This is a genomic window from Marinobacter sp. CHS3-4 (assembly GCF_030053415.1).
Taxonomy (GTDB): domain Bacteria; phylum Pseudomonadota; class Gammaproteobacteria; order Pseudomonadales; family Oleiphilaceae; genus Marinobacter.
On the sequence record NZ_JASGBJ010000002.1, the window covers coordinates 115343 to 171718 of the forward strand.

Sequence of the window (56376 nt, forward strand, 5' to 3'; positions counted from 1 at the left end):
GCAGGTCTACGGCATTAACGTGTTTAAAGTCAAAGAAGTGCTGCAGTGCCCTAAGCTGTCGTCTATACCGAACAGTCGGCCTATGGTGAGAGGGGTCGCCCATATTCGCGGAGAAACCATCCCGATAATCGATTTGGCAATGTCCATTCGGCTTCCGGGCGTAACCAATGAGGACATGGCTACCAGCTTCGTGATCATTACCGAGTACAACCGGAAAACTCAGGGTTTTCTCGTTGCGGGCGTCGACCGCATCGTTAATATGAACTGGGAAGACATCTTGCCTCCCCCGAAAGGAGCAGGCAAAGACGTCTATCTGACCGCTGTAACTCGAATTGATGAAAAACTGGTTGAGATTATTGACGTAGAAAAGATTTTGTCTGAAGTTGCACCACTGGAAGACGATGTCACCGATGAGCTCCGCTCGAAGAGCGAAAGTAGGGAGCCCGGTTTGCTACCAGTGCTCGTCGTTGATGACTCAGCCGTTGCACGCAGGCAGATAGAACGATGTCTTACCACTATTGGAATGGAGGTCGTTCTGAAGAATGATGGCAAACAGGCGTTTGATTACCTGAAAGAAATTACGGCAGACGGTTCCAAAGCCCGTGATCACCTCTGCCTGGTCATCTCGGATGTCGAAATGCCGGAGATGGATGGGTACACTCTTGTGACACGGGTGAAAGAGGACGAAGCTCTCAGGGACATTTTCATCATGCTGCACACGTCTTTGAGTGGCGTGTTCAACAAGGCTATGGTTAAAAAGGTTGGGGCAGATGACTTCATGGCAAAATTCAGCCCGGATGAATTGGCAGAACGGGTGATGGAAATCGTTGATGATCAGCAATAGGCTGGCCTCTTATTATTGATTCACCCGTAACCAGGATTCAATGAAAGCTGACATTACGCCACAGGAATACGAATCGTTTAAGTCGTTTCTGCAGGACGCGTGCGGAATTCTGCTGGGCGATAACAAGCAATACCTGGTCAAAAGCCGGCTGCGACGGATTATGGAGGAACATAATCTGTCAACACTGACTGAGCTGATGGAGGGTATCAAACGATCCGGCAGGCGAAGCTTGCGGGAAGTTGTCATTGACGCGATGACGACCAATGAAACTCTCTGGTTCAGGGATAACCATCCTTTTCGGATTCTCCAGGAGCGTCTCCTGCCCGAATTTGCCGACCGTAAATCCTCCCAGTCGCTACGGATATGGTCCGCAGCCTCTTCAACCGGCCAAGAACCCTATTCAGTGGCCATGATCATTGAGGAATACCGGCGCCAGCGGCCGGGCAAGCTTCGCGACGTGAAGATCACCGCCACTGACATCTCCAAAAGCGTGCTCGAAGTCGCCCGTCGCGGCGAATATGAAATGATCGCAATTGGCCGCGGCTTGTCCCCTGAGCGGCAAAAGCAGTTCTTTGCGCCAACCATGAACGGGAGTTGGCAAATCAAACCCAACATCAAAAACATGGTGGAGTTCCGCGAGCTGAACCTTCTAGAGCGCTACATGCTGGGTAAGTTCGACATTGTGCTGTGCCGAAATGTTCTGATCTATTTCTCCGCTGAATTGAAGAAAGATATCCTCACCCGCATTCACGCGACGCTGAACCCGGGGGGTTACCTGATACTGGGAGCCTCAGAATCCTTGAGCGGGTTGCCTCATCTCTACGAGATGGTGCATTGCAGCCCCGGCATCATTTACCGCAAGAAGTAGTCCATGCTCTATCGTTTGATTTTTTCGGTTGTCTGGGTGGCATTGGTCACCGGATGTACCAGTCTTCCGGAGGACATTGAGCCAGTATCAGAGCTCGATCTGAAGGAGTATCAGGGCACCTGGTATGAAATTGCGCGCCTGGACCATTCATTCGAGCGCGGGCTGACACACGTCACTGCGGAATACTCAATCAATGACGACGGCAGTTTCACGGTCATTAACCGGGGCTATTCCCGGGAAGAAGGCAGCTGGCAGGAAGCGGAAGGCCATGCGGTTCCAGTAGAAGGCGGCCCGGCGGGGCATTTAAAAGTGTCTTTCTTCGGGCCTTTTTACGCCTCTTATGTGGTTTTCCGGTTGGATGACAGTTATCAAACCGCCTACGTCACCGGCTACAACCGCGAGTATCTGTGGCTGCTATCTCGAACACCGGAGGTGAGCGAGGAAACCCTGGCAGAGTTTCGGGCCGTCGCTCGAGAAAAAGGGTTTGATCTCCAGGAGCTCGTCATTGTGGATCAGGGTACGAAACCCGTTAGAAGGGCAGATGACCCGTCTTGACCCAAATAACGGTCTCTTCGTCAACAAAGGGCGTGTGCTGGCTGAGATGAGGGCTCCTGATCCAGGTTCCGGCAGGGTATCGACCATGTTCGTCGCAAAACTCGCCTGACAGCACCAGTATTTCTTCGCCGCCGAAGTGCCTGTGAGGCTGGAAGACCTCTCCGGCTGGCCACTTCACCAGAGCGACGTGTTCCTGCTCAAATTCGTGTAAGGGCATGACCTCTAAACCGCCTCTACCCGGCAGCCAGGCAGTGTCCGTGGTATCGGTCTTTACCGTCGTAAAATCGTTCTGATCGAATTGATGCAGCTTCACAAACAGGACGCAGCCTTCCTTGCTGAAAGGCGCGTGACTGCTGCCCGGCGGGTTTCTCAGGTAGGTGCCGGGGCCGTAGTCACCGGTTTCATCGGAAAATACCCCCTCAAGCACGAGGATTTCCTCGCCCAGCGGGTGTTCGTGGCGGGAAAAACTCGCGCCGGGCTCGTACCGAACGATACTGGTGGCATGCCCTTGTTCGGCTTCCTCGCGGGCCAGTGGTTTTCTCGAAACGCCTTTTGCCGGGCTGGGTGTCCAGTCCATCTCACGGCTGCGAATCGTAACCTTCTGTGTGAAATCCATGTTGAGCAAGGTGTTGTCCCTCTGGTTCGTGAATGGCTTGATTCACCCATTGTAGTACGAACCGGAGGCACAGATGGAGTGTCGGCGGTTGAGTGGATTGTAAATTGAGAGTTGCCAAATGCCCCGAAAACCATTAGAGTTTGCGCCCTCAAATGAGCGAGAAAGCCGCTGATTTGAAACAGTTTAAAGGAGAGGTGGCCGAGTGGCTGAAGGCGCACGCCTGGAAAGTGTGTAAACGTTAACCCGTTTCGAGGGTTCGAATCCCTCCCTCTCCGCCAATACAAGACCCCAGCATTGCTGGGGTTTTTTATTGCCTGCTCGAAAGGGTATGTTTGACGACATCCCAAGAAATTTGAAGTGAATTAACCATGGCTGTAGTGCTTAAACGATTCATCGGTGCTGACATCAATGACTATGTCAGTGACCTTGCCCGACTGAGAATGGACGTTTTCCGTAGCTTTCCCTATCTCTACGATGGGGACATGGGTTATGAGGCTGAATACATCCAAACCTACTCACAGTCACCCAGAAGTCTTTTCGTGCTGGCGATCGATGCCGGCAGGGTGGTTGGCGCCGCCACAGGCATTCCCATGGCCGATGAAACCGAGGCGTTCAGAAAGCCGTTTGTCGAGCGGGGTTACGACCCGGATTCGATCTTTTACTTTGGTGAATCGGTACTCTTGCCCGAATACCGTGGTCAGGGAATCGGTGTTGCCTTTTTCGAGCAGCGTGAAGGTTATGCCGACGAGCTTGGTGGGTTCACTCACTGTTGTTTCTGCGCGGTAGAGCGCCCGCTCAATCACCCCCTTCGGCCAGCTGACTATCAGGCTCTGGACGATTTCTGGCGTCATCGCGGTTACGAAAAAAAGCCGGAGCTTACTACCGAATATCGCTGGAAGGATGTTGGTCAATCGTCAGAAACAGCCAAAACCATGACGTTCTGGATGAAAAAACTGAACACCTAGATCAGTCCTGCCGTCGTTAGCAAAAACACGCCCAGCGTGATGGTCAGACTCGCAGCGAGCGTTGTCATAGCCACGATATTGGCCGCCAGCCGTTCGTTGCCACCGAGCGCTTTTACCATCACAAAGCTGGCAGCAGCAGTCGGGCTTGCGAAGTAAAGGAACATCAACCCCAGTTCGCGCCCTTCAAAGCCGATTAGCCAGCCAGCGAACGTGCAGAGGAAGGGAAGCGCGATCATTTTTAGCACGGAGGCGTTAAGCGCCAGAGCACGGTCGTCTCGCATTGCCTTCAGGGACAGGGTGCCTCCAATACACAACAAAGCCAGAGGCAAGGTCAGAGACGCAAAATAATCGCCACTGGTCATCACCCATTCAGGAAGCTCAAGACCGGACCAAGCCACGGGTATGGATATAAGCACGGCAACGATCAATGGGTTGCGCGCAATGTCGGCAAGCACCTTTTTCAGGCTTGTTTTTTCATCGGGTTGGTAAGCGGTCAAAGCGACGACTGACAGGGTATTGTATGCAATGATCACCACCCCCAGTAAAAGACCGCCGGCGGACAGGCCATAGTCACCGTAAAGGTTGGCCGCCAGCGCCAGCCCAACGATGCCGCAGTTGCCCCGAAAAGCGCCTTGAATAAATACCCCACGGTCGTTCACAGGCACCGTTTTCAGCGCCCAGAGCCAGCAGAGTAAAAAGCCAACCAGGGTCGCCGCTACAAAGAACAGTATCAGTGGCAGGTTGAGCGTCTGGTTCAAGTCCGCCCGAACGATGCTGAGAAATACCAGCGTCGGCAGGGTTGCCTTAAACACCAGAGTGGACGCGGTATTGATAAATCCGGCATCAATCCATCCCAGACGCCTGAGGCCCAGGCCGATGAACACCATCGCAAACACCGGCAAGGTGGTTTCAAGCGTATTTAGAAAGGTTTCGACGAGCGACATTGGCTATCTGACGTCAAAGCTGTGAAACTCACCGGTCGCTGACGCCTTTTCTGATTCGACAGAAATGACCTGGGCTGCCGGCGGTCCCTGTCGGCACCATTGCTCCAGCGCGACAAGGGCTTCGCCAGCTCCCTCAGCCACGACTTCTACACGGCCATCTGACAGATTTCGGGCATAACCGTTGAGGTCAAGTCTTTGAGCCGCTTCAGCCGTTGACGCCCTGTAGCTGACTCCCTGAACTTTGCCACTTACCAGAAGGGTGATTCGTTCTTCAGACATGCGGATCTCCCGGATTGTTGCTCTAACGTATTCAGTTTACGTCAAATTTGCCAATCCTTGGGGCCTTCTACCTCATTCGTAAAGGCTTTATCATGAAAGCAAGTGAGGAGAATCAGATGACCGACGAGGCCGGAAACCTGGGCCAACCGGACCCCAGACAGGAAAAATTCACGATAGACACCGAGCTGCTCACCGAGGATCAGATTGACGGGCTGATTGACGAGTATTGTACGCGTTACCATGGCCTGAACGACACGGAAAATCCGATGGATGAGAAGAAGCAGGTGAGAGCAGCGGTAGACCGCGGGGATCTGGTGGTCTGGTTTGATCCGGTAGAAAATACGGCAGGATTGAGTCAACCGAAATAGCCATTGAAGTCGGTAATGTATGCATTTTGCAGCTATCGAAGGCAGGGTTTAACCGGTACAATCCACATCGCTTTTGCATATGTCGATTATGAGGTGAAGTTTGATCAGGGTATTGGTTGTAGATGACCATGAATTGGTCCGATCCGGTATTACCCGGATGCTTGCCGACAACCCGGACATTGAAGTCATTGGCCAGGCATCTTCAGGTGAAGACGCGGTTGATTTTGTACGCAAGGATGCGCCCGACATTGTGCTCATGGATATCCGTATGCCGGGTATTGGAGGACTTGAAGCAACTCGCCGCATTCTTCGTATTGATGACTCTATCCGGGTGATCGTTGTGACGGCCTGCGCGGACGATCCCTATCCCACACGGGTCATGCAGGCCGGCGCAACGGCTTATATCACCAAGGGCGCGGACATCAAAGAGATGGTGCGCGCGATTCGCATGGCCCATTCGGGACAGCGATACATTAGCCCGGAAATCGCCCAGAAAATGGCGCTCAAGCAGTTGGGCGGGGGTGATGTTCGGGAGGAAGACGGTCAATTGCAGTTATTCGATCGGTTATCTGAACGCGAAATGCAGATCGCCATGATGGTTGTTGACTGCCAGAAAGTGCAGGATATTTCAGACAAGCTCTGCCTCAGCCCGAAAACCGTAAACAGCTATCGCTACCGGATTTTTGAAAAGCTGGAAATCTCCAGTGACGTTGAACTGGCGTTGATGGCAGTCAGGCTCGGGTTGCTCGATGCCGACCAGGTCTGAAGCCGGCGAACAGGCAGGCGAGCAAGAGACTGGCCGTACCTTTGATATCAAGCATTTTCTGAAACGCCTGACCGAAAGACCGGGGGTTTACCGGATGTACGACGCATCCGGAAATGTTCTGTATGTAGGCAAGGCCCGCAACCTGAAAAAACGGGTCAGCAGTTACTTCCGAAAATCCGGTCTCGCGCCAAAAACCGAAGCACTTGTCGCCAGAATCGAGTCGATTGAAGTCACGATAACCGGCAGCGAAACCGAAGCTTTGCTGCTCGAACAAAATCTGATCAAGTCGTTGCGACCGCCTTACAATATCCTTCTCCGCGACGATAAGTCCTATCCCTACATCTATCGGTCCGCCCATGATGACTATCCATCACTGACTTTCAGGCGTGGTCGCACCAAAAAAGGTGGGGGTACCTGGTATGGGCCATTTCCCAGCTCTGGCGCGGTCAAGGAAAGTCTTAATATTCTACAGAAGATATTCCGCATAAGATCCTGTAGTGAAAGCTATTTCAGAAATAGAACACGCCCTTGTCTCCAGTATCAGATCAATCGTTGTACCGCACCCTGTGTCGGGTTTATTTCGCCAGAGGACTACCTGGCAGACGTTCGTCGAGCAACCATGTTTCTGGAAGGGAAGAACCCGGCAATCCTGCAAGATCTCATGAATGAAATGGAGACTGCGTCCAAAGAGCTGCAGTTCGAGAAAGCGGCAGCCTATCGTGATCAGATTAACCATCTTCGTCATGTTCAGGAGCAGCAGAGCGTTGACGGTGAGGGAGGCGATGCCGACGTCGTCGCCATTGCCCAGGACGCTGGCGTTGTCTGTATTGTCGTGATTATTGTTCGCGGCGGTCGGGTATTGGGCACCAAGGATTACTTTCCCCGATTCAGTATCGAACAGTCGGAGGAAGACCTTTTGGGAGCCTTCCTGGGACAGTATTACTTCGGTGGCAGTACGCGGCGGGAAATACCGGCAGACATTCTGGTTCCGATTGATGTTGAAGGCCAGGAGCTGCTCGCTCAGGCCCTGACGGAAACCGCTGGCCGCGAAACCCGAATACGCAAAAACGTAAGAGGCGAGCGCAGGCGCTGGATTGAGCTGGCGATGACCAATGCCCGGCAAACCCTGTTGACGCATATCGCCAGCAAGGAAACGGTCTATAGACGGCTTCTGGCCCTGAAAGACCTGCTGGAGCTTCCGGAAACACCCACCCGGATGGAGTGTTTTGATATCAGCCATAGCCAGGGCGAAAACACGGTCGCATCCTGCGTGGTTTTCGACGAGAATGGGCCGGTAAAAAGCGACTATCGCCTGTACAACATTGATGGTGTGAAAGCCGGTGATGATTACGCCGCCATGCGTCAGGTACTGACCCGCCGCTACAAACGCATGGTGTCCGGCGAAGGAAAGCGGCCGGACCTGGTGTTTATTGATGGCGGTAAAGGGCAGCTCGGCATCGCAAGGGAAGTGTTTGATGAGCTGGAGATTACCGATATTCCGCTCATCGGCGTGGCGAAGGGCGTTACCCGTCGAGCCGGTATGGAGCAGCTGATCGATGCCATGACCGGCGATGTGTTCCGGGTTCCTGCCGACTCACCGGCCCTGCACCTGATTCAACACATCCGTGATGAATCGCATCGCTTTGCCATCACCGGGCATCGAGCCAGGCGGGATAAAAAGCGACGCAGTTCAACGCTCGAGGGCATTGAGGGTGTCGGTCCAAAGCGACGCCGTGATCTTATTCGCTATTTCGGTGGCATCCAGGATCTGAAAAAAGCCAGCGTTGACGAAATGAGCAAGGTACAGGGTATCAGCCGCCAACTGGCAGAAACCATATACGCAGCACTGCACGACGAGTAAGGACGCCATGAATTTACCCAATATTCTCACGCTTTCCCGGATCCTTATGATCCCGGTGTTCGTGATCATTTTTTATCTGCCCGTGCAGTGGAGTTATCTGGTCAGCGCGATGATATTCGCGTTTGCTGCTGCCACCGACTGGCTCGATGGCTATCTCGCTCGCAAACTGGATCAAAGCACGCCGTTTGGCGCGTTTCTTGATCCGGTTGCTGATAAGCTGATGGTCGCCGTGGCGCTGACCGTGCTGATTGAAGAACATTCCAGTTTCATTCTGACGATTCCTGCGACCGTCATCATTGGGCGGGAAATCGTGATTTCTGCGCTGCGAGAGTGGATGGCGGAAATCGGGAGCAGGGCGAGTGTTGCGGTTTCCTACATCGGTAAGGTAAAGACGACCGCTCAAATGTTCTCTATTACGCTCTTGCTGGCTTATCCTGCAGGCCAGTCGTGGACGTACGTAGGGCTCGGCCTGCTGTACATGGCGGCCGTACTGACGCTCTGGTCAATGATTCTCTACCTTAAAGCGGCTTGGCCTGATCTGTTTCCTGAAAAGCATCGCGACTGACTGCTTCTGCCCATTGCACCAGCTCGTCAGCCAATGCCCGGTTGGCCGCAGAAAAGCGAACGACCAGATCCTCAACGGGTTTCGCCTGAGCGCGCTCCTGAACATTGAAGCGTCTGGCGGCCAATACGTCGCCGGATTTACTTTCGGTAAGTTGGGCGTCTACCGTGATAACAACGGTTGGTCCGGGCTCCTGGCCATCATGATATTCCAGCTGGAAGGCCGTCAGGTCGCTGATCAGTGAGAGATGACTGTTTGCATCGCTGGTGTCATGAATGACGGCCTGAAAAGCCCCCGCCTGTCTGAGCGCCCCAAGCCAGTAATCCCGAATAAGCAGTGGCATGGCCTTTGCCCACCTGGCACCTCTGTATGATTGAATCGTGTGATTATCTCGGCGAACCAGAATGCTAGTGCCATTGAGTGGGGCTTCTGTATCCGGCGTGAGAACCCTCAAGGTGAATGGAAGTGGGTCGGGACTGGCTTCAAAATCTGGCGATGCCAGTAAAAACGTCTGTTTGGCGGTCCGTTCCGGGAGCACTGTGCAGCCGCTAACACTCAGAACCAGTATCAACAGCACTGCGGAAAACACGCCGTTATAAAACGTCATGGTTGAAACTCCTGCAAAGGTTCTTTGCCAAGTAAAAGGCCAGCAGGGTCTTCCTCAAGACGATCAATCAGGCCGTTCAGGTTAGTCAGTGTTGCTCGCATATCTCTGAGGGCAGGGGCGAGCTCGCCGACACCCTGCATCCCTCGACCGAGTGCCTCCTGGTTATCTGCCAACAGCCTGTCGATTCTGGCGGTCACGAGAGTCAGGGTCTGGGTGGCATCCTGAGCAGAAGCCACAAAGTTCTGAACCTCGTTATCCAACAGGGAACCTGCCTTGTTGCCCACCTTTTGGTAGATGTCCAGCGTTGTTCTGGTTTGCCGGGTGATGTCTTTTAAACGATCAAACACGGCATTCACTTCCTCTCGCTTGGCCATGAGTCCAGAAGACAGTGTCTGAAGGTTTGACAGGCTTTCGGTCAGGTTCTCAATGTTCTGTTCTGACATAACGCGATTCGAATTGGTCAGCAACTGGTCCAGCTTACCCAGCAGATTCTCGCCTGTTTTCATAAGGGAGTTCAGCGCTGACGGCTCCGCATAAATGACCGGTGGGTTGTCGCGAGAGCCTTCAAGAATCGGGCGATCAGGGGTGCCTCCCTCCAATTCGATGCTCATACTGCCTGTGATGTTCGTAATTGCCAGTCCGGCCCGGGTATTCTCGCGGATGGGAACCTCGCTGTAGACACGGACAAGCGCGCGCACGTTTCTCGGATCTTTTGGGTCCAGCCTCAATTGAGCGACATCGCCCACACGAATACCGCTGTATTTGACCGGATTGCCTTCAGTCAGGCCGCTGACTCCTTGCTTAAAGACAATCTCGTAGTGGGTGTAGTCCTGATTGTTGTCCGAGCTGTTTAGCCAAAGGGCAAAAAACAGCCCGCTGGCAAGGGCTACCAGCGCGAACAGCCCTATCAATACGTGATGTGCCCTTGGCTCCATGTTCAGACTTCCCTTTCATTCGGTGTGGCGGCCAGTCGGCTGCTTCGTCCCCGTGGGCCGTGAAAATAGGCCTTAATCCAGTCGTTATCTGTCGATTCAACCACGGATATCTTATCCGAGATCAACACTTTTTTATCTGCCAGAACCGCCACCCGATCGCAACTGGTATATAGCGTATCCAGGTCGTGTGTCACCAGGAACACAGTGAACCCCAGGGCGTTGCGCAGGGTAACGATCAAGCGGTCAAAAGCGGCGGCCCCGATCGGATCGAGGCCTGCCGTGGGTTCGTCCAGAAATAGAATTTCGGGATCCAGCACCAGAGCGCGCGCTAATGCGGCACGCTTCACCATGCCCCCGGACAGCATGGCCGGGTACTTGTCCAGTGCGTCTGAAGACAACCCCACCAGACCCAGTTTTGTTTTGGCAAGATGCTCGGCGTCCTTCCGACTCAAATTGAAATGCTCTATCAGCGGCAGCGCGACGTTCTCCTGAACGGTCAATGACGTGAAAAGAGCGCCGCCCTGAAACAACACGCCCAGGCGCCTTTCCAGTCTCGATTTCTGGTCGGGCGACAGATCACTCAGCGCCTGACCAAACAGCCGAATATCCCCCTGATCCGGTTTGTGGAGTCCAACAATGGACCTCAACAGCACAGACTTACCGGTACCAGAACCACCCACAACGCCAAGGATTTCGCGCCTCTGAACGTCCAGGTTCAGGCTCTCATGAACGACCTGGGTGCCAAATCGGTTATGAAGCCCGCTCACTCTTATGACCTCTGAGCTGTTCTGCGCGGTCTGGTTTACCATCCCATCTCCATGAAAAAGATTGCCGCAATGGAGTCCAGCAGGATTACCATAAAAATGGACTGTACCACGGCGGACGTTGTGTGCTCACCGACAGACTGTGCGCTACCGCGGGTTTTAAAGCCTTCAAGGCAACCGATCATTGCGATCACAAACGCAAACACCGGCGCCTTACTGATGCCCACATAGAAATGAATAACGCCAATTCGCTCCTGCAGAATGTGCAAAATTTGTGGCAGGGCAATATCCAGCGACACTATGCAAACCAGCGAACCACCAACGATGCCGCTGACCATGCCGGTCAACGCCAGAATGGGAAGCGCCACAACCATCGCCATGACACGGGGTACAACCAGCAACTCCATGGGGCTGAGCCCCAGCGTGCGAATGGCGTCGACTTCTTCATTGGCTTTCATGGAGCCAATCTGAGCCGTGTAAGCACTGGCGGTGCGACCGGCAACCAGGATGGCCGCCAGCATAACGCCGAATTCTCGCAGGAAAGAGAAAGCGACCAGGTTCACCGTGTAGATTGTCGCGCCGAAATCCTCGAGAACCGTTGCGCCCAGAAAGGCGACAACGGCCCCCACCAGAAATGAAAGCAGGGCGACTATCGGTAGGGCATTCAATCCGGTTTGATGAAGGTGGGCAACAAAAGATGTGACGCGCCAGCGACGGGGCTGCCAGAAAATGGCCAGACATATTTCGATCAGCTGCCCACCGAAGCCAATCAGCAACATGAGCTGATTAACCGCATGAACAATGCGACGACCCATCCGGGCCAGAGATACCCTGACATCAAAGCCCGCCTGAGACTCTGGCGTAGCGTCATTATCGAGCGACTGGATGACAATGTTGATCATGTCTCGCCGTTCACGACTCATAGCAGCATCGGTGGATATCAGCTGTTTAATACCGCGAACCCCGAAAAGCTCTACCAGTAACGAGGCGCCGGCAGTATCCAGCTGGTCGATCTCTTCCAGGTTGGTTTTGTCGAAAACAGAGGATGTATCAATGTGGACAGCGCTAATTCGCGACCTCAGGTCCGCATAGTGGGGCAGGGTCCAGTTGCCGCTGAGAACCAGTCGGTTACCCTCTACTTTAAGTTCGCCGGCTGACGACATGTCGTTAACACCTGAAGTAAAACAAAATTTTTAAAAAGTGGTTGACGGAAACGGTCGAATCCGTAGAATACGCCCACGTTGATCAAGCGGGAATAGCTCAGTTGGTAGAGCACAACCTTGCCAAGGTTGGGGTCGCGAGTTCGAATCTCGTTTCCCGCTCCAATTCAAGCCTTATCCGATGTCTTTCGGACAGTATCCCGGCGCGGTGGCAGAGTGGTTATGCAGCGGACTGCAACTCCGTTAACGCCGGTTCGATTCCGACCCGCGCCTCCATTTTTCTCCAGATTCCGTTAACCACCGGATTTCACGACACGAGCGATCGTTGACCTGGAAACCCCTGTTTCACGGCAGATCTCGGACCAGCTTTTCCCATCCTGCAAAAGCTCCATAATGCGTTCGTGTTTGTGGTGATCGACGGGCCGCCCTTTGTATTTTCCCTGTTCTTTTGCCCTGGCAATTCCTTGCAATTGTCGACGTCGATGGGTTTGGTAGCCTTGTGAGCTCGAGATTTCCAGCATATCCAGCATGACGCCGGTGAGTTGCTCGGCGACCATCGCCATTCCACTGTCACCGGTGACCATTGCCCAGGACGACTCGACGTCCAGCGATACCAGCCTGAGTTTCCGTTCCCTGATTTTCTGACGAAAGTGGTCCCAGTCATCTTCCAGAAGGTTGGGAAGCGAATGTGCCTGGTTCACTAAAAGCACATCGCCAGGTCTCGCTTCTCTCAACAGCCGGTGCAGTTCCTGTTTCGAATAATTCGTGGCTTTGCGGGTCGAGCGTCCCTGCGTCGCTATTGCCAGCCCTTTATCACGCAGAAGTCGAAAAAGCCCTGAGCGGTGTTCGGCAGGGCGTTGTTCGTTGTAATAAACACCAACTCGGTGCCCCTTTTTACGGGCAAATTCCTCGAACGGCGCTTTGCCAGTGGCAGCGCTCGTCCCAGCATCGGAGGAATTCAGGAAGGCACGTATCAGCAAGTCAGCGCTCTTGGTTCGACATGGTTGGTTTTATATTAGTTGAGACTCGCCAAGTGGCAAATGAACACGGCATCGGATGAAAAAACGTCTTTTGGTTCGATTAATGCCATCCAAATCGTACCACCTTTCATGGGAAAGGCTTCCGGTGGGTCTCAAGCTCTGCCCGTGGCGAGCGCCAAAATATCTTCCCTTATTTCGTCCACGCTCTGCTCGGGTCTGACCAGCAAGCGGGCTCGACCCTGGCGATCAAATACATAAACCGCGCCACTGTGTGATACCGCGTAATTGCCCTTTTCATCAGGGTCTTCGTAGCCAAAGGTTGTCCGGTAACGCTTGCTGAGTTGCCGCAGATTTTTCTCAGGACCTGTCAGGCCGGTTATGCGATCACCGAAGAACTCGACGTAATTTTTGATTCGCTCTGGCGTGTCCCGTTTGGGGTCCACGCTGACAAACAGTATCTCAACGTTCTTTTTAGCCTCGTCTGGAAGCTCTTTGACGACCCGAGACAGCTTCTGAAGGGTTGTGGGGCAGATGTCCGGGCAGGAGGTAAAGCCGAAAAACATCAATCTAACCGCGCCCGCATTGGCTTCGGCGGTTACCGGCTCACCGGAGGCGTTGATCAGTTCATATTCAAGCTCCGGCATCAGGCCGCTGATGTCTTTGGCATTCCAATTCCGGTCGCTGTTCGAGCAACCTGCGATCAGAATCATTAGGCTGAGAACCCAGATGAACCTGTTTTGAACGGTTGCCGGAATGTTCATTGAGTGACCTCCTTTGCCCGGGCGTGGGTAGGCCGATTGACATCGTCCCTCATCGCCCTGCGTAAAATTATCAGTATGCCGAGAATGCTCATCATTGCCGGCGGTATCCATGTCAGCAGGCCGCCTAGTAACTGATCGGTCTCCGGAGGCATTGGCCAGGCACGTCCGCATACTTCGTATACGTCATAAACCATACCTCTAGAGAACACGATGATTGCGCCAAGAATCATCTGGGGAATAGCTACCACGGCCAAACACAGCATTCGCTTGCCGTAGCCGAGGGCGTTCGTGGTGATGGGAGACCTGGGATCAAAGATAAGCCACCAGAACAGCAAACCGTCCAGCAGCATGCTCCAGTTCATGACCCAGTAGAGGTCCCGGCTGAGCATGGCATCAAAGTGTATCGGTGGCCAAAGCCATAAATAGATGAGGCCGAAAAACAGAAAAGAGGCCAGCGCCGGTTGTTGCAGCACTCGGTAAATCCACCCGACTGGCGCCAGATACGGTCTTAGTGCCTTTGGAATCTGGCGATAAAGGTGTTGCATGACCGGCAATGGGTTGGACAAGGCAATCAGTATTGGTCCCAGGTGGTGAAGAATCAGATGCTGGCCGCGGTGAACGAAGAACATGTACTGGGAATAGTAATCGAAGCGTGTCTGCATCACCGCATAGCACAGCAGAACGCCTAGACAGAACACAAAAATCCGACCACCGCCCGGGCGTTCCGATTCCGGCATGCCAAACAGGCCATAGGCGTAAAAACCAAGCACCAGTACATAGGCGAGTATGGTCAGAGGCGAGAAATCGTAGGGAAGCAGGTACTCTGCGGCGGACATCATCGTTGCCTTGGTCGAGTGGGCCTTGCCCAATAAGGGTCAAAAAAACCAGCAAGAGTGTTGCCGGATTACTGCCGATATTCAAGTCCCAGCGTGTCGATCCTTGCGTTATCTGAGACTTTCGATAATCCGGCTGTTCAGATCCTGCCAGCGGCTGAGCTTTTTGGCCTCGCCGATCCGTTTGTCGCCGCCTCTGCTGCGATTGAGCCACAGGCCATCGCCGTTAAAGCTGTAGACCGGCACGAGGTCCTTACGTTCCGAGGCCGGCTTGATGTCGCCCGTCAGATTGTCCAGTATCAGCGGGTCCGCCAGGGGTGTTGGATACCAGGCCAGTACCATATGAGCCTGATTCAGTTCGAGTGCTTTCACGTAAACAATACGTAACTGCTCGTCAGGAACGCCCATCGCTTTGAGGGTGAGGTACTTGGCTATGGAGAAATCTTCGCAATCGCCGCCGTTCGTGGCCAAAAGCTCCACAGGTGTCGCCCAATAGTCTTCCTCTCCCCAGTGACGAATGTCATTAACAAACCGGACCTGGTTGAAAAATGCATTGACTCTCTCGAGCTTGAGGGGGAACGCCCAATCTTTGCCTTCATCGTTGAGAGTTTGCCAGTCGATAAGTCGCTGACCGGCCTGTTCACCGAATTCGGTCTGAACGTAGCGCAGCAGTTCTTCGCTGATCCTGACGCTGGCCAGCGCAATGCCGGTGCAAAGCAGGGTGATTAGCAGGTAGCGTGTAATAGGGGGTAACCGCCTGACCCGTTCTCCCATAGCCGCCTCAGTTGTTATTTCTCAGGCGGTTGCGAAGTTGCTCGAGGCGTTTCCGGATCTCTTCCCGGCGGCTGTCGCTGGCGCTGTTACTTTCCGGCCCGCCAAAGCTGGCAGGTCGAGCTGGTTGCTCGACGTAGCCAGCCTGAGCCGCATTGACGTTTTCCGAGCCTGTGTCATTAACCGCCACATCCATTCCCGAGCGGTCTTCGTCTTCTGGGAAATACAGGCTTTCCAGTGCGCCTGATCGTTCGATCACAATGCGATCGGGGCGCACGGTTTTTAACGTGGCGTTGCCCGGCAGTTCTTCCCCAACGATGTAGGCCTCTGTATTTCTCTTGGCGTCTTCCACAAGAGCGCTTCCGGGAAAATCGCCTGAAGCAGACATGACGCCACGCAGGACCAGTTGCAGGTTGGTCTCCGGAAGGTTGTCGATATCAGGTTCTTCAACGACTTCAGCCTGATCCTCGTCCCCAAACAGTGATACCTCGCCAAGATTGATATCAGGCGCCTGAGTCGAGACCGTTCTGGGTTCAGCAGACGTTGTAGCCAAGCCCGCAGCCTGGTTCTGTTCAGCCTGCCAGAATTGATAACCCTGCCAGGAAGTGGACGCCACCATGGCCAGTAGGGCGGCGACCGCAAGTAAAAGTGGGAGTCTGGAACTGATCAAGGGCATTAAGTGTCTCGGTCTTACGGGCTAACCCGTTAAAAAGTCCACAGGTTATCAGACTGTAAAGTTTAATTGGCAGTATAGTGTACCGGGTTATTCAGCGGTTCCAATTCCTGTGGTAGCCTTCAAAATTATTTTAAAAATAAGGACTCAGGCAACAGTGGAGACAGACACCGAAGTACAATCGCAGGATGCGCCGGTCGGCCGCCTTCCTTTCCTGTTTGCGAAGCGCAACGGTGTCATTCTCACTCGGGACGACGATGGTGAGGCCATTGTCCTGGTCAAGCCTGGGGCTGGTCACGCTGCTATGGCGGAGGCGAACCGTATTAGTGGAGGCCAGGCCAAATTTGCCACCATTGATCCTGATCAGTTTGATTCTGCCCTCAACGCTGCCTATCAGAACGATTCTGCCGAAGCCATGCAAATGGTGGAAGGCATTGGCGACGACATGGACCTGGCATCGTTGGCGGAATCGGTGCCCGAGACGGAAGACCTGCTAGAGCAGGAAGACGATGCCCCCATCATTCGGCTGATAAATGCCATTCTGACAGAAGCCGTAAAAACCAGTGCGTCGGACGTCCACATTGAGACCTACGAAACCCGCCTTGTAGTCCGGTTCCGGGTAGACGGGGTGCTGCGAGAAGTCGTTCAGCCAAAACGGGCGCTGGCGCCCCTGCTGGTATCCCGGATAAAAGTCATGGCGAAACTGGACATTGCAGAAAAGCGGGTCCCTCAGGACGGCCGTATTGCATTGCGGGTCGGCGGCCGCGAAATTGATCTTCGGGTGTCCACCATGCCGTCCTCCAGTGGTGAAAGGGTCGTGCTGCGACTGCTCGACAAGCAGGCAGGAGCGATTCGCCTGGAATCTCTGGGGATGGCGCCAGGCGACCTGAAAACTTTGCGTCGTTTGATTCAGCGCCCTTATGGCATATTGCTGGTGACCGGCCCAACCGGTTCGGGTAAATCGACCTCTCTGTATGCGGCTCTTCAGGAGATAAACGATCGCACTCGTAACATTCTGACCGTTGAAGACCCGATTGAATATAACCTGCCCGGTATTGGTCAGACCCAGGTCAACACCAAAGTCGACATGACGTTTGCGAGGGGGTTGCGGGCCATTCTGCGGCAGGATCCGGATGTGGTCATGATTGGTGAGATCCGCGATATAGAAACTGCAGAGATCGCTGTTCAGGCCAGTTTGACCGGCCACCTGGTGTTTTCCACTCTGCATACGAATACCGCCGTGGGCGCCATTACCCGCCTGATGGACATGGGCATCGAACCGTTTCTGATTTCTTCAAGCCTGGTTGGGCTGGTTGCCCAGCGACTGGTCAGGGTGCTCTGCCCGGAATGTCGTGAGCCTTATACGCCCACCGAAGAACACTGCGAATTCATCCAGAAGGATCCAGCCAACCCGCCGACTCTGTATCGCGCCACCGGCTGTGAGGCCTGCAATCAGTTGGGATACCGGGGCCGGATCGGTATTTACGAAGTCGTCGAGGTCAACGAAGAGATCAGCGGACTGATCCACAAACGGGCAGGGGAACTGGAGCTCGAGCATGAGGCGCGACGCCATGGGCCGAGCATCCATGCCGATGGCGTTCAGAAAATACTGGATGGGGTTACGACGGTTGAAGAAGTGCTCCGTGTAACCCATCGGAGCCGCTGAACTCATGCCTGCATTCGAGTACAAAGCGCTTGACCCGAAGGGCAAGCAGAAGAAAGGCGTGATGGAAGCAGACGCGCCAAGAGCGGTTCGCCAGTTACTGCGTGAGCGGGGCATGACGCCCCTGGAAGTGGAACACGCCACCGAAAAACAGAAGCAAAGCGGTAGCCCTCTTGTCAGCCGGGGCGCCATCAGTGTTGCTGATCTGGCGTTGATTACTCGACAGCTCGCCACTCTTATCCAGTCGGGTATTCCTATTGAGCAGGCGTTGTCTGCGACTTCCCGCCAGTCCGACAAGCCTCGAATCCGAAGCATGTTGATCGCCATCCGGGCGAAGGTCATGGAAGGTTATAGCCTGGCCGACAGTCTTGGAGAGTTCCCTCGCGCTTTTCCCCGGCTTTATCGGTCGACAGTCGCCGCTGGGGAGCATGCGGGGCATCTGGACCTGGTGCTGAATCGTCTGGCGGATTACACCCAGACACGTCAGGAATCCCGCCAGAAAATCCAGTTGGCTGCCATTTATCCGATCATCCTCAGCATCGTTGCGATCGCCATTGTGGTGTTTTTGCTGACCTACGTGGTACCAGACATCATCGATGTGTTCGTTAACCAGGGGCAGGATTTACCCGCACTAACCTCGGCACTGCTGTCTGTGTCAGACTTTATTGTCGATTACGGCATCTACGTGGCGCTGGCGATAATACTTGGCATCGTTGGCTTTCGCATGGCAATGAAAAAGCCGGGCTTTCGTATTCGGGTCCATAAAAGGCTCCTTGATACTCCGCTGTTTGCCAACATGATTCGTGGTGTCAGCACGGCCCAGTACGCCAGCACACTCAGTATTCTGACGACCAGTGGCGTTCCCCTTGTAGAAGCTATGAGAATCGCCGGTGAAGTACTTGGCAACGACCATTTGCGGGCAGTGCTGAGGGACGCAGCGCGAAAAGTCAGCGAGGGTGGCTCATTGCATAAGGCGTTGGATCAGACCGGGTACTTTCCACCCATGATGTTGCACATGATTGCCAGCGGCGAGGCCAGCGGTGAACTGGACAGCATGCTCGAGCGGACAGCGGCCATGCAGGAAAATGCCTTGCAGGCGAAGATTGCCACCATGGTAGGTCTGTTCGAACCGTTGATGTTGCTGTTCATGGGCGGCGTGGTTCTGGTCATTGTGCTGGGCATCATGTTGCCGATTCTGAACATGAGCAATCTGATCGCCTGATTGACTCGGCGACACACAATTTATAGAGAGGCAGTAAGCGATGAGGAGCAAACTCTTGAAGCAAACATCCAAACAACGGGGCTTTACCCTGATTGAAATCATGGTGGTGCTGGTCATTCTGGGCCTTCTGATCGCCATCGTCGCGCCCAATATTATTGGTCGTGGTGACGAGGCCAGGGTAACGGCAGCGGAAGCCCAAATGAGGAACATTGCTAATGCGCTGGATCTTTACCGTTTGGACAACAGCCATTACCCCTCAACCCAACAGGGGTTGGAGGCACTGGTTTCCAAGCCCAGTGGAAGCCCCGAGCCCCGGAACTGGAACCCGGACGGTTATATGAAATCCGTTCCCGTGGACCCCTGGGGTGCCGAATATCAGTACATCAGCCCAGGCACGGAAGGCCCATATGATCTTTATTCCTTCGGCGCCGACGGACAGGAAGGTGGTGAAGGCGACAACGCGGACATCAGTGTGTGGCAGGTGCAGAAGTAAGTGGGTTTTAGATCACCGCAACGGTCTGCAGGCTTTACGCTGATAGAAATACTGGTCGTTTTGGTGGTGGTCGGAATGCTGGTTGCGCTGGCCACATTCACGCTCGGCGGAAACTCCTTGCGCCGGGACCTGGACAACGAAGCCCAAAAACTCTTCCTGCTTATGCAAACAGTGTCCGAGCAGGCCATTATCAACAACACAGAACTGGGGCTGGTTCTGGAAGAAGATGCCTATCGTTTTGTTGCGTACGATGAGCAGAGGGGCTCCTGGAAGCCTTCCGGGGAGCGCCTGTATCGCCAGAGAAAAATGCCTGAATGGCTGGTGGTGACGGAGTATATCGAGAACGATGCGCCCAGGCTTGCCAGCTCAGAGGACGATGAAATTCGGCCAGATATTGTGCTTTTTTCCAGTGGAGAGGCCACACCGTTTGAGCTGGAACTGACTCTCGACTCTCCCAGTGCTGTTAACGACGACTATGTTCACCGAATTGTCTCTGACGGAGTATCTCCCATTGAGTGGCAACATCCTGGCAGAGAGGCAAGCGAGGAGCCATGAGAAAGGCGCAGGGCTTTACCCTGATTGAGGTGCTGGTCGCTTTGTTGGTTTTCAGCATCATCGCGACGGTGGCTGCCCAAATGAGCAGCCAGTACATATCTACTTACGAACGGGTTCGTGACAAGACACTCGCGGGCTGGCTCGCCGACAACCAAATCAACGAACTTCGTCTTCAGGAAGCTGCGCCTTCAGTGTCCCAGACCACAGAAGATCTGGATTATGGCCCGTCACGCTGGCGGGTAGAAACGACCGTTCTGAACACCCAGGATCCGGCAATCAGACGGGTAGAGGTGTCCGTCAGCAAGTTTCGCGGTGATGGCTCGGAACCGGCCCAGCTGCATTCGCTGTCTGCCTTCGTGGGGACTCAATGATGCGTAGGGAACGGGGTTTTACGTTACTGGAGGTGCTGATCGCCATTGGCATTACCGCCGTTGTCGGGCTCGGCGTGTGGCAGGTGCTGTCTGGCATTGTTCAGGCCCGGGATCGCGTGGATGAGTTGGCCGTTCAGTTCGAAGCCCTGCAGCGCACCATGTTGTTTCTCGAACGCGATATTACCCAGGCGGTTAACCGCCCGGCACGAGACATCTATGGCGATTTTGATTACGCCATGACGAACCGTGAAGCAGACTACGCATTGATGCTGACTCGACAGGGATGGCGGAACCCGCTCGGAATCCGTCGAAGCACTCTCCAGCGTGTGGGCTGGGAATACACCGGCGACACGATCAGGCGTCGTTACTGGGTGTCGCTCGATCAGGGACAGGAAGACGAAAGCCGCGATGTGCTGATGCTTCAGAACGTTACAGATTTCCAGGTACGCTTTCTGGATGACGAACAGACCTGGCAGGAAAACTGGCCTGGCGATGAGAGCATGGCAGCGCAAACGCTGGGGTCTCGACCCGATATGGGGCTGCCTTCAGGGTTGGAAGTGATTATCGAGCACGAGCGTTTTGGCTTGCTGACCCGGACGTTCATCCTGCCGAACTTTGATGCGGAGAAAGCCCAAAACGAAATCAACGCCAGCTCTGGCGGAGTTGGTGAGGGCGAAGATAACGCCGAAGAATCCGCCGGGGGTAACAGTGGCTAAACCCCAACGAAGCTTGACCAATTCTGGGCAGCGGGGAGTGGCGTTGATCATGGTGTTGCTTGCCATGGCATTGGTGACCCTGATTGCGGCTGGTATGGCGCCCAAGCAGGAGCTGCGCATTTTCAGTGCCGGCCACTATCTTGCACAGCAGCAAGGTTACAGTATTGCGCTGGGCGCGGAAGCGTTCGCGAACCGGATTCTTGTCAGAGATTTCGAAGACGACAAGGAAGACAATGGCCTGGTCGATAGCCTGGACGAACTCTGGGCCTCCAATTCTGCCGTGTTACCGGTTGAGACCACGGAAGAGGGGGATGCCAGGGTCATTGCCGTTGCCGAGGTGCAAATCGACGGCCTTGGAGGACGGCTAAACCTGAATGATCTGGTTCCCGGAGGCGACAGCGTGGATCCAGTGTCCAAAGACCGATTCAGTGCCTTGCTGGAGGTGCTGGAGATTACCGAATTTCGAGTGGATGCGCTGATTGACTGGATAGACACCAATGATCAGACCATTACGGCCTATGGCGCAGAAGACGGGCGATATCTGGTTGCAGACCCTGCCTACCGCGCAGCCAACCAACCGTTCACCAGCGTGACCGAGCTTCGGCTGATTGAAGGCATGACAGAAGAGGCCTACCGGGCTCTGCTTCCACATGTGGCCGCCTTGCCAGTATCAGGTGCGGGTATTAATGTGAACACGGCAACGGCAGAAGTGATCGCGGCATTGCATACTGAGCTGAGTCTGGCACAAGGGAAGGCCGTTGTTGAAAAGCGCGCTGAAGAGCCCTTTGAAACGGTTCAGGAGTTCTTGAAACTGGATGAGTTCGCCGGGTTAGGACTAAAAACAGCAGGGCTGAAAGTAAACACGCATTTTTTTGAGGTCGTGTCCCGGATTACCTACGATAACAGGGTGGCAAACCTGATCAGCACCGTCTATCGAAGCCCGGAAGGCGAGATGCAGACCGTCAGACGAGACACAGGCCAGAAAAATCGAATCACGAAGGAACCGGTCTCCGTTCCTGAATAACCATAAAGGACTCATACTCAGCATGTCTTACCGCCTCTACGTTAGGCCAACGGCTCCTTTCCAGGGCCCCGACGCTGACCTGGCAGAACAGCGCTTCAACTGGGCACTGCTGGATGCCAGTGGTGATAGTCAGGCCCATGGAAGCGGGGACAGCCGTGAGACCATTGAGCAGACTCTCGCCCAGAATGACCTGAAAGGGGTACGCCTGATCGGTCTGATTCCAGGCGAAGAAGCCCTGTTCTGTCTGGCCGACATACCAGCCAAGCAGAGTCGCTTTATCCAACAGGCGTTGCCGTTTGCCGTCGAAGAGCAGATCGCCCAGGACATCGAGTCGGTGCATCTGGCGCTTGGCCCTCATACCGAAAATGGTTATCAGGTGGCGGCGATCGATCATCGCCAGATGGGTCACTGGATTGAGCTGTTCAGCGGTTGGTCCCACGCAGTTCTGGAAGCGATTTATCCAGATGCTTCTCTGTTGCCAATTACCGACAATGGCTGGTCCATTTGCCTGGATGGCGATACGGCCATGATGGCCAATGATCAGGGCGAATGGTTATCCGTGCAGTCCCGGAATCTTGGAATGTTTGTCCAAACCCTGTCGGCACCGCCGTCGGAAGAAGTGGTCGCGGAAGTTCCGGTGACTCTGTTTGCCACCGAGAATGAGTTTGACCATTCGCAGGCAGACATTGGGTTGCTCAAGGGTGCCGCGAGGCTTGCCGTAAAAGAGCAGGTTCTGGAGCTGATGCCGTTGGAATTGCTGGCACACGCCCACCACCATCATTTATGCGCACCGATCAATCTTTGCCAGGGCGGTTACAGCATTCGACGTAAAAAAACCGGTGTTTTTGGGGTCTGGAAACCACTGGTCGCCGTCGCGAGTGTCTGGTTTATCCTGCAGGTTGCTGTTGAGATCGGGTTTGGGTATTACCACTCGGAAAGAGCGGAGCAGGTTCAGGAACAGGCGATGGGCATCTATCGGGAGTTTTTTCCTAACGATCGCCGAACCACCGCTGGTAACGTCAGGCGTGTTGTGCAGGGGCAGTTAAACCAGCTTCAGGAACGTGGTACCGATGCGGGTTTTATTGCGCTGATGAAATACACCGGCAGCGAATACACCAAGCTGGCGGGGGCGGACTCCGTCGTCTTCAACTCGGTTAACTACAGTCAGAACCGGGGTGAACTGGTGGTGGATGTCAGGGCTGATTCCTACGGAAAACTCAGCGCGTTGCGAAACGGCCTGTCCGATAAGGGGCTTGAAGCCCAGATTGGTTCGGTGGTTAATGAAGCAGACGGCGCTCGTGGCCGGTTAACGGTTTCAGGGGGTTGATATGTTAGAGCGAATCAAGGAACAACCTCTGGTTGGCAAGTTGACCGCACAGTACGATCAGTTGCCGCGCCGTGATCAGCAGGCGCTGATGGTACTGGCGATTGCCGTATTTTTGGGCATACTCTATTTTGCAATCTGGCAGCCGGCGGCGTCCTTTCACGATCAGGCGATCAGTGATCGGGAGAGCGCAGAACAACTGCTGGCCTGGATGGATACCAACAAACCGGCGCTGCAGCGTTTGGCCGGCGGTGCTTCTGGCCAGTCGGGCAGCAGCGTCAACAAACCGGAGGACGCACGTGCGTTGATGGCGTTGGTGACACGCACAGCGGGAGATTCCGGACTGGCTTTGCAGCGTTTTGAGCCGAGCGGCGACGATGCCATCCGTGTCTGGCTGGATCAGGTTCCCTTCAGTCAGGTTGCCGGTTGGCTTGAACAGCTGAATATCGACAATGGTGTCGAGATTGAACAGGCATCCATGGATCGCCAAGATGAACCGGGCATGGTGTCTGTTCGTCTGACTTTGACCATTTAACAGGATAGTTAAGCGATGACCGCTGGCAAAAGCGAACACAAGAACACTTCCGAGCCAACCATCGTGCGCCTCGATGCCAGTGCGCGCAACGAAGCCATTTCCATTCTCGTCCATGCTTATAAAGACGAAGCCACCTTTCAATATTTGTTCAACCATCGAAAACCGGGGTATCAACAGAGAGTCAGGGCAACCGTTCGTGAGCTGATTGATCTGTACTTCGAGCTGAATCAGGAGGCCATCGGAATACTGGTCAACGACACTCTGGTGGCTGTGGCCTTCATCGGGGATCCCGATTTGCGCCTGAATCTTGGTGGGCAAATAAGCTGGCGCATACGCATGGTGTTGACCGCCGGCTTTGCGAGCACCAGGCGGTACATTGACTATCATGAGCGTATTAAAGCCCTGTTGCCGCAGCCCCAGGCCCATCAACTTCCGTTGATGGGCGTGAAACCAGACTATCAGAATCGCGGGTATGGAAGGCTGTTGTTAAAAACCGTGGAAACACTGTGCGCAGAAAACCCTCGCGGTAGCGGACTGGTCCTGGATACGGGCAATAGCCGCTATCTCCCGTTCTACGAGTCTGAAGGTTTTCGAAGCATTGGCACGGTGCAGCTGGGTGACTTCGAAGACCACGTGCTATTTCGCGAAGTTCGTGGAACCGAAAAAAACGCAGGTTCCCAGTAAACCCCATTTCGTCATAATCAGGAGATTCCGTGTCTGAGCAGCAGAGTTTTGATCTGATCGTAATCGGGGCCGGCTCGGGAGGAGTTCGGTTGGCAAGAATGTCCGCTGCCAAAGGAGCAAAGGTAGCCGTCGTGGAATCACGATACCTTGGCGGTACCTGTGTCAACGTTGGATGTGTGCCCAAAAAACTGTTCGTGTACGGCGCCCATGCCGGCGAAGACATCGAAGACGCAGCCGGCTACGGCTGGCACGTCCCAGAAGACCAGGTTCGATTCGATTGGGCGCGCCTGGTGGCGAATAAAAATGCGGAAATTGACCGATTGAACGGAATATACGCTCGCATGCTGGACAATGCCGGGGTAACCGTTATCAATGGCACGGCAACACTGTCGGATGCCAACACCGTCATGGTCAATGACCAGGCTTACACGGCCAAACACATCACCGTTGCGACCGGTAGCTGGCCATCAATTCCGGACATTCCCGGAAAGGAATGCGTGCTTTCCTCCAATGAGATGTTTTACCTGCCTCAGCTGCCAAGACAGGCCGTCATCTGGGGCGGTGGCTACATTGCCGTAGAGTTTGCCGGTATTCTTGCCGGGCTGGGTGTGGAGACCACATTGTTGTATCGCGGTGAGCTTTTCCTTCGAGGGTTTGACGGCGATGTCCGTCGGTTCATGGCTACGGAAATGGAAAAGAAAGGGGTAAACCTAAAGTTTGGGGTCAATATTGAATCCGTTGAGAACATCGACACCCACTACCACGTCCGTCTGACCGACGGTACCCGGCTTACCACCGGGCTGGTAATGGCAGCGACCGGCCGAAAGGCTCTCGTGGAAGGGCTGGGACTCGAAGCGCTGGGTGTTGAAATGACTCAATCCGGACACATCGCGGTGGATGATCATTTCCAGACTTCTGTGCCTTCCATTACGGCCCTAGGCGATGTAATCGGTACTCCTCAGCTTACGCCAGTAGCATTGGGGCAGGGCATGGTGCTGTCGCGTCGTCTGTTCGGAGATGGACAGGGAGACATGGATTATTCAAGCATCCCAACCGCGGTGTTTTGCCAGCCCAACATAGGCACGGTCGGCCTGACAGAAGAGGAAGCTCGCGAGGCCGGGCACAGCCTTCGAATCTACCGCTCCGAATTCAAGCCCATGAAGCACACACTTAGCGGTCGCGACGAGAGAGCACTTATGAAACTCGTGGTGGACGACAAATCCGATCAGGTTTTAGGCGCGCATATGGTTGGACCAGAGGCAGGCGAGATCACTCAGGGATTGGCCGTCGCCATCAAAGCGGGCGCAACAAAAGCCCAGTTCGATAGCACCCTTGGCATTCATCCAACGTCCGCTGAAGAGTTTGTGACCATGCGCGAGCCAGTAGGGTGATCAAAGGCTGATCCATCGACTGAGCACCTGCCGCAGGCTTTCTTTCCTGACGGGTTTGGCCATATAGTCGTTCATTCCCGCTTCCCGGCATTGGGTTTCAGTGCCGGGAAGCGCGTCTGCAGTCAGAGCAATGATCGGGGTACCGCCCTGACCGTTACTTTTCTCCCACTCGCGGATGGTTCGAGTGGTTTCGTAGCCATCCATAATCGGCATTTGGCAGTCCATCAGGATCACGTCGTAACCGGCATGATTTGATTGAACAAGATCAATTGCTTCCTGGCCGTTAACGGCGGTGTCGGTTTCAAAGCCCAGGCGTTTCAGAAGTGCCTTCGCCACGCGCTGGTTCACAAGATTGTCCTCGACTACCAGAGCTTTGGAACGTCCATCTGCGTACCCGCCCTGGAAGGTTTTCGCCGGCTCATCGGACGGCTGGTAGGTTGTTAGCTCAAACGGAAGCTCAAACCGGAACACGGACCCAACCCCGAGATCCGTTTCCACCTTCACATGGCCGCCCATCAATTCCACCAAGCGCTGAACCAGAGACAGTCCCATTCCGGTTCCGCCATACTGTCGACTGTCGGTGGTATCGATTTGTTCAAAAGAATTAAACACGTCCTGAAGACGATCATCTGGAATACCGCGTCCGGAATCCTTGACGGAACAATTAAGCAGGGCGCAGTTATCTTCAAGATTGATCCAGGTGGCATTGACCTTGATTGAGCCGTCGTTGGTAAATTTGATGGCGTTGTCGATCAGGCCGGAGAGAATCTGCCGCAGTCTTGCAGCATCGCCCATCACCATAGCCGGTTCAGGCCAATCACCCTGGAACTCGGTCTCCAGAACCAGACCCTGCTTTTCAGCAATGTGGCGGTAGCTGGCAGAGCAATTGGAAATGACCTGCTTGAGATCGAAACGACGGTTCTCCAGTTGCAGGGTTCCACGGTCAATGAGGGAATAATCCAGAATGTCACTGATGACCATCAGCAAGTCTTCGGTGGATTGTTTGGCCGTCAGCAGATAGTCCTTCTGCCGCTCGGTCAACGGGTCCTCCGACACCAGATCAATCATGCCGAGCACTCCGTTGAGGGGGGTCCTCAGTTCATGGCTCATGGTGGCGAGAAATTCCGTTTTGGTGCGATTGGCTTGAACCGCCCGCTCCCGGGCTCGCTCGGTGGAGGCCAGTGTTTCGTCCCTGTCTGCCTTTAGGTTGCTGAGGTGCGCGGCAAGGTCGTTAAAGCGCTCTTCAAGCTCCATGATCTCTCTGGCGGACCCCTTTTCGCTCACCGAAACCTGATCGTATTCGCGGTTCGTCAGCCTCTCTACGCGCCTGGTAAGTGCACGAATCGGCGCAATGATGCCACCAAGAATGTAATTCACGATCACCATGGTGAACATGAGCAGGAATAAGCCGACCGCCAGTGACGTCCAGATAATGTCCGCTCGTCGTTCAGCCAACCGATCTTTATGAACCCCGACCTCTACCGACCCGACTCGCATTGCACCAGAGTCAAAGCCGTATTGTGGCTGGAACCATTCGGATTCCCGATTGCCACCAAGCTCAAGAGGCTGCTGCAGTATTTCGGATTCAAACACGATGTAGTCGTCCGGAGCGCTGATCGACTGGTCGCCATTAACCGTCGCGAAACCAACTTCCTGGCCGACCACATTGGATACCCGTATCCAGTCTGCACGGCTTTGTTGAAGCGACTGATCCAGAGTCTGATGAAGTGCTTCTTCGTTACCCGAAACGACGGCATATTCAACCGCCGGAGCCAGACTGTCTGCCATCATCTGGCTGCTGGCAGCAATTTCCCGACGAGCATCCTCCAGGCGTGCGGAAGTAAAGAACAGCATGAGCACAACGAACATGACGATCGCAGGGGCGGCGCCCAGTAGCAGCAACTTCCGGGTAAGTGATGCGTGCTGAACCGGGGACTTATTCATTGGATTGCGCCCCACGGTTTTGGAGGCGCTGAATGACAGAATCAATCAATGCTTGCCTCTCTGGAATAGGAATATTCAAAGACCGACCAACCTGGCGGTTTATTTCGATGCCAAAAGCCTCAGGCCTCTTTGCTGGCGGGAATTCGCCAGTCTGCCAGTAGTGTTGCAGATATTCAGTGGCTGACTCCGCAATTTCACTCAGGGGGGTGAACGAAGAAGCCAGCGCGCCTGCTTTTACATAAGGTTGGCTCGGCCCGATGACAATAATATTGCGGCGATAGGCTGTCAGGAGGATATGCTTGATGGTGCGCGGGTTATACACGCCATCGCCCGTTGCGGCCAACAGAAAATCGCCATAGTCCAGGGCGCGAATCAGAGTAGGAATCAGGCGCTCGGTGGATGGAACCACGAAAATTCGGCCCTCCATACCCAATGATTGCAACTGTTCAAGCACCGGAACGTAAAGATCTTCTGTTTCAGGTCGGGCGAGCATGGCGACACGCGTGGCATAAGGCAGTATGGATTTTCCGATGGCCGCCTGTCTTATCAGGGGCGTGTCAGACAGTATTGCAGACACATTCTGGCCTGGCCCCTGTTCGATATCGCTCTCCAGGAAGGCTTTGTCCGCGAATAGTCCAAGTACTGGTACGCGGGCGTTCTCGCGCCTGACCTGATTGAACGCGTCGGGCCCAAGGGCAATCACCGGCGAGGTATTATCCTGAGAGGTCTGCCCGGGCGTAAAGGAACGAAGTGCCACGGACTCGGGAAACGCCTCAATCAGCAATTCCGTGATTCGTCGGTTAAGATTGTCATTCTGTGATTCAGCCACATAGACAATCGAGGAAGGGATAGGGGGATCGCTCCCCGCAAGAGACAGCCCGGCTTGAAACAACGCAAACACAGCCAACAATATCGGGCCAGTGACCTTGGTCAGATTGGCCAGCAACTGTTGGCGAATTGTGTTTGAGTGATTTATGTTCATGCCGTCCGGGGTGTTACATCGTCCTTGATCTGGATTCAGAACCGGATGCCAGCTTCAGCATAAAACTGATTCTGGTCGTTGATTATATTGTGGGGGCTCAGGGACGGATCTTCCTCCAGATAGTGTTGCATGGTTAAAGCCAATTCATAGCTGTAGCCTTTGGCGTATATATTTCTCGCGATCCTGAAGTCAGCTCGCTCAAAATTATCGAAGCGAAATTCGTCCGCCCAGTAATAAGCTGTCGAAGCGGTAAGATCGAGCGGCAACTCCTTGATCAAAGCAACACTGCCGGAGTGACGCACTGATAGCCTGCCAAGCAGTGTAACCGCATATTCTTTCTGGTCATTGCTGCGAGATTCCACGCCAGTATATCGCCCGTCTTGATCTAGGTAAGCGTAGCCTATTCTGAGCTTGGTGCCGGGGACCTCGAATGCGGCTTCAAGCTCAAATCCTTGTTGATCAAGAGCAACGTTGTTATCAATGGTCCAGTCATCGACGCTTATAACGCCACTGATCATATCTCTCATCTCGTCATTGAAGTATCTGGCTTCGAGAGAGAGTGTACCGGACCGCAGATAGAATTGTCCGAAATAGCTTATTTCACGGGAAGTTATGCGCTCTTCTTCAAGTGTTTTCCCATAAGTGGAAGTCGTTGGATCAACCAAGTCCTCCACCTTGAAACGCGCGCCCTCCAGGAATTCGAACGGCGCAGCGACGTTTCTGGGGCGATAAGACCAATCGGGTTCTTGTTCAAATGCATCGGGCGTGCGCACTGCTTTTGAGAACACCAGGCGAAGGGTGTGATTCTTTTTCAATATAAAGTTGGCAGCCAATCGGGGCGAAAAATAACTCTCGTCGGTTGTGGTGGTTTTTTCCCAGTTTCCGCCCGCGTTCAGCGTGAGCCATTGAAACGGGGAATACTCTACATTACCGAACGCTCGCGTCTGGTAGTTTTGTCCCCGGCCGTTAAATAAGGTTTCCGAACGATAGGTGTCCTCACGGTACCCAATGCCGGATACAATTTTGAAATCGTCAGACACCAGAAGAGTATCTTCAATTTCTAATTCCAGCCTGGACTCCTCAATATTCTCGTTCAGGCTGGCTCGGAACGGCTGTCCCGTAGGAGGCTCTTGGCATGGGATTAATTCAAACGGGCCGTCATTCGGGCCGGGAACATAGCCTGGCAGCAGCTTCACAAACTCTGCTTCAGGAATACAGGCTTCCCATTCTTGACGTCGTTTGTAGTTTTGGAAAGCGACCTGGATATGAAAGAAGTGGCTGTCAGAGGTGTTGATGTTAAGGCGAGTCTGAAGATAGTAATCTTTCACCAGTATATTGGGGTCATCGTCTGATCCAACCTTTCCCTCCTTGATCAAATCTTCCTCATCGATTCCGTCGACTACACCCCCACGAAAATCCAGAGAGTAGGCGGGGTTAATCGATAACGTGCTGTCGTAATTGAATACATTGAAGTCATAGCCATCGTTGAAGGGGAATAATTCGCCCCCCTCAGACTGCTGATCAAAACCGTTAGATTTACGCTTTTCGTACGCTAAACGCCAGTCGTAATCGCCATCTTCGTCTGCAACGGAACCAAAAACTCTTTTATATCCGCGGGTACCGGCGACAGCGCGCAGTTCTGCACCGGCAGAATCTTCCGGCGCGCGAGTTATGATATTGATGGTGCCGAGAAAGGCGTTGATTCCGTACGCAGCGCTGTTAGGCCCACGACTTACTTCGATACGTTCAATCAGTTCAAGCGGAACTGGCATGGTGTTCCAGTCCATGTCAGACAAGTTGGCGCGATACGCAGTTCGTCCATCTACCTGCACCTGCATTCTGCGCTGCTCATAGTGAACGGTACCGTGGTAGCTGGTAACCGGCTGATTACTGCCAACGTAGTTAACCGTCATGCCGGGAACCAGACGGAACACGTCCACCAGGTTCATGATGCCCAGTTGCCGGATCATATCTCCAGTAATGATCGAGGTGGTGCCGGGTACGCGGGATTTTGGCTGCCGCAACCTCGTGGTGGTGAGCACTTCGGGAATGGGTGTGTGTGTGTTAAAGCTGTCTGCGGAGGCAGACAGGCCATAGCCAAACTGATCTACATCAGAATCTGAGGCTTCCGAGGCGAAGACGTCACTGGATGCGGCCATAAAACAGGCAACCGACATCGTCACCACACAGGTTGAGCGCCAAGGAGTATCAAAAAGATTAACGCGCCAATTCGTAACGGACATGGGAGTCGATTTATAATCTGCCGAGTGATAAATGTTTTTTTTAACTACTGGCATCCATCCTAAGGGAGTCTGCTTCATTTGTCTCTCGGAAATCGAGACGGAATTTTGTAACTGGATAGAATTGTTATGAATTGTTGGGAAATACTTGGCATCGAACCCACTCGGGATCGAGACGCCATTGATCAGGCTTACGAACAACAACGAAAGTTTGCGACAGGTGAGGAGCTGGTACTGCTTCAAAAAGCGTATCAGGAAGCCAGTGGTCAGCCTGTGGCAACAGCACCCATTTCAGAAAAAGCCTCTGAAGAGACCGACGTAGATGAAGCTGACCTGACTACGGAGGAACAACAGATCGTTCGCGAGGTTTGCATTCAGATCAAAGCACTCCTGAACGACTCCCGCCGGTCGGCAGACGAGGGTATTTGGAAAGCCATTCTTACTGAACCCCCGGCGGATAAGTCTGCCTTGCGCAGCGCCATAGCAGCAAATCTGGAGGCTCAAATACGGCCGATGGCCGACAATGGAAGCTTTCCACCTTCGGTAGTGGCGTTCCTGGGCGACTGGTTTGGCTGGAACGAACTTCTGGAGAAGGGCGAGCTGGCGCTGTCCGAGGCAGAATATCAGCAAGCCGCTCAGCAGGGCAGTAAGCTGTCTGCAGAAGAAGACGCTGAGCCACCCATGACGAGTTTCTGGCCGGCGGTTATCGGTTGGATTGTTGCGCTCGCTGTTTTAGCGGCTTTTTTCGAGGGCATCTTCGGCGGCTGAATTCGCCGCCTCTATTTTCTTCCGATATCGCTGCGCCAGCATGGCGCCGATGACAACCTGGATTTGGTTGTAGCACATGATTGGAAGCACGATCATGCCGAAACCGGGGTGACCTGAAAATAACACCTTTGCCATGGGAAGGCCTGACGCAAGGCTTTTTTTGGAGCCGCAAAAAACCACAGCGGCCTCATCTTCCAGTGGCAGCCCCAGTTTTCGCACAACGGCTGTGGCTGCCGCCATAAAAAAAACAAGCAAAAATACGCACAATCCAATGGTGAGAAGCACCGCCAGAACGGGCAGCTTCTCCCATAGGCCACTGGCCACTGAATGGGAAAAAGCCGAATAAACCACCAGCCAGATCACGCATTGGTCGTAACGGGTAGAGAGTTTTTCGTGCCTTGCCATGAATCCGCCCAGCCAGGGCCGCAACGCATGCCCCAGGGCAAACGGCAGCAATAACTGAAGCACGATGTCTTTCAATGCATCTGCCACAGACAGGCTGCCCGCACCGGAGCTGCTCACCAGCATCAACAACAAAAACGGCGTAAGCATCATGCCAAACACGTTGGACGCCGCGGCACTGCAAATCGCTGCAGGCACATTCCCCCGCGCCATCGCTGTGTATGCAATGGAAGAGGAGACTGCCGACGGTAGAACGCCCAGATAGAGAAAGCCTAGCCCGAGATCTTGCGGCATCCATTGGGGAAGTATCTGGCTGAACTGATAGATAGGGATAGCAACCAGGGGAAAGAACACGAAAGTGAATGCCGTGATGATGATGTGCAGGCGCCAATGCGTGGCACCGGCAATGATTTGTGCACGGGATAAGGCGACCCCGTGGAGAAAAAACAACAACGCGACGGCAAGCGTGGCAAGCCCCGCCAGAAGATCTGCCGCTGTGCCGGTTACCGGCGCATACGTCGCCAGTACAATCGCGCCCAACAAGAGAAGGGTAAAAGGATCAACCCGAAATTTCACAGGTCCGGTTTCTCACGATGATCTTGCGGGGCTGATAAAGTCATAGTCATCGGGATCAAATTCGGTGGTGCTTCTTCGGTACGTGAAGGTGAAACCTGGCCAGTTTATCGTGTTCTTGCCGTTGCTATCGAGGTACCAGGAACTGCATCCGGATTCCCAGACGCTTTTCGCCAACCGACGTTGTATCTGCGACGAATACCGCTTCAAACGCTCTTCTTTAATATCCATGGCCAAGTCAGGCGCCTGACCTAATTGACGTATACAGCTAAGGACATACCGCACCTGAGACTCAAGCATGAACACGATGCTATTGTGAGCCAAGTTGGTGTTGGGCCCATACAACATAAAGAAATTGGGAAACCCGGAAATACTGATGCCTTTGAATGCCTCTGCGCCGTGAGACCAGGCTTCGTTCAGAGATAGACCATTACGGCCTTCTACCGTGATCGGTGACAGAAACTCTGAAGCCGCAAAGCCTGTGCCCAGTATAATCGCATCGACGCGATGGATGGCCCCGTCGCTGGTAACGATACCATCGGGAACAATCCGTTCAATATCCGCGGTAATCAGGTCTACGTGTTCCTGGTCGACCGCTTTGTACCAATCATTGGAGATCAGGATCCGTTTGCAACCAATCTGGTAGTCGGGAATCAGGTCGCGGCGTTTCTGAGGATTGCTGACCTCGCTTCGCGCAAACCGTTTTGCCTGCCAGGCGAAGAGATTTAAAAGGCCTTTGAAGCGTGTGAACGCAAGAGCTCGACTCTCATTTTTCCAGTAAATCAGGGAACGGTAAATGCGATCCCAAATGGGCAGGCGTTGAAACAATGCATGTTCCCAGGCTTTGAATGGCCGATCGGGTTTTGGTAACACCCAGGCAGCTGAACGCTGAAACAGGCTGAGCGAGGCAACCTTGGGCACAATTTCCGGAACAAACTGTATCGCGCTGGCGCCGGTGCCAATAACCGCAACCTGTTTTCCTTTCAGCGAATAGTTGTGATCCCAGCGTGCAGAATGAAACAGCTTGCCCTGAAAGCTATCGATGCCGGGGATCTTTGGCCAGGCGGGCTGATTCAGCTGACCAGTCGCGGTGACCAGGACGGTCGCCCTGAAAACATCTCCCGAACGCGTTTCGACAATCCATTCGTTCGTGGAATCGTCGAACGCGGCTTTGCTGACTTCCTGATTACACTGTATGTGGGGTGCTAACTGGTACTTGTCCACGCAGTGGCGCATGTAATCCAGAATTTCAGGTTGCAGGCCGAATTTGCGCGTCCAATCGTGTTTGGGCTCGAAGGAAAATGAGTATAAATGCGATTGAACATCGCACGCCGCACCGGGGTAGGTATTGTCACGCCAGGTACCACCGACGGATGGCGCTTTTTCCAGGAGTGTGAACTGATCAAATCCGGCATTTTTCAGCTGTATGGCCATGCACAGGCCACCGAAACCGGTACCGATAATGATGACAGAAGGTGTTTGGCGGCTCGATTGAGTCGTCATTCCGTATCCCTTTGAGTGTTATTGTCTGGAACTTGGCACACAAAGAGTATACGACGCACACACCAATGCACAGTTGGCTTAAATCGCCATTGCGAGTGGTCAGATCGATCAGAACCGGATGAGGGCAGAGCCCCAGGTGAACCCTCCGCCGAAGGCCTCCAGAAGCAGCACTTCGTTACGTTTAATGCGCCCATCCCGAACAGCAACGTCTAACGCCAGCGGAATAGAAGCGGCCGATGTATTGCCATGCTGGTCTACCGTAACCACCACATTATCCATCGACATATTCAGCTTTCGGGCGGTTGCGGTAATGATTCTCAAGTTAGCCTGGTGTGGCACCAACCAATCGATATCGGATTTCTGCATTTGATTCGCGTCCAGCGTTTCGTCGACTATCTTGCCCAACGTGTTCACCGCAATGCGAAACACCTCATTGCCTTTCATGTGCACATGGCCTTTGCCAGCCCGGACCTGATCAAATCCGTCGCCGATTCCGTAAGGAACGTGCAGAAGGTTTTCGTACTGCCCATCGGCGTGGATGTGTGTCGACAGGATGCCTGTTTCTTCGCTTGCCTCCAGCACGACAGCGCCCGCGCCATCGCCAAACAACACGCAAGTGCCACGATCTTCCCAATCCAGAATCCGGGAAAAGAGCTCTGCACCAACCACCAATGCTTTCTTGCTGCTGTGGGTTTTTACAAACTTGTCGGCCACGGATAGCGCATACACAAAACCACTGCAGACTGCCTGGATATCAAACGCAGGGCAGCCGTGAATGCCAAGACGAGCCTGGAGAATGCAGGCCGAGCTGGGAAAAATCTTGTCCGGGGTGGAGGTGGCAAAAACAATCAGATCAATGTCTTGCGCATTGACGCCAGCCGCCTCAATTGCGCGAAGGGAGGCCTGTTCTGCAAGGTCGACCGTTGTCTGGCCTTCAATGGCAATGTGGCGCTGTGCAATGCCGGTTCTCTCGCGGATCCATTCATCCGTGGTATCCACGAGCTTTTCAAGCTCCCGGTTGGTCAAAACATTGTCGGGAAGATAGGAACCTGTGCCGGCAATTCGCGCAAAGGTCATACGCTTTATCCTTCAGATCGATGGGGCGTTTTATGTCGACTGCATCGCCATCGTAACCCTTAGGATCGTGCGTCAGCTATTAGCGGTTTGTCATAGGTGAATGGCTGGGGGACAGCGAATATTTCAGGGGGTGAGGGCACTCCGTATATCTCCGTAAGTGTTTCCAAGTATGGGGAATGCTGGCCAATTTCCATACAATAGCAAGCTATTAAAAACACGTTCTGGCGACGCCAGAGACAGAGACTTGACGGAGAATAGACTGATGAGAAAAGCTGTTTACGCTTACAGAGGCTGGCGCAAAAAAAGAGACTTCATCCAGTTGGTGCTGACCAAAGACAGCCGGCTGCTGACTGACGTTGGATACCCGCCTGAAATTGTTCAGCAGCGCCTCAGCACGCCCTTCTGGAAGTTCGCCTGATCAAACGGGTCGGACAAGGTCAGACCATCCAGCCGAACAGGAAGTCGAAGACCCTTGTCAGCACATTGCCGCTGCTTTCAGGTTCCTCTGAAGCAGCGGCCGACTCTGCATTGGAAGCCACACCAGCTGCTGTCGGTTCCTGAGGCAAAGCGTCCTCTATCTCGGCAGAATTGCCCGCAAGCGTTGCGTCCACGTCAGCCTGGGGCGCCTCAGATTCCACTTCCACCTCTGCAATGCCAGTCTCGCTGTTATCACTAAAACCAAAACTTGAAGTGATTTTGACCGGTTCAGAATCGGGCTCGGCTTCCGCAGATACGTCAGGCTGTTGCTCCGGCACAGGGCTGGGGTCAACGCTGGCCACTTTGGCTTTCGACTGCACTGGCTCGGGCTCAGGTTTTGTCTTAGTGACTGGTTCAGCGGCTACCACTTTCGGCTCCGGCTGAGAGGTCTGCTCGTCACTCGCTATAATTTCCACGGGCTGCGAATCGGGCTCGGGGGCCTTTTCTATCTCTGGCTCGGGTGCGCTCACGACTGCAGGTTCAGGTGCCGGTTTCGGTTTCGGCTCTGGTGGTTTTTCGGCAACTTTCGTCCAAGATTGCTGATATCGGTCTTCGGAAAGCCCAAGTTCGGAAAGGGCGGCTGCACGGCTTGCAACTGCGTTACCGCCAACAACCTGTGACGACCTGGCAGAGATTCCCAGTGCTTCCAGGGTCTTTGCATCCAGCTCACCCGTAGACGTCAGCCCTGAATGGTCGGCCTGGTACTGTTTGACCGCATTGCGAAGCTGCTCGTCAATCCAACCGTCGGCCTGACCAATGGTATATCCGGCACCGTACAGTGCATTTTCCGCGGCAAACACGGCCTGCACGGAAACGGCATGGGCGGCCGGGCTAATCAACAGCGCGGCGGCGATGGGTGCACTTTTCAAAAGATGTCCAACAATCAGTCGGCGGCTCATGAGACGATACTCCATGGAATGCTTGCGATGCGTTATTGTTGAGTTTTCAAAGTATCAGCAATTCCAGGGTCAACCCATGACGCAGTTAACAATTGCAGAAAAGTAATGTTCTGTTTCAAAAGGTAGCTGCGGCAGATAATTTAGATCAGATGGTGTATCTCTGTGCCAACACAGAGTAAGTTTATGCTCCGAAAAGATGCCACCCAGAGGTTGTTTGTGCTGTCTAAGGCTTCGATTGCAGTTCTTTTGTTGAGTATTCTTTCGTACCCGCTGTCTCTAAACGCCGAACAGGCTGCCCCCGTCGATGTTGTTTTTCTATCCCCGGACGATTCCCGTTTCTGGCAGATGACCGGCGGCTTCATGCAGGCCGTGGCCGAAGATCTGGACGTAAACCTGACGATTTACACTGACATCAGCGAAAATCGCTTCAGCTATCGGGATCTGTTGAAAAAGGTTTTGCAGTCAGGCGAGCTTCCAGATTACGTGTTATTGATGTGCAAGGAAAAAGTTACCTATGACATGCTGGAAATGATCGGAGAAGCCGGTGTAAAGGCGTTCACCTTCAATACCGACGTTCCAGATGACGAGTTGCGTCTGACGGGAATGCCCCGGGAAAAAATGGCGCATTGGATCGGGCATCTTTCACCTGACAATCATTCGGCGGGCCTCAATCTTGCTGATCGGCTGTATGAGCGCTTCAAGGACGAGCACGGAACTTCCCCATCAAAGATGGTGGGGCTTTCCGGATCACGTGACTCTTCAGCATCCATTGATCGGAACCGGGGCTTCAACGCAATGCTCGCGGTTCACCCATCGTTGGAAGGGCAACTACTCTTCGCGAACTGGAGCGAAACCGAGGCGGTTGCAAAAACCATCAGATTGTTTGAGCGATACCCTGAGTTGGACCTCATATGGAGTGCCAGTGACGGTATGGCATTGGGAGCGATAACCGCTGCTGAGCAAAAAGGCAGGGTTCCCGGGGAAGATGTTTTGATTGGCGGCGTTGACTGGGAAACGCGTGCTCTGGACGAAATCGAAAACGGTCGCCTTGAGCTAAGCCTGGGCCGCCATTTCATGGGTGGCGGTCTGGCCTTGTTGCTCATCAGGGATTACCACTCTGGATATGATTTTAATCGAGAGCCGCCCGCCACGCTCAGCTATCAGTTTGTTGAAGCCAATCGAGACAACCTGGAATCGATTCGCAATATCCTGGATCGGGCGCAATGGGCACAGACGGACTTCCGGAAATTCAGCCGACAGTTCAACGAAGCCCTGAGAGGCAGCCCTGTATCGGCCTCCGGCATTCTGGATGACTTCATGTCTGCCATGTCGCCAGGAATACGTTGAGATGACTGGCGGCTAGCTCAATTGAACGGAATTGATTAACAGATGGTGAGGAAACCAGGCTGAAAAAAGTTGTACATTTATAGCCAGTGAATCTCACCCTGGTATTGATGGAGACTGTATGAAAGGAACCCTTGCGCTGCTGGTTATCTGCCTTCCACTCTCGGCCCAGGCAAAGGTGACGTCTGCAACTGTTTATCCTTCCCATGCGCAGCTGGTCTGGGAAGAGCAGGCCCAGTTGAAGGCCGGCAGCGGAAAACTGACGCTCGCCGGACTACCTCTTGCTATGCAGGAACACACACTGACTGCTGAAATCCGCGGTGTGCAGGGTGCGAGTATCCAGCGAGTGCAGGTTCAACAGGTGGAGCAGGCCGAGGTTGTTGCAGAAAAAACACGGGAGTTACAGCAACAGCTTCGCGACGTTGAGAACAGCATTGGCAGGCAGGAAGACCAGATTCGAGCCTGGAATCAGCAAGTCAACCTGATGACAGGTGCAGCGGAAACCCCGGGTGAGCTTAAAGCATCCGAATTGGAACAGCTTGCTCAAACCGTTCAGAGAACCACGCTTGACGCTCTAAGCCAGGTGAGGGCCATTCGGCAGGGCATGATCGATGATATCGCCGAAAGGGACCGCCTGAAGCGAGAGTTGGCAGCAACCCAGCAAAATGCCCGGGCGACGAAAACGGTGACGATCACCTATCAGGCGGCTCAAACTGGCCAGGCGACAGCAAGGCTCACCTATCAGACGAATGGAGCGAATTGGCGGAGCCAATACAACGCCCGGTTAAGCACGGATGACAACGGCGAAACGGGCACACTGACATTGGAGCACCTGGCCGTTATTCGTCAGAACACGGGATCAGACTGGAACAATGTCGAACTGACGCTTTCAACCGCTAATGCCCGACAAGGTACCGATATTCCACCTCTGGTGCCCTGGATCGTATCGCCAGAAACACCATCACTTTACCGCGCGAAAGGCGCTCTCCAGACAACCATGGACAGCCCTCAATTTGAGGAGAGCCGAGTTGCGGAACCAAACGCAGCGAGCGTTCATAACGCCGGCGCCTACACTCAAAGCTTTGTCGTAACATCGCCCGTCACGATTGAAAGCGACAATTCTGGACAATTCGTGAACGTGGCCAGCCATGATGTTCCGGTTAAGGTGGAAACCCGAGTATTTCCAGCGATGGATCTGACGGGCTTCGTTCACGCAACCGGCACATTTGAAGCCGAAATAACCCTGCCTGCGGGTTCGGTAAGCCTTTATCGTGATGGCCAGTCTGTGGGCAGTTCGCACATGCAAACGCTGGCTTCTGGTGAGGAACTTGCTATTGGTTTTGGGGTTAATGACCGAATAACTGCCGAAAAGGTCAGCGAAGAGGACCAGAAAGGAGAGCAAGGCGTGTTTAAAGGCGAAAAGTACATCCGACAGGTCAATCGTTACGACATCACCAATCACCATAGTCAGCCTGTGACCGTGCGTGTTTTTGACCGTTTACCGGTTTCACGTCAGGACGATCTGACCGTCGAGGCCCTGGAGATCACTTCGCCGGTTACCCGGAACTATCAGGAAAACAAAGGGATATTGTCGTGGGAGAGAGTCATCAAGCCCGGCAACACCATAAGCCTGAAGGCAGGGTTTGAGCTGCGCGTCCCCGAGGATTCTGAGCTTCCCTTTGAGTTCCAGTAATCCAATTACCCTCGCCGTCAGTAAGGGTGATCTAACGGTTGAAACTAATTCTTCAACTCGCCAAAACTTCATCTGGAGGGTTGATACCGCTCAAGAAGTCGCGGGACCAGCCCGCGAAACCCTCTACAGTGGGCGTTGCACCCCGAAGCATGATAGTTTTACACCACGGAAAGTGGCTGACTTACATCAGAAAATTCAGAATTGCAGGAATCCATTATGAAAGTGGTCATCATCGGTGCCGGCATTATGGGCACCACTCTGGCTGTTCTTGCCAAGGAAATGTTGCCAGACCTTGAGGTCACCATCCTGGAGCGCCTCAGTGCACCGGGTGCAGGCAACTCATGGGCCTTCAATAATGCAGGCACAGGGCACGAGGCCAATTGTGAGCTCAACTACACGCCGGTGGATGAAGAGGTCATTTCGGTTGAAAAGGCCCTGAAAATCCATGCTCAATTTAACGTCGCCAAGCAGTTCTGGGCGCACCTGGTTGAGAACGGCGCTATCAAGGATCCGACGACTTTCATCAATCAAACCAAGCATTGCACGATTGTTTCTGAATCTTCGATTGAAGAATTGAGACTTCGCTACAACGAAATGTCGGCCCATCATTTCTTCGAAAACATGCAGTTTTCAGAAGATTTTGACCAAATCAAAAGCTGGATTCCCTACACGATGGAAGGGCGCCCGCGTAGCGAAAAGATGGCGGCGACGGTGATTGAAACCGGCACCGACGTGAATTTCGGCGCCTTGACCGAACAGATGGCCCGGCATGCTGTCGACGATCTGGGTGTGCATATCGAGTACGGGACCCATGTAAGGCGTGTGCACAAGAGCCCAGCAGGAAGCTGGCTGCTTGAAACCGACAGCAATGGCTCGCAGGTGCAGTACAAAGCCGACGTGCTGTTTGTCGGCGCGGGTGGTGGTGCATTTCCGCTGCTAAAGAAAAGCCACCAGCCCTTTCGCAGTCGCTATGCAGGTTTCCCTGTTGGGGGGCGTTTCCTTCAGGCGGCCATCACCGAAGAGCAGGCTGGCCACTACAAAGCTAAGACCTATGGCAAAGCGAAAGTGGGTGCTCCGCCGATGTCCGTTCCACATCTGGACTTACGCGTGGTCGATGGTCAGCATTATCTGTTGTTCGGTCCATTCGCGTCTTTCAAACCTGTCCTTGAAAAGGGCCGCGGTTTCTTTGACTACCTCTGCTCTATGCGCTTGCATGACCTTCCGGGCCTACTCAACGTAGCACTGGAGCACTTCCCACTGGTGAAATACCTGGTGTCTGAAACCTTCAAAGGGCCCAAGAGCATGTTCGAGGAGTTGGACAGCTTTGCGCCGGGCCTCAGCAAAAAGTTTAACTGGAAGCCAATAGAAGCAGGTCAGCGGGTTCAGATCATCAAAGACGGTGACTTGCAGATGGGCACCGAGATTATCGTTTCACAGGATAAAACGTACGGTACGCTTCTGGGTGCCTCGCCCGGTGCCTCAGTGTCACCTGAGGTCATGCTACGGTGCCTGGAGCAGCTATTCCCGTCTGCTATGGAGAAGGAAGAAGTCCAGAAGAAGAAGAAGGCTATTTTCCCCGAAGATAATCTGGAAACACTGGCTGAAAAAGCCGATCGTTATCGAGAAGTCCGGGACGCAGCCAATTCCAAGCTTGGCATCAAGTCGTCAATGTCCTAAGCGAGATATCGTTACGCGGGGCCCAAGAGCCCCGTTTTTCATTCCCAATAAGTCGCCTATTTGAGCTTCAGCGGCGATTAGAGTGGTTACCGGTTCGCAAAACGGAAGGCGCTGGACTTGGACGCCATTTGCGAATGGGCGCTTGGTAAGTAATCAGTTATGCTGAAAAAAGTCAGTTAGAGGAAAGTAACCATGAAGCGAAGTCAGTTTCTCCAGGATTTGATAAAAAACCTCTCTCCCAATCTGGACTCGACACTCTACGTCTACTGCACAGTGGCTCGAGCCAAGTATGGCGAGTTGGAAAAACTGAAACCCATTGTCAGCATCGCTGAACTGGAAGGGCTGACCCTGGTCATTCCTTTAGAACAGGCCAAAGCAGAGGGCCTTGATTATTACAGGGTTTTCCGTCGCATCACGCTCAAGGGACATTCCAGCCTTGAGGCGCTTGGCCTGACGTCTGTAGTAACCAGCTTACTCGCAGAGCGGGGCATAACGACCAACGTCATCGCCGGGTTCTATCACGACCACGTGTTTGTGCCCAGTGATCGCATTGATGAGGCGATGGAAGCACTCTTGGAGTTGGCCAGCCAGCCCGAGGGTTAAATCCGGGCCTGTATCCCGTCCGGTTCAGTCGTTCGCACGGTAAAATGCACGGCTTTTTTCGTAGACGGTTGTCATATCGACTACCGCGAATCCCAGCCCTGATTCATGCACAAAGAACGTATGCTGCTCATCCTGGGGTAGGCTCTGCCAATATTCCGGAATGCTGCTGTCTCGTTGGTCGATGGCAGGGTAATTGGGGTGCTGAAAGTAGCCGGTTTCAGTGTGGTCGTAGTAAACGGGACGTGCGTCAGTCGAGGCCATCAGGGTGTAGCGCTGTAAACCAGGATAGGTGGCTGCCAAGGCGATGACGCAGAGAAGGGCAGCCAGGCCGAGGCGCTCTGTGCGTGGCGCCCCGCTCCCCAGCTGGATGCCCAACACACCTGCCAGCAATCCCGCAGATACAAAGGGCCACAATGGCATGTCACCAATGACCAGGTAGTTGGTAAGCAGCAAATAGTCGACGAGGGCATAGCTGCTGAGCACCGCCAGAAGCGTTAATTGCACGACCATGCCTTTGTGTTTCAATAGGTTGAAGTGGTTGGCCAGTGGGCCCGTTCGATCGGCAGGGCTGGACGTAAGTTCCACATTGCCTGTGGTGCTGGAAAGCGCTTCGACAAGAGGCGCCTGGTTAACGAGGGCTTCAACTCTCGTCTTGGGTTTTCCAAACGCACTGCCAATGCCAATGCGGTGATCGGGGTGGCCCACTTTCAAAAAATTATAGGGCTGCAGCTGATAAGTCCGAGTATCCGTAACGAGGCTGAGTCTTGACTGCTGAAGCGCCTGAGCCATATTCCGGAATCCCGTAACGGGAGTCAGTTCAATACTGCGGATCGAGTGCAACGGCACCCGGTGCTTGCCGGTGGTAAAGCCCATCAGCCCGAGACCGGTAAACCTCGGGATATGAATATTGAGATTCTCGCTGTCCAGCTCCAACCAAACCTGACGATTGGCAAACGCCACGATGCTGCCAAGCAACAGGCATAAGCCGATTAGATGCACTTCGAAAATGACATCGCCATCCTCGTCCAGGAAAAGCTTGCTTAAGCTGAACTCTCCGTCGTCAGCCACGTTGAGTAGCAGAATACTTCCGAGCATAAACGCGAGCAGGCCGCCGATGCCTCCATACAGGTGGCTGGTTTTGAGAATACTGGCAGAGTAACGAAATCGTTGTTTTCCCATGGCTTACTGTCATCCCTGAATCTGTATCCGTGAAGCGGGTATCTATGATAAACGGGAAGGGTAGAATGATCTAACATCCGGCATTGTTTATTAAAGGAGCCTCTATGACACAGCGACGTCACCGGGAAACGCCCTCCACGGTCGTGGCCCTCGACGATCTCGCACCGCTGGCAGACTATTCATTCATGGACACGCTCAATGCCGATCCTGAAGGGAGACCGAATGGCGCCGACCATGCGCCACGGCAAGTGTTCTCTGGCCACTATGTTCCGGTCGAGCCAACGCCGATCGAACATCCGGAATACGTAGCGCACGGAAAAGGTCTGTTCCAGGAGTTGGGTTTTGCCGACGCCCTGGCGCAGTCCGATGACTTTGTTCGCATGTTCTCTGGGGACTTGTCAGATGTGCCTGAACCTCTGCGCAGCGTCGGTTGGGCGTGCGGTTATGCCCTTTCTATCTACGGCAACGAATTCTACCAACAGTGCCCCTTCCAGACTGGCAATGGCTACGGCGACGGCCGAGCAATTTCGGTGCTTGAAGCCGTCATTAATGGGCAACGCTGGGAAATGCAGCTCAAAGGCGCAGGGCGCACTCCTTATTGCCGGGGAGCGGACGGTCGCGCCGTTCTCAGATCCAGTATCCGGGAGTTTCTGGCGCAGGAGCATATGCATGCGCTTGGTGTGCCAACGTCTCGGTCTCTGAGCCTGTACGTGTCAAAGACCGAGCACGTTAGGCGCCCCTGGTATTCAGAGGGTTCACGCTCAATCGACCCGGATATCCTCATTTCCGAGCCGGTCGCGATTTCGACGCGTGTTGCACCGTCGTTCATTCGGGTAGGGCAGCTTGAGCTTTTCGGTCGTCGTGCCCGGAAACAGGAGCATCCGAAGGCAATGGAGGAGCTGGAGCAGCTCGTCTTGCATCTGATCGACCGTGAATACGGTGATGTGATCGATCAATCACTGACCACTGCTGAAAAAGTCGTCTTGCTTGCACGCAAATTTCGAAGCCGACTGACCTCGCTTGTGGCGAACTGGATACGTGTCGGCTATTGCCAGGGTAACTTCAACAGCGACAACTGCGCTGCAGGCGGCTTTACGCTCGACTATGGCCCCTTCGGGTTCATTGATGTCTTCGATCCGCAATACCAGCCGTGGACGGGGGGTGGGCAGCATTTTGCCTTTCTGAACCAGCCAGCGGCGGCCGAACGCAACTTTCACTCCTTTTGCTCTGCAGTGCGGCCCTTACTGGCAGGACATCCAGACGGCTTGCAGCAGCTGGACGAGATTCAAAGTGGTTTCCCGAACGTGATGCAAGCGCAGATGGAGGAAATGTGGGCGACCAAACTTGGAATCGACACCTTTGACGTCGACCTATTCAGGGAACTTGCAGCCTTGATGATGCAGACACCTGTCGATTATACGATCTTCTTCCGGGAGCTATCGTCCTTGCCAGATGACATCGAGCCACTAAGAAAGAGTTTCTATAAAGACCCGGCCTATTCTGAAGACACAGAAACGAGAGACAAGCGCTGGTCGGCCTGGCTTAAAAAATGGCATTCGCTCAGGCGTCAAGGTGGTCCTGAGGAAGTATCGAGCGAGATGAAGCGCGTTAACCCGAAGTACAGTTTGAGAGACTGGCTGGTTGTGCCCGCTTACCAGCAAGCGGCAAACGGAGACTACACGTTGCTGAGGGAACTGCAGGATGTGATGACGCAGCCCTACGCCGAGCAATCAGAAAACACAGAGCGAAAATACTACCGACTGAAGCCGCTAGAGCTCTTTGAGATTGGTGGGTCGTCGCACTACAGTTGTTCGTCGTGAGGGGGCACCGCTCCCTCCCCGCTGAAGCTCGCTGTTTCCAGAAATTTGCGGATCAATTGGAAAACCTCTTCAGAGTGTCGGATGCTGACATGGTTGGCGTCAACTGCCCTGAAATCCCGCATTTCTGGTAAAAAAGTCGATTCCACAGAAACTGTTCCGTCGTGGGGCTGTGGAAGGTCGGTGTGCGGTACCCAGGCCGTCCAGGGGCTGTTGCTTGTACCGGCAATCACGCCCACGTCGACAGTCAATGGTTCAAGATTTCTCAGCGGGCTATCAGAGGCCTGGCTCAACTCCAATCCGGCTGGTCCCAGTATGTGTCTCGCCAACGGCCAGTCCTCGAAACGGCTGACCAGGACAGAGCCCTGGTTCGGAGGACTCAGCATTACCAACCGTCCTCCGCGAGGCAAAGTGCGCCCCTGCAAGTAGGTTCTTGCGATGATACCGCCCATCGAGTGGGTCACCAGATGAACGGGACCGTCCACCATGCTCTCACAGCGCGCAATGGCTGGCCTGAGGTCTTCTTCTGCAAGCCTGGACAGGGATTTGCTCGTTGAATCGTAGTCGACGTTCACGACACCATAGCCCGCGTCCGTCAGCGACCACTCAAGTGGCAACATCGCGAGATTGGAGCGCCACAACCCATGCGCCAGCACGACGCACTCGTCCTGCTGGCTCACCGCATCCTCATCCGGCATTGAAACGCGGGTACTGCAGCCGCTGAACGCCACCAGGCTGATAAGAACAAATAAACCCAGGTTAGGGCGAAGATACTCCAACTTTAATGAAAGGCTATTTCAGCCAACCGCCGGCGCGAAGGAGCTTGGCTCTTTGCTCGGTAGTTAAAACCTCTCGGATATCCTGTTGAGCTTCAACCTGCAACTCGGTGATCTCCTTGATAACGTCGAAAACCCTTTGCTGCTGATCATTGATATCATCTGCATCCAGCTCATCGAGGGTATACAGCTCCTGTAACTTAAGCGATTCCTCGTACCTTTCGACCTTCAGTTCCTGAAGCTCTGAGCGCAGTTCTTTTTGAATCCCGGCAATCTCTGTAAGCTGTTCATCGTCAAGACCGAGCTCCACTAATGGCCCACCAACCATCGCCCCGGAGCCGTGCGCGCCATGATGCATGCCGTTCTGGCCCTGCATACCATGATGCATTCCGTCCTGGCCATGCATGCCATGGTGTCCCTGATAGCCATTTCCATGGTGGTACTGGTGTTGCATTCCTGGTGTTTTCCCGTCAGCAGACTGACTTGTGTCAGATCCAGAAGAAGACGGAACTTCGTGTGCGTGGGCCATAAAAGCAGCAGTGGTAAGACCCAAGCAGAAAGCCATGGGTAACCGGTTTCGGAAGTACTTCTGAAGTTTCATTTTCTGCCCTCGTTGTCTAGTGGGTGAGACAGCCAGATATATTTTCTTGAGTTTAGTACATACGAGTTGATTTCAAGATTGGCTGAGCGGTCGAGAGGACATGAAAGTGCTTCACAAATACTTCCGCATTCTGCTTGCTATTCCGAAACTATGTGCAATCCTCAAGTAACTACGTGAACGGACGTATCAACGGAGCGTGCTTAGCGCGGCCCTTCTTCAGCTGAAGTTTGCTGAGACTTCTGCGCCCATACGGGCGACCCCGGTTCCTTTGAGGGAAGCCCTAAAACAAATCATGCATATGATCAGGGCCACAATAATGAAAAGGATATCTATCGGCGCCATGGGCGCTCTCGCATTCTGTTCAGCGTTCTCTGTCCTCGCAGATACCGAGAAAGTCGACAGCGCGCTCTATTGGGTACAAATCGCCCCGGGGCAGACTGTTGATATGCCAAGTGGAGCAAAAGGGAAAACGGTCATCAGAAACCATGCCACCGTGGTTCAGGCGAACGGCAACGTCGCTAGCCAGTGGTGTACTGGACACCAGGGAGTGGATGGCTCCGGAGCAGCGGGAGGGGCCGGTTACTGCACAAGTATCTATGACAATGGGGACATGGTGTATTTTTCCTATTTGCTTGGTGCGGAAGATGAGCCGGCGACCTGGACCGTGATGGGCGGTACGGGCGCCTATGAGGGCGCAACCGGTAGCGGAACGTCGACCATTACGTCACAGCGAGCTGATGGCCGGGCATGGACCAGCCAGGCTCGGGGAAGCATCACGACCAAATAAATGGTTTGAACGGGGCGGGGCTTACGAGCGCCCGCTCACCAGCGACCTTTAGGAGAAATGAATGATGCGTTTACTAGTTGCTCTCGTTATCACAGTCGTTGCTTTGTCTGCTCATGCTGGCAAGCACACTATGAAGGCTAATGCCGATCTCATTGGTAATTCAGGAGATGTAATCGGCGAGGCTCATCTGATGCAAGGACCACATGGCGTTTTGATTCATGTTCGGGTCACTGGATTGGAACCTGGCAAGCATGGACTCCATCTTCATAGCCACGGCGACTGTCTGCCGGAAACTGGCTTTAAATCTGCGCAGGGGCATGTAGGAAAAGTAAAAGATGCTCACGGGCTGATGAATCCAAAAGGGCCGGAACCGGGTGATCTGCCCAATATCTTCGTAGGCGCAGACGGTGTTGGCGAAATGGAGGCGTTTACGTCGCTCGTATCGTTGAAAGGCGGTAAGCATGGGCTGCTGGATGAAGATGGTTCGACGTTTATCATTCATCAGAACGCCGATGACCACATCACACAACCGATCGGTGGCGCTGGCCCACGAGTTGCGTGCGGTACGATTCGTGCGAATTGACCAGCGCGGGTAGTTCATCGAACTGGTAGCGGCTGCTGCCATTCGTGTCGAGGCCCTCAGGTCAGTCCTTGCTGTTTAGGGGGCCGAACACCTCGATTCTGGCGTGCTCTAGTTTTTTCGTCATTTCCTCTACATCACCGGTCGTGATGAATTCTGCCATCAACGGAGTGGCCAGTTTGTCAAAAGCAGGCAGCGTATCTCTATCGAAGAACTGCGCAACTCCCTCCGCCCGCCTCAACAATCTGGCACCTTCTTGAATGAATCGGTCGTCTCCAACACGGCCGTCCTTATTGGGGGGAAGGTAGCCCAACCCCTCATTAAGAGAGGATTGAACATCGGCGCGCGCGATGAAGCGAAGGAACGCTTTTGCTTCTTCTACTTTTGGGGTGCTTTTGGGAATCATGAATACGTCTGTAGGCGCATTCTCATAGTAGGGCATGTCTTCGTTTATTTTGGGGAAGGGCATAAAACCGATGTCCTCAACCAGCGGGTCGCCAGTCGGCCACCTGCTGGCAACAAAATTACCGAGCAAAAGAAATCCGATTTTATTCCTGTAAAAAAGAGGGAGTTCGCCATCCCAGTTGTGAAGTTTGTGGTCCTGATTATAGAAGTCGCGATCTATTAACTTCTTCCACTCATTCAGGACCCTTTGTACCCTTTCATCATGAAAGGACACTTTTCCATTCAGCAGGTTAAGATGAAATTCCAGGCCATTTATGCGCAGGTCAATGTAATCGAACCAGGCAGCAGCGGGCCAATTCTGTTTCGATCCGATACCAATGGGAGTAATGCCAGCTTCCTTCATTCTGGCTAGAACGTTCAGAAAGGATTCCCAGTCGTCAGGCACTCCACCAAATCGTTCAACCATTGTTTTCCGATAGAAAATGCCCCAGTGATAATAGGCAAACGGAATTGCATAGACGTCTCCGTCGAGCGTTACACCTGGCTTTACGTGTAAAAACTGATCGTCATAATTCTGTGCTTCCCAAACCTCGGTAATTGGCAAAATCAAACCTCTTCCTGCATAGCCATACAGGCGTTGCGAGGCACTCCAAAACATCACATCAGGCGTATCCTTGCCCTCTATCAACCAGACAGGGACTTTCCGCTTATAAGCGAGATCTGACTCGACGACCGATGTCACCCTGATACCGGTTTCAACGTAAAACTGGTCAAAAATCTGCTCGAATCTGTCTCTCTGATTGGGCTGGAGTTGAAGGCTGACACGAATACCCTCGGCATACAGTAGCGTCGGCGCGCAGCAAAGGAGAAATACGATATAGAGTAGGGCCCTGAATTCCATCGTCTCGTACCTGAGTCTGCCCGGAACACATCGTCTCAAAAGTATAGACGCAATAAAGAATCTCACCGTGCAATTCAACTGGACTGAAACTCGTCCCGCAGCTTTAAATAACGATGCAGCGTCCGGCTGCTATTCTTGTAAATGCGCAAGTGAACAATCTCGATTCCTCATTCAAGGCCGTGGAGAAACTGCATGACGCTTGCAATCGCTTCGAGGGTGGCTGGGCACGCAAAACCGGGGAAGATCAGGTTGCTGCTGCTCAGTCTGTTTGTGGGTAGTCTGATTCTGGCTTTGATCATGACCTGGGTCGCACACGCTCTTGATAGGGAAGAAGCCGAGATGCATCGACTGACCGAGACCATCTTGGCGACCGAAGGTGACGTGAGGCAGTTGCGCGCAATGTTAGGAGAACCTGACTATGAGTCCACCAGCCTATTCTGGGGCATGTACTCAAAATCTCTGCTGATGGCCGGGAAAAGTGACCACCTTATACAGCGCGCAATTGCACAAGGGTTGAACCACACCCAGGGATGGGAGTTCATCCGCCTGGTTGAGAACGTTGAGCCCTACGTTATGGGATATACCTCTCAGCAAATCAGCGCATACCAGCGACTGATCGCAGGCTTCAAGGATCCTGCACTAGAGTTCGATAGTGACTTTGTCGTTTTGTGGAAAACCTGTATCGACAGCTTTGCCAACAGGTATGACGGATACACCGGCAGGATTCTGTATTACCAGGATGTGCTGCGGTGGGAAGACAAAACACTCTGTCCGGGATTGAAAGATCGGGCGCATCGTATGCTCCAGCATGCACAACTGTAATTGGACGACCACATCAAAATACCGCACCGCCTCAGGTCCTCAATGAACAACCTCACTGTTGTCGAAGCAGGGGCGTTTCGAGTTCACAGGGTTTTCTGCAACTTCTGACTGTACCGCCTGAGCTTCCGAGTGGTTTCAGCCCAGTCGTCTTCTCCCACAAGATCCGTAAACTCCTTGTGAGCCTCTTCCCATTTAATCAAAGCCTCAGAATAGATTTCTTCACCCTCAGCCGTAAGTGACAGCCCAAGCGACCGTTTGTTGCCGGTGGGCTTGGTCTGCAGCAAGCCTTTCGATATCAGTTTTTCGACCGTACGCTGGAGCGATGTACGCTCCATGCCAAGCAGCTCCGCCAGCTCGTTGATCGAGTTTGGCGGGTAGAGTTTGATCGCATTCAGAATCGAAAATTGAGTAATGCGAAGCCCGGTTTCTGCCAGCTTGTTGTTGTAATGGCGGGTGACCAGCCTGGAAAAAACCCGCGAGTAAAGCGCCGCACATGTTTTCCCGATATCCAGAGGGGAGATCAGATCTGCATTCAGTGCATCCGACATAAAATTCATGGCCTCTTTAGGTGTATATACACTTAGCGTAATCCAAAATCCTTGGGCATGTCCATGGCGCTCAAAAATTCCTCTATAAAATCCATCAAAAAAGGGTTGCCTTTTTACTTGAAGTGTATATACACTTTAATCAGCGGCCCTATCAACGGCAATGCACCCGAATCTAAAAACGGAGGTATAAGGTGATGACATTCTCAATGAAGCTGTTCAGATTCTCGTTCGGCACATACAGTCGGGCGCTGCCCGCCAAAGCTGCCCAAAAAGCGGTTGGTTTGATGACAAGCCCCCGCATCAGTGAAGAAAAGCGGAACGCTGTCAGGGCGCAGTTTAACTACAGCACGGCGCTGAAGCGGGGCGGGACGCTGTCTGTTTACGGGCAGGGGTCGAAAAGCATCTTGCTGCTGCACGGCTGGTCAGGTTGGGTTGGGCAGTTTTCGGATCTGCTGAACCAGCTCGACCCTGCTGAGTACACCATCCTTGCGGTCAACCCGATGGGGCACGGCGATTCCTACGCTAATGAGTCTCACCCAGGGCGTTTTATTGAGGCTGTTCTCGATACCTATGAGTTCATTGGAAAAAACATTGATGTAGCCATCGGTCACTCCCTCGGATCAGCCGCGCTGGTATACGTACAGGCGGTCAAGCAATGCTTTAATCGCCTTGCCCTGGTTTCCGGGCCTGCCTCCATCGAAGGAGTTCTCAACCGCTTCGCTTCGTTTTTGGATCTGGGCGAAAGCAGTAGGGACATCTTCATCCGAAAGATGGAGGGCAAGGTCGGTCTGACCATCGACCAACTAGACCTGGTTAAGCTTGCCCCTTCGATCAAGCAACCGGTTCTGCTGTTTCACGATCGCGATGACAGAGAGATTCCAGCAAGCGATTCTCACGAGCTGGATAAAGCGTTTCCAAGAAGCCGTCTCGTCGAAACTCGGGAAAACGGTCATAACCGGATCCTGAAAGATGACATTGTCATCACCGAAATTCTGGAATTCCTCGGCCCCGTTCAAGAGGTGCGGAAAGCGTCCTGAATTTTGATTAGGTAATCGGTGTGGCGTATCGACGCCATTTTTTTAAAGCTTTATAGTGTATATACACTTAGGGAGGAGCAATGGCTCAGGAAATTTCCACGCATGGGGAACGGCACACGCGTGCTTATGGCTTCTTCTTGCGCGTAATCCAGTTGCGCTGGCTAACACTTATTACGGCGCTGTTTATGGTGGTCGGCCTCGGAAGTCAGCTCGGAACGCTGAAAAAGAATACCCAGGCGGATGCATTTATCGATGAAAACGAGCCTGCACTGGTGTACCGGAAAGCTGTCGAGCGCATTTTTAACCTTAAGGACCCCCTTGTGCTTGCTGTCGCCAACAGCGGCGAGAAGGGCATCTACAACCGGGAAAGCCTTGAACTGGTGCGCTGGCTGACCAATGCCCTGGCCTCTGTTGAAAATATTGATCCTCAGGGGATTACGAGCCTCGCCACGGAAAGCAATATTGAGGGCGATACGTTTGGCATGGAGGTTCGAGAATTCCTTGATGGCCCCCTGAGCGACGCGCACATCGCCTGGATAAAAAACGGCATCAGACATTTCCCCCTCTATGAGGGCAGTCTGGTTGCTGCAGACGGCTCAATGACGCTTGTTATCGCCGAACTGTTGGACCAAGAGCAGGCAGAAGCTACCTATCAGGCCGTCACTACCTTAATAGAACAGGCACCCACTGGGTCGAACGACGTTCATGTAGCAGGAGAGGGTGCCGTAGTCGGGTTTTTATCAGAGTACATCGACCGAGACGCCAAGAGACTGAATCCTCTTGCGGCACTCATCATCACTGCTGTTCTGGTCGTTGCGTTTTTTTCCTTACGAGCTGCTTTGATCCCCAACTTGATTGTGCTGGGGACCGTTGCTGTGACACTTGGCGCGATGGCCTCCAGCGGCACTGAGTTTTTCGTCATCACCAATGGACTCATTGTTTGCATGATTGGCATTGCCGTGGCGGACTCCATTCATATTTTTTCCGAGTATTACGAAACGCAGGCAGCCGATCCTTCCTTGCAGCGCGCCGATGCGATTGCGATTTCGATGGCCAGAATCTGGCGTCCCGTCACGCTGACGACGCTAACCACGGCAGCGGGTTTCCTTGCGCTTTACCCCACAAACGACATGCCGCCCATGCAATTCTTTGGAGTGTTTGGCGCATTTGCCGTGTTTGTCGCCGGAATTCTCAGTTTGTTCGTCACGCCCTCACTGCTTTCCTTCGTCAAACTGAAGCCCAGTCGTGCTTTCAAGCATCAGAGTAATCAGCGTCAGAGCCGTGGAATCTTGAAGGTCCTGTCCCATGTCGCGCTGGAGCATCCCAGGAAGGTTCTGGGTGGCGGAATGTTGGTAGCCGCAATTTCCTTGGTTGGCGCGACAAAGGTCATTGTGAATGAGGAACGGATTGAAAATTTCCAGCCATATGAAGCGATTTACGTGGCTGACAAGGCCATCAATCGGGCTATGGACGGTACTTATTTCCTGGATGTGGTGATTGAAACGCCTGAAGCTGAAGGAATATATGACCCTGGCGTTCTTTCAAAAATCAATGAGCTACAAACATTCCTCGAACAACAAACTGAAGTACATGGCACGACGTCCATCGTTGATTACATCAAGCAGATGCACAAAGCCGTCAATGAAGACGACGCCCGGTTCTATTCCTTGCCGGACGACAAGAACCTGATTGCCCAATTGTTTCTTCTTTATACTGCTTCTGGTGATCCAACCGATTTCGAGGAGCGGGTGGATTCTCAGCGCCAGACTGCTCTTGTTAGGGCCAGCCTGAAAGAAGGTTCTTATCTGCTGTCTCAATCCCTGGTTCCGAAACTTGAGCGCTATCTGCAATCCCAGTTTAACGGTGAAGTCACGGCGCAGATCAGTGGTCGAATCAACGTAGACTATCACTGGATTGGCGGTATTGCCGAAACCCATCTGAACAGCGTGATCGTCTCTTTTGTGGCCGTATTTTTGATGGCGGCACTGCTTTTCCGATCCATCGTCGGCGCCTTGATGGCTGGCATACCCGTCGGTCTTTCAATCCTGGTGATTTACGGTGTAATGGGACTGAAGGGAATCTGGCTGGGCGTCGGCACATCCATGTTCGCCGCTATCGCCATCGGCCTGAGTGTCGATTTCGCCATCCACACCATTGAGCGCCTCAAACAACTCTCGCCCCAGAGTACTGACGCGTCGATGAAACAGCAGATCGCCGGTCTGTTTATGTCCACTGGCAGGGCTCTCTGGTTCAATCTTCTGGCGGTTGCTTTGGGCTTTGGCGTGTTGATGACCAGCAAGGTCCCGCCACTGATCAATTTTGGAGCTCTGGTGGCACTGGCCGTATCGATCGCATTCCTCGCCAGTTTGCTGGTGCTTCCTGCAATCGTTTACATCTTCAAACCGCGATTTATATTCAATCCAAATGGCAGTTTCTGGAAAACCAGCCTCATCCTTGTAGCAATCCTTCTCGTAGGGACGCTCGCCAAAACGGCCGTTGCGTCAGAGGAAGCGCCTGAGGTTGGACAGATCATCGAGCAAATGAATACTCGGCCGGAGGGGACTTCGGTTCAGCGAGATATGAAGATCACGCTCACGGATAGTCGCGGGAGCGTTCGCGAAGAGCAAACTCGCGCCTTTCGTCGCTACTTTGGCGAGACCAAGAAAACCGTCATCTTTTACACAAAGCCGGGCACGGTCGCGGGCACCGCATTTTTGACCTGGGATTATGCAGAGTCACAGAGGGACGATGACCAGTGGCTCTACCTCCCCGCACTACGGAAAGTACGCCGCATCTCGGCTTCCGACCGTGGGGATTACTTCCTCGGCACGGACTTTACGTATGAGGAGATCAAAAAGGAGAGCAAGATCGCTGCGGAGGACTATCGCTTCTCCCTTCTGGGTGAAGCGCAGGTCGACGGCCATCACACCTGGAAAGTGGAGGCCACACCGGTTTCCGCGGAAGTCAGCAATGCTCTGGGTTATGGAAAGGTGGTGCTGTGGATCGATTCGACAGTTTGGATCCCCAGAAAGAACGAGTACTGGGACGTCAACGGGAATTTCCTGAAGACCGTCTACGCCCGAAACATCGAAAACATTGATGGCATCTGGGCGGTAAGCGAACTTGAAGCGGTGAACCAGAAAACGGGTCACAGCACCCGCATCCAATTCGAGAACACGGATTACGGAGCTGAAGTACCTGCTCGCTTGTTCGAACAACATGCGTTGAAGCGGGGGTATTGAAATGAAACGCTTCACTCAAGTTATCGCCCTCGTAAATTTGATTGGTATCGGTCCGTTCGCTAGCGCGATGGATCTGGAGCATGCGTCTCTTGTGAGCTTCGAGAGTGCCTATACTCATGAATCTGGCACCTGGCAGAAACAGGAACTGATCTGGCGGCCAGAGTGGACTGCCCGGTTTAACTCGGGTGCCCGTCTCACACTGTTGGGAGAAGCACGCATGGATGCAGAGGATAATCTTGATCCAGGCCAGCCACGGCAGCCCTTTAGGGCAGGGCTCACTCGTAAGAACTTCCCCGATGACCGTATCGACCTGGAGCTCAGAGAACTCTATCTGGATCATTACCTGGCGGACACCTATCTCCGAGTGGGTAAACAGCAGATTGTCTGGGGCCAGGCAGATGGCTTGAGAGTGCTGGATGTGATCAACCCATTGAGCTACCGCGAGTTCATCTTGCCCGACATCGAGCATCGCAGAATCCCTCTGTGGTCTGCGCTGGCGGAAATTCCAGTCGAGGAATGGACGGCGCAAATTGTCTGGATTCCCGACGCCACGGTCACCGAAAGCCCGCTGCCGGGAGCATCCTATTCCGTCATTCCAGACCCTTTTGGCAAGGGCAGGTTAACGGTGGATCGCCCGGAATCACTTGAGCAGAGCGATGTTGGTTTCAGGCTATCGAGCTTTCAGAAGGGATGGGATCTGACGCTGAATTATCTGTACCACACCATTGATGATCCGCTGATCCGTTTCGATTCCGCAGAGCGAAGGGTCCTCGCAAGCTACAACCGTTCACACCTCATTGGAGCCACTGCCTCAAAACCCTTCGGCAGTATGACGTTGCGCTCTGAAATCGGGGTCGAGACCGAAAAACGATTTTTCGATACCGCCTCAGGGAATGTCATTGAGTCTGAGGTTGCATCTTATGTCCTTGGCCTGGATTTCAGTGGCTTCGCCGACTGGTTTATCAGCGGCCAGCTGTTTCAAACCCACCGTTTCAACCACCTGAGCGGCACCGAACGCTCCAGTGAAATGGTGACATTGCTGTTACGTCGGGATGCTTTTAACAACGCGCTTCAGCTGGAGGCGTTGAGCATCTATGACGTAGACGTTAAGGATTCATTGATACAGCTGGAAGCGGAATACACCGCTGCAACCAACGTGGTCATCCGGGCGGGCTCTGACCTCTTCTTTGGAGAGCGAAGCGGCACTTTTGGCCAGTTCCGGGATGAAAGCCGGATTACAGCCGGCTTCACCCTGAGTTTTTAACGAATAACATTCTTAACACAGGAGATTAATAATGTTAGATAAAGCACTGATCACATTTGGGATAGTTCTTTACGCGGTTGTCGTTCCTTACCTGGAAATAAACGATACCCACGTCTTCAATTCTGCCTGGGTCGCTCATGCAAAA

Annotated in this window: 57 protein-coding genes and 3 tRNA genes (2 of these 60 only partly in view); 36 read left to right on the forward strand and 24 right to left on the reverse strand. The window is 53.6% G+C overall.

What is annotated here, in order from left to right; all coding sequences use genetic code 11:
- The 3 genes in view from QLQ17_RS08480 to QLQ17_RS08490 are tightly spaced (at most 40 nt apart) and all read left to right on the forward strand, a layout consistent with a single transcriptional unit that may run on beyond the window.
- On the forward strand, nt 1-844 hold the 3' portion of the coding sequence (locus tag QLQ17_RS08480) for a chemotaxis protein CheV (protein WP_283209153.1). 89 nt of this gene lie to the left of the window's left edge; only the last 844 of its 933 coding nucleotides appear in the window; the start codon falls outside the window, past its left edge; its stop codon occupies nt 842-844.
- A 40-nt stretch (nt 845-884) separates the two neighbouring features.
- The gene (locus tag QLQ17_RS08485; protein ID WP_283209154.1) at nt 885-1712 is read left to right on the forward strand and encodes a CheR family methyltransferase; all 828 of its coding nucleotides are present in this window, start codon (nt 885-887) and stop codon (nt 1710-1712) included.
- Between the two features lie 3 nt (nt 1713-1715).
- Nucleotides 1716-2267 (forward strand): lipocalin family protein, encoded by a 552-nt coding sequence (locus tag QLQ17_RS08490; protein ID WP_283209155.1) that lies wholly within the window; start codon nt 1716-1718, stop codon nt 2265-2267.
- Here QLQ17_RS08490 and QLQ17_RS08495 read toward each other — a convergent pair.
- The gene (locus QLQ17_RS08495; protein WP_283209156.1) at nt 2242-2892 is read right to left on the reverse strand and encodes a cupin domain-containing protein; all 651 of its coding nucleotides are present in this window, start codon (nt 2890-2892) and stop codon (nt 2242-2244) included. The genes QLQ17_RS08490 and QLQ17_RS08495 overlap by 26 nt on opposite strands.
- Before the next feature lie 179 nt (nt 2893-3071).
- Here QLQ17_RS08495 and QLQ17_RS08500 point away from each other — a divergent pair.
- Together QLQ17_RS08500 and QLQ17_RS08505 are read left to right on the forward strand one after the other, a co-directional pair.
- Nucleotides 3072-3161, forward strand: a tRNA-Ser gene (locus QLQ17_RS08500).
- 90 nt (nt 3162-3251) lie between these two features.
- Nucleotides 3252-3848, forward strand: a complete 597-nt coding sequence (locus QLQ17_RS08505) for a GNAT family N-acetyltransferase (protein WP_283209157.1) — start codon at nt 3252-3254, stop codon at nt 3846-3848.
- Here QLQ17_RS08505 and QLQ17_RS08510 read toward each other — a convergent pair.
- Together QLQ17_RS08510 and QLQ17_RS08515 are read right to left on the reverse strand one after the other, a co-directional pair.
- Entirely contained in the window at nt 3845-4792 is a 948-nt protein-coding gene (locus tag QLQ17_RS08510; RefSeq protein ID WP_283209158.1) for an AEC family transporter, read from the reverse strand. The two genes, QLQ17_RS08505 and QLQ17_RS08510, sit on opposite strands and share 4 nt — an antisense overlap.
- 3 nt (nt 4793-4795) lie before the next feature.
- Nucleotides 4796-5071 carry an acylphosphatase gene (locus QLQ17_RS08515; RefSeq protein WP_283209159.1) on the reverse strand — a complete coding sequence of 92 codons (276 nt, stop codon included), beginning with the start codon at nt 5069-5071 and terminating at the stop codon, nt 4796-4798.
- A 116-nt stretch (nt 5072-5187) separates the two neighbouring features.
- Between QLQ17_RS08515 and QLQ17_RS08520 the strand changes: the two genes are divergently transcribed.
- The 4 genes from QLQ17_RS08520 to pgsA all read left to right on the forward strand — a co-directional run bounded on the left by QLQ17_RS08520 (nt 5188) and on the right by pgsA (nt 8631).
- On the forward strand, nt 5188-5439 hold the full coding sequence (locus tag QLQ17_RS08520) for a YheU family protein (protein WP_283209160.1): 252 nt from the start codon (nt 5188-5190) through the stop codon (nt 5437-5439).
- A 100-nt stretch (nt 5440-5539) separates the two neighbouring features.
- Entirely contained in the window at nt 5540-6205 is a 666-nt protein-coding gene (gene uvrY / locus QLQ17_RS08525) for a UvrY/SirA/GacA family response regulator transcription factor (protein ID WP_283209161.1), read from the forward strand.
- Nucleotides 6189-8066, forward strand: a complete 1878-nt coding sequence (uvrC, locus tag QLQ17_RS08530) for an excinuclease ABC subunit UvrC (protein WP_283209162.1) — start codon at nt 6189-6191, stop codon at nt 8064-8066. The genes uvrY and uvrC overlap by 17 nt, the downstream gene beginning before the upstream one ends.
- Nucleotides 8067-8073: 7 nt before the next feature.
- On the forward strand, nt 8074-8631 hold the full coding sequence (gene pgsA, locus QLQ17_RS08535) for a CDP-diacylglycerol--glycerol-3-phosphate 3-phosphatidyltransferase (protein ID WP_283209163.1): 558 nt from the start codon (nt 8074-8076) through the stop codon (nt 8629-8631).
- On the opposite strand, the gene QLQ17_RS08540 is transcribed toward pgsA, so the two are convergent.
- The 4 genes from QLQ17_RS08540 to QLQ17_RS08555 are packed head-to-tail and all read right to left on the reverse strand — an operon-like array spanning nt 8585 to nt 12097.
- Complete coding sequence (locus QLQ17_RS08540; protein WP_283209164.1) at nt 8585-9235, reverse strand: ABC-type transport auxiliary lipoprotein family protein; 651 nt, start codon at nt 9233-9235, stop codon at nt 8585-8587. The two genes, pgsA and QLQ17_RS08540, sit on opposite strands and share 47 nt — an antisense overlap.
- Nucleotides 9232-10170 carry an MlaD family protein gene (locus QLQ17_RS08545; RefSeq protein ID WP_283209165.1) on the reverse strand — a complete coding sequence of 313 codons (939 nt, stop codon included), beginning with the start codon at nt 10168-10170 and terminating at the stop codon, nt 9232-9234. Before QLQ17_RS08545 ends, QLQ17_RS08540 begins: the two co-directional genes overlap by 4 nt.
- A 2-nt stretch (nt 10171-10172) precedes the next feature.
- Nucleotides 10173-10979 carry an ABC transporter ATP-binding protein gene (locus QLQ17_RS08550; RefSeq protein ID WP_283209166.1) on the reverse strand — a complete coding sequence of 269 codons (807 nt, stop codon included), beginning with the start codon at nt 10977-10979 and terminating at the stop codon, nt 10173-10175.
- Nucleotides 10973-12097: an MlaE family ABC transporter permease gene (locus QLQ17_RS08555; RefSeq protein WP_283209167.1), complete on the reverse strand. Its 1125-nt coding sequence runs from the start codon at nt 12095-12097 to the stop codon at nt 10973-10975. The genes QLQ17_RS08550 and QLQ17_RS08555 overlap by 7 nt, the downstream gene beginning before the upstream one ends.
- A gap of 86 nt (nt 12098-12183) precedes the next feature.
- Between QLQ17_RS08555 and QLQ17_RS08560 the strand changes: the two genes are divergently transcribed.
- Nucleotides 12184-12259: transfer RNA gene (locus tag QLQ17_RS08560), tRNA-Gly, on the forward strand.
- Nucleotides 12260-12296: 37 nt separating this feature from the next.
- Nucleotides 12297-12370, forward strand: a tRNA-Cys gene (locus tag QLQ17_RS08565).
- A gap of 17 nt (nt 12371-12387) precedes the next feature.
- Here QLQ17_RS08565 and QLQ17_RS08570 read toward each other — a convergent pair.
- The 5 genes from QLQ17_RS08570 to QLQ17_RS08590 form a co-directional block, all read right to left on the reverse strand.
- Nucleotides 12388-13074 carry a helix-turn-helix domain-containing protein gene (locus QLQ17_RS08570; RefSeq protein ID WP_283209168.1) on the reverse strand — a complete coding sequence of 229 codons (687 nt, stop codon included), beginning with the start codon at nt 13072-13074 and terminating at the stop codon, nt 12388-12390.
- Between the two features lie 152 nt (nt 13075-13226).
- Entirely contained in the window at nt 13227-13835 is a 609-nt protein-coding gene (locus QLQ17_RS08575; RefSeq protein WP_283209169.1) for an SCO family protein, read from the reverse strand.
- Complete coding sequence (locus QLQ17_RS08580) at nt 13832-14671, reverse strand: cytochrome c oxidase assembly protein (protein WP_283209170.1); 840 nt, start codon at nt 14669-14671, stop codon at nt 13832-13834. The genes QLQ17_RS08575 and QLQ17_RS08580 overlap by 4 nt, the downstream gene beginning before the upstream one ends.
- A gap of 108 nt (nt 14672-14779) precedes the next feature.
- Nucleotides 14780-15442, reverse strand: coding sequence for a transglutaminase-like cysteine peptidase (locus tag QLQ17_RS08585; RefSeq protein WP_283209171.1), 663 nt, complete (start codon nt 15440-15442; stop codon nt 14780-14782).
- Between the two features lie 7 nt (nt 15443-15449).
- A complete protein-coding gene (locus QLQ17_RS08590) occupies nt 15450-16115 on the reverse strand; it encodes a type II secretion system protein N (protein ID WP_283209172.1) in 666 nt (221 codons plus the stop codon).
- 154 nt (nt 16116-16269) lie between these two features.
- Between QLQ17_RS08590 and gspE the strand changes: the two genes are divergently transcribed.
- From gspE to gorA, 11 genes are read left to right on the forward strand one after another with little or no spacing between them, the layout of a single operon-like run.
- Nucleotides 16270-17778 (forward strand): type II secretion system ATPase GspE, encoded by a 1509-nt coding sequence (gene gspE, locus QLQ17_RS08595; RefSeq protein WP_283209173.1) that lies wholly within the window; start codon nt 16270-16272, stop codon nt 17776-17778.
- Between the two features lie 4 nt (nt 17779-17782).
- Complete coding sequence (gene gspF / locus QLQ17_RS08600; protein ID WP_283209174.1) at nt 17783-18997, forward strand: type II secretion system inner membrane protein GspF; 1215 nt, start codon at nt 17783-17785, stop codon at nt 18995-18997.
- A 55-nt stretch (nt 18998-19052) separates the two neighbouring features.
- A complete protein-coding gene (gene gspG / locus QLQ17_RS08605; protein ID WP_502867368.1) occupies nt 19053-19490 on the forward strand; it encodes a type II secretion system major pseudopilin GspG in 438 nt (145 codons plus the stop codon).
- Nucleotides 19491-20045 (forward strand): type II secretion system minor pseudopilin GspH, encoded by a 555-nt coding sequence (gene gspH / locus QLQ17_RS08610; RefSeq protein ID WP_283209176.1) that lies wholly within the window; start codon nt 19491-19493, stop codon nt 20043-20045.
- Nucleotides 20042-20416, forward strand: coding sequence for a type II secretion system minor pseudopilin GspI (gene gspI / locus QLQ17_RS08615; protein ID WP_283209177.1), 375 nt, complete (start codon nt 20042-20044; stop codon nt 20414-20416). Before gspH ends, gspI begins: the two co-directional genes overlap by 4 nt.
- Nucleotides 20413-21132 (forward strand): type II secretion system minor pseudopilin GspJ, encoded by a 720-nt coding sequence (gene gspJ, locus QLQ17_RS08620; RefSeq protein WP_283209178.1) that lies wholly within the window; start codon nt 20413-20415, stop codon nt 21130-21132. The genes gspI and gspJ overlap by 4 nt, the downstream gene beginning before the upstream one ends.
- Nucleotides 21125-22156 (forward strand): type II secretion system minor pseudopilin GspK, encoded by a 1032-nt coding sequence (gene gspK / locus QLQ17_RS08625; protein WP_283209179.1) that lies wholly within the window; start codon nt 21125-21127, stop codon nt 22154-22156. Before gspJ ends, gspK begins: the two co-directional genes overlap by 8 nt.
- Nucleotides 22157-22178: 22 nt before the next feature.
- Nucleotides 22179-23483, forward strand: coding sequence for a type II secretion system protein GspL (gene gspL / locus QLQ17_RS08630; RefSeq protein WP_283209180.1), 1305 nt, complete (start codon nt 22179-22181; stop codon nt 23481-23483).
- A 1-nt stretch (nt 23484) separates the two neighbouring features.
- Nucleotides 23485-24015 (forward strand): type II secretion system protein M, encoded by a 531-nt coding sequence (locus QLQ17_RS08635; protein ID WP_283209181.1) that lies wholly within the window; start codon nt 23485-23487, stop codon nt 24013-24015.
- A gap of 15 nt (nt 24016-24030) precedes the next feature.
- Nucleotides 24031-24699: a GNAT family N-acetyltransferase gene (locus QLQ17_RS08640; protein ID WP_283209182.1), complete on the forward strand. Its 669-nt coding sequence runs from the start codon at nt 24031-24033 to the stop codon at nt 24697-24699.
- Between the two features lie 29 nt (nt 24700-24728).
- On the forward strand, nt 24729-26090 hold the full coding sequence (gene gorA / locus QLQ17_RS08645) for a glutathione-disulfide reductase (RefSeq protein WP_283209183.1): 1362 nt from the start codon (nt 24729-24731) through the stop codon (nt 26088-26090).
- Here the strand turns inward: gorA and QLQ17_RS08650 are convergent, their stop codons facing one another.
- Genes QLQ17_RS08650 through QLQ17_RS08660 form a run of 3 tightly spaced genes read right to left on the reverse strand, consistent with a single transcriptional unit; the run spans nt 26091 to nt 31337 of the window.
- Nucleotides 26091-28034: a HAMP domain-containing hybrid sensor histidine kinase/response regulator gene (locus QLQ17_RS08650; protein WP_283209184.1), complete on the reverse strand. Its 1944-nt coding sequence runs from the start codon at nt 28032-28034 to the stop codon at nt 26091-26093.
- Nucleotides 28027-29016, reverse strand: coding sequence for an ABC transporter substrate-binding protein (locus QLQ17_RS08655; RefSeq protein ID WP_283209185.1), 990 nt, complete (start codon nt 29014-29016; stop codon nt 28027-28029). The genes QLQ17_RS08650 and QLQ17_RS08655 overlap by 8 nt, the downstream gene beginning before the upstream one ends.
- Nucleotides 29017-29051: 35 nt before the next feature.
- Nucleotides 29052-31337, reverse strand: coding sequence for a TonB-dependent receptor plug domain-containing protein (locus QLQ17_RS08660; protein ID WP_283209186.1), 2286 nt, complete (start codon nt 31335-31337; stop codon nt 29052-29054).
- A 48-nt stretch (nt 31338-31385) separates the two neighbouring features.
- Between QLQ17_RS08660 and QLQ17_RS08665 the strand changes: the two genes are divergently transcribed.
- On the forward strand, nt 31386-32024 hold the full coding sequence (locus tag QLQ17_RS08665) for a J domain-containing protein (protein WP_283209187.1): 639 nt from the start codon (nt 31386-31388) through the stop codon (nt 32022-32024).
- Here QLQ17_RS08665 and QLQ17_RS08670 read toward each other — a convergent pair.
- The 3 genes from QLQ17_RS08670 to QLQ17_RS08680 all read right to left on the reverse strand — a co-directional run bounded on the left by QLQ17_RS08670 (nt 31989) and on the right by QLQ17_RS08680 (nt 35579).
- The gene (locus tag QLQ17_RS08670) at nt 31989-33002 is read right to left on the reverse strand and encodes a bile acid:sodium symporter family protein (RefSeq protein WP_283209188.1); all 1014 of its coding nucleotides are present in this window, start codon (nt 33000-33002) and stop codon (nt 31989-31991) included. The two genes, QLQ17_RS08665 and QLQ17_RS08670, sit on opposite strands and share 36 nt — an antisense overlap.
- 12 nt (nt 33003-33014) lie before the next feature.
- Nucleotides 33015-34502 (reverse strand): flavin-containing monooxygenase, encoded by a 1488-nt coding sequence (locus QLQ17_RS08675; protein WP_283209189.1) that lies wholly within the window; start codon nt 34500-34502, stop codon nt 33015-33017.
- A gap of 108 nt (nt 34503-34610) precedes the next feature.
- Complete coding sequence (locus QLQ17_RS08680) at nt 34611-35579, reverse strand: beta-ketoacyl-ACP synthase III (protein ID WP_283209190.1); 969 nt, start codon at nt 35577-35579, stop codon at nt 34611-34613.
- Between the two features lie 262 nt (nt 35580-35841).
- Here QLQ17_RS08680 and QLQ17_RS08685 point away from each other — a divergent pair, with 262 nt between their 5' ends.
- Nucleotides 35842-35997, forward strand: coding sequence for a hypothetical protein (locus QLQ17_RS08685; RefSeq protein WP_283209191.1), 156 nt, complete (start codon nt 35842-35844; stop codon nt 35995-35997).
- Nucleotides 35998-36016: 19 nt separating this feature from the next.
- On the opposite strand, the gene QLQ17_RS08690 is transcribed toward QLQ17_RS08685, so the two are convergent.
- Nucleotides 36017-36955 carry a peptidoglycan-binding protein gene (locus tag QLQ17_RS08690; RefSeq protein WP_283209192.1) on the reverse strand — a complete coding sequence of 313 codons (939 nt, stop codon included), beginning with the start codon at nt 36953-36955 and terminating at the stop codon, nt 36017-36019.
- Nucleotides 36956-37138: 183 nt separating this feature from the next.
- Between QLQ17_RS08690 and QLQ17_RS08695 the strand changes: the two genes are divergently transcribed.
- The 4 genes from QLQ17_RS08695 to QLQ17_RS08710 all read left to right on the forward strand — a co-directional run bounded on the left by QLQ17_RS08695 (nt 37139) and on the right by QLQ17_RS08710 (nt 42272).
- The gene (locus tag QLQ17_RS08695; RefSeq protein WP_283209193.1) at nt 37139-38302 is read left to right on the forward strand and encodes an ABC transporter substrate-binding protein; all 1164 of its coding nucleotides are present in this window, start codon (nt 37139-37141) and stop codon (nt 38300-38302) included.
- Between the two features lie 118 nt (nt 38303-38420).
- Entirely contained in the window at nt 38421-39992 is a 1572-nt protein-coding gene (locus tag QLQ17_RS08700; protein ID WP_283209194.1) for a mucoidy inhibitor MuiA family protein, read from the forward strand.
- A 216-nt stretch (nt 39993-40208) separates the two neighbouring features.
- Nucleotides 40209-41669, forward strand: coding sequence for a malate:quinone oxidoreductase (locus tag QLQ17_RS08705; RefSeq protein ID WP_283209195.1), 1461 nt, complete (start codon nt 40209-40211; stop codon nt 41667-41669).
- 192 nt (nt 41670-41861) lie between these two features.
- Nucleotides 41862-42272, forward strand: a complete 411-nt coding sequence (locus tag QLQ17_RS08710; protein WP_283209196.1) for an ACT domain-containing protein — start codon at nt 41862-41864, stop codon at nt 42270-42272.
- A 24-nt stretch (nt 42273-42296) separates the two neighbouring features.
- Here QLQ17_RS08710 and QLQ17_RS08715 read toward each other — a convergent pair whose 3' ends face one another.
- Nucleotides 42297-43451 (reverse strand): hypothetical protein, encoded by a 1155-nt coding sequence (locus QLQ17_RS08715; RefSeq protein WP_283209197.1) that lies wholly within the window; start codon nt 43449-43451, stop codon nt 42297-42299.
- A 104-nt stretch (nt 43452-43555) separates the two neighbouring features.
- On the opposite strand from QLQ17_RS08715, the gene QLQ17_RS08720 reads away from it, so the two are divergent.
- Nucleotides 43556-45271, forward strand: a complete 1716-nt coding sequence (locus tag QLQ17_RS08720) for a protein adenylyltransferase SelO (RefSeq protein WP_283209198.1) — start codon at nt 43556-43558, stop codon at nt 45269-45271.
- Here QLQ17_RS08720 and QLQ17_RS08725 read toward each other — a convergent pair.
- Together QLQ17_RS08725 and QLQ17_RS08730 are read right to left on the reverse strand one after the other, a co-directional pair.
- On the reverse strand, nt 45253-45966 hold the full coding sequence (locus tag QLQ17_RS08725; protein ID WP_283209199.1) for an alpha/beta fold hydrolase: 714 nt from the start codon (nt 45964-45966) through the stop codon (nt 45253-45255). The genes QLQ17_RS08720 and QLQ17_RS08725 overlap by 19 nt on opposite strands.
- A gap of 94 nt (nt 45967-46060) precedes the next feature.
- Entirely contained in the window at nt 46061-46645 is a 585-nt protein-coding gene (locus QLQ17_RS08730) for a Spy/CpxP family protein refolding chaperone (RefSeq protein WP_283209200.1), read from the reverse strand.
- 316 nt (nt 46646-46961) lie between these two features.
- On the opposite strand from QLQ17_RS08730, the gene QLQ17_RS08735 reads away from it, so the two are divergent.
- Nucleotides 46962-47432: a hypothetical protein gene (locus QLQ17_RS08735; RefSeq protein ID WP_283209201.1), complete on the forward strand. Its 471-nt coding sequence runs from the start codon at nt 46962-46964 to the stop codon at nt 47430-47432.
- A 61-nt stretch (nt 47433-47493) separates the two neighbouring features.
- Nucleotides 47494-48015, forward strand: coding sequence for a superoxide dismutase family protein (locus QLQ17_RS08740; protein WP_283209202.1), 522 nt, complete (start codon nt 47494-47496; stop codon nt 48013-48015).
- Between the two features lie 61 nt (nt 48016-48076).
- Here QLQ17_RS08740 and QLQ17_RS08745 read toward each other — a convergent pair whose 3' ends face one another.
- On the reverse strand, nt 48077-49318 hold the full coding sequence (locus QLQ17_RS08745; RefSeq protein ID WP_283209203.1) for an ABC transporter substrate-binding protein: 1242 nt from the start codon (nt 49316-49318) through the stop codon (nt 48077-48079).
- A 192-nt stretch (nt 49319-49510) separates the two neighbouring features.
- Here QLQ17_RS08745 and QLQ17_RS08750 point away from each other — a divergent pair, with 192 nt between their 5' ends.
- Nucleotides 49511-50140 (forward strand): hypothetical protein, encoded by a 630-nt coding sequence (locus QLQ17_RS08750; protein WP_283209204.1) that lies wholly within the window; start codon nt 49511-49513, stop codon nt 50138-50140.
- Nucleotides 50141-50223: 83 nt separating this feature from the next.
- On the opposite strand, the gene QLQ17_RS08755 is transcribed toward QLQ17_RS08750, so the two are convergent.
- Entirely contained in the window at nt 50224-50697 is a 474-nt protein-coding gene (locus tag QLQ17_RS08755) for a MarR family winged helix-turn-helix transcriptional regulator (protein WP_283209205.1), read from the reverse strand.
- A gap of 185 nt (nt 50698-50882) precedes the next feature.
- Between QLQ17_RS08755 and QLQ17_RS08760 the strand changes: the two genes are divergently transcribed.
- The 4 genes from QLQ17_RS08760 to QLQ17_RS08775 all read left to right on the forward strand — a co-directional run.
- Entirely contained in the window at nt 50883-51725 is an 843-nt protein-coding gene (locus QLQ17_RS08760) for an alpha/beta fold hydrolase (RefSeq protein WP_283209206.1), read from the forward strand.
- 80 nt (nt 51726-51805) lie between these two features.
- Nucleotides 51806-54967: an outer membrane lipoprotein-sorting protein gene (locus QLQ17_RS08765; RefSeq protein ID WP_283209207.1), complete on the forward strand. Its 3162-nt coding sequence runs from the start codon at nt 51806-51808 to the stop codon at nt 54965-54967.
- Between the two features lies 1 nt (nt 54968).
- Nucleotides 54969-56231: a DUF1302 family protein gene (locus tag QLQ17_RS08770; protein WP_283209208.1), complete on the forward strand. Its 1263-nt coding sequence runs from the start codon at nt 54969-54971 to the stop codon at nt 56229-56231.
- 31 nt (nt 56232-56262) lie between these two features.
- On the forward strand, nt 56263-56376 hold the 5' end (the start) of the coding sequence (locus QLQ17_RS08775; protein ID WP_283209209.1) for a hypothetical protein. Its footprint extends 315 nt past the window's final position; 114 of the gene's 429 nt are visible here — the first part of the coding sequence; it begins with the start codon at nt 56263-56265; the stop codon falls past the right edge of the window.

Coding starts and splice junctions, on each gene's coding strand:
- QLQ17_RS08485 (WP_283209154.1), top strand. CDS start 885: ATGAAAGCTGACATTACGCCACAGGAATACGAATCGTTTAAGTCGTTT.
- QLQ17_RS08490 (WP_283209155.1), top strand. CDS start 1,716: ATGCTCTATCGTTTGATTTTTTCGGTTGTCTGGGTGGCATTGGTCACC.
- QLQ17_RS08505 (WP_283209157.1), top strand. CDS start 3,252: ATGGCTGTAGTGCTTAAACGATTCATCGGTGCTGACATCAATGACTAT.
- QLQ17_RS08510 (WP_283209158.1), bottom strand. CDS start 4,792: ATGTCGCTCGTCGAAACCTTTCTAAATACGCTTGAAACCACCTTGCCG.
- QLQ17_RS08515 (WP_283209159.1), bottom strand. CDS start 5,071: ATGTCTGAAGAACGAATCACCCTTCTGGTAAGTGGCAAAGTTCAGGGA.
- QLQ17_RS08520 (WP_283209160.1), top strand. CDS start 5,188: ATGACCGACGAGGCCGGAAACCTGGGCCAACCGGACCCCAGACAGGAA.
- uvrC (WP_283209162.1), top strand. CDS start 6,189: ATGCCGACCAGGTCTGAAGCCGGCGAACAGGCAGGCGAGCAAGAGACT.
- pgsA (WP_283209163.1), top strand. CDS start 8,074: ATGAATTTACCCAATATTCTCACGCTTTCCCGGATCCTTATGATCCCG.
- QLQ17_RS08540 (WP_283209164.1), bottom strand. CDS start 9,235: ATGACGTTTTATAACGGCGTGTTTTCCGCAGTGCTGTTGATACTGGTT.
- QLQ17_RS08545 (WP_283209165.1), bottom strand. CDS start 10,170: ATGGAGCCAAGGGCACATCACGTATTGATAGGGCTGTTCGCGCTGGTA.
- QLQ17_RS08550 (WP_283209166.1), bottom strand. CDS start 10,979: ATGGTAAACCAGACCGCGCAGAACAGCTCAGAGGTCATAAGAGTGAGC.
- QLQ17_RS08555 (WP_283209167.1), bottom strand. CDS start 12,097: ATGTCGTCAGCCGGCGAACTTAAAGTAGAGGGTAACCGACTGGTTCTC.
- QLQ17_RS08575 (WP_283209169.1), bottom strand. CDS start 13,835: ATGAACATTCCGGCAACCGTTCAAAACAGGTTCATCTGGGTTCTCAGC.
- QLQ17_RS08580 (WP_283209170.1), bottom strand. CDS start 14,671: ATGTCCGCCGCAGAGTACCTGCTTCCCTACGATTTCTCGCCTCTGACC.
- QLQ17_RS08585 (WP_283209171.1), bottom strand. CDS start 15,442: ATGGGAGAACGGGTCAGGCGGTTACCCCCTATTACACGCTACCTGCTA.
- QLQ17_RS08590 (WP_283209172.1), bottom strand. CDS start 16,115: ATGCCCTTGATCAGTTCCAGACTCCCACTTTTACTTGCGGTCGCCGCC.
- gspF (WP_283209174.1), top strand. CDS start 17,783: ATGCCTGCATTCGAGTACAAAGCGCTTGACCCGAAGGGCAAGCAGAAG.
- gspI (WP_283209177.1), top strand. CDS start 20,042: ATGAGAAAGGCGCAGGGCTTTACCCTGATTGAGGTGCTGGTCGCTTTG.
- gspJ (WP_283209178.1), top strand. CDS start 20,413: ATGATGCGTAGGGAACGGGGTTTTACGTTACTGGAGGTGCTGATCGCC.
- gspL (WP_283209180.1), top strand. CDS start 22,179: ATGTCTTACCGCCTCTACGTTAGGCCAACGGCTCCTTTCCAGGGCCCC.
- QLQ17_RS08635 (WP_283209181.1), top strand. CDS start 23,485: ATGTTAGAGCGAATCAAGGAACAACCTCTGGTTGGCAAGTTGACCGCA.
- QLQ17_RS08640 (WP_283209182.1), top strand. CDS start 24,031: ATGACCGCTGGCAAAAGCGAACACAAGAACACTTCCGAGCCAACCATC.
- QLQ17_RS08650 (WP_283209184.1), bottom strand. CDS start 28,034: ATGAATAAGTCCCCGGTTCAGCACGCATCACTTACCCGGAAGTTGCTG.
- QLQ17_RS08655 (WP_283209185.1), bottom strand. CDS start 29,016: ATGAACATAAATCACTCAAACACAATTCGCCAACAGTTGCTGGCCAAT.
- QLQ17_RS08660 (WP_283209186.1), bottom strand. CDS start 31,337: ATGAAGCAGACTCCCTTAGGATGGATGCCAGTAGTTAAAAAAAACATT.
- QLQ17_RS08665 (WP_283209187.1), top strand. CDS start 31,386: ATGAATTGTTGGGAAATACTTGGCATCGAACCCACTCGGGATCGAGAC.
- QLQ17_RS08675 (WP_283209189.1), bottom strand. CDS start 34,502: ATGACGACTCAATCGAGCCGCCAAACACCTTCTGTCATCATTATCGGT.
- QLQ17_RS08680 (WP_283209190.1), bottom strand. CDS start 35,579: ATGACCTTTGCGCGAATTGCCGGCACAGGTTCCTATCTTCCCGACAAT.
- QLQ17_RS08685 (WP_283209191.1), top strand. CDS start 35,842: ATGAGAAAAGCTGTTTACGCTTACAGAGGCTGGCGCAAAAAAAGAGAC.
- QLQ17_RS08690 (WP_283209192.1), bottom strand. CDS start 36,955: ATGAGCCGCCGACTGATTGTTGGACATCTTTTGAAAAGTGCACCCATC.
- QLQ17_RS08695 (WP_283209193.1), top strand. CDS start 37,139: ATGCTCCGAAAAGATGCCACCCAGAGGTTGTTTGTGCTGTCTAAGGCT.
- QLQ17_RS08700 (WP_283209194.1), top strand. CDS start 38,421: ATGAAAGGAACCCTTGCGCTGCTGGTTATCTGCCTTCCACTCTCGGCC.
- QLQ17_RS08705 (WP_283209195.1), top strand. CDS start 40,209: ATGAAAGTGGTCATCATCGGTGCCGGCATTATGGGCACCACTCTGGCT.
- QLQ17_RS08710 (WP_283209196.1), top strand. CDS start 41,862: ATGAAGCGAAGTCAGTTTCTCCAGGATTTGATAAAAAACCTCTCTCCC.
- QLQ17_RS08715 (WP_283209197.1), bottom strand. CDS start 43,451: ATGGGAAAACAACGATTTCGTTACTCTGCCAGTATTCTCAAAACCAGC.
- QLQ17_RS08720 (WP_283209198.1), top strand. CDS start 43,556: ATGACACAGCGACGTCACCGGGAAACGCCCTCCACGGTCGTGGCCCTC.
- QLQ17_RS08725 (WP_283209199.1), bottom strand. CDS start 45,966: ATGCCGGATGAGGATGCGGTGAGCCAGCAGGACGAGTGCGTCGTGCTG.
- QLQ17_RS08730 (WP_283209200.1), bottom strand. CDS start 46,645: ATGAAACTTCAGAAGTACTTCCGAAACCGGTTACCCATGGCTTTCTGC.
- QLQ17_RS08735 (WP_283209201.1), top strand. CDS start 46,962: ATGAAAAGGATATCTATCGGCGCCATGGGCGCTCTCGCATTCTGTTCA.
- QLQ17_RS08740 (WP_283209202.1), top strand. CDS start 47,494: ATGATGCGTTTACTAGTTGCTCTCGTTATCACAGTCGTTGCTTTGTCT.
- QLQ17_RS08745 (WP_283209203.1), bottom strand. CDS start 49,318: ATGGAATTCAGGGCCCTACTCTATATCGTATTTCTCCTTTGCTGCGCG.
- QLQ17_RS08750 (WP_283209204.1), top strand. CDS start 49,511: ATGACGCTTGCAATCGCTTCGAGGGTGGCTGGGCACGCAAAACCGGGG.
- QLQ17_RS08755 (WP_283209205.1), bottom strand. CDS start 50,697: ATGAATTTTATGTCGGATGCACTGAATGCAGATCTGATCTCCCCTCTG.
- QLQ17_RS08760 (WP_283209206.1), top strand. CDS start 50,883: ATGACATTCTCAATGAAGCTGTTCAGATTCTCGTTCGGCACATACAGT.
- QLQ17_RS08765 (WP_283209207.1), top strand. CDS start 51,806: ATGGCTCAGGAAATTTCCACGCATGGGGAACGGCACACGCGTGCTTAT.
- QLQ17_RS08770 (WP_283209208.1), top strand. CDS start 54,969: ATGAAACGCTTCACTCAAGTTATCGCCCTCGTAAATTTGATTGGTATC.